46 protein-coding genes, 1 pseudogene and 1 riboswitch (2 of these 48 cut by a window edge) are annotated in these 57,671 nt (G+C 60.0%); of the genes and pseudogenes, 32 read left to right on the top strand and 15 right to left on the bottom strand.

Going from position 1 to position 57,671, the window contains the following annotated elements; translation table 11 throughout:
• On the bottom strand, positions 1-3,247 hold the 5' portion of the coding sequence (locus tag AFK24_RS14890; protein ID WP_065833928.1) for a toxin VasX. It extends 272 nt beyond the left edge of the window; 3,247 of the gene's 3,519 nt are visible here — the first part of the coding sequence; its start codon is at positions 3,245-3,247; its stop codon lies beyond the left edge, outside the window.
• Positions 3,248-3,648: 401 nt separating this feature from the next.
• Here AFK24_RS14890 and AFK24_RS14885 point away from each other — a divergent pair, with 401 nt between their 5' ends.
• The 6 genes from AFK24_RS14885 (at position 3,649) to AFK24_RS14860 (ending at position 11,144) form a co-directional block, all read left to right on the top strand.
• Positions 3,649-5,406, top strand: a complete 1,758-nt coding sequence (locus AFK24_RS14885; RefSeq protein ID WP_065833927.1) for a carbamoyltransferase family protein — start codon at positions 3,649-3,651, stop codon at positions 5,404-5,406.
• Positions 5,390-6,520 (top strand): glycosyltransferase, encoded by a 1,131-nt coding sequence (locus tag AFK24_RS14880; RefSeq protein ID WP_065833926.1) that lies wholly within the window; start codon positions 5,390-5,392, stop codon positions 6,518-6,520. The genes AFK24_RS14885 and AFK24_RS14880 overlap by 17 nt, the downstream gene beginning before the upstream one ends.
• The gene (locus tag AFK24_RS14875; RefSeq protein WP_065833925.1) at positions 6,520-7,416 is read left to right on the top strand and encodes an antimicrobial resistance protein Mig-14; all 897 of its coding nucleotides are present in this window, start codon (positions 6,520-6,522) and stop codon (positions 7,414-7,416) included. Before AFK24_RS14880 ends, AFK24_RS14875 begins: the two co-directional genes overlap by 1 nt.
• The gene (locus tag AFK24_RS14870; RefSeq protein ID WP_065833924.1) at positions 7,413-8,822 is read left to right on the top strand and encodes a PIG-L deacetylase family protein; all 1,410 of its coding nucleotides are present in this window, start codon (positions 7,413-7,415) and stop codon (positions 8,820-8,822) included. Before AFK24_RS14875 ends, AFK24_RS14870 begins: the two co-directional genes overlap by 4 nt.
• Before the next feature lie 28 nt (positions 8,823-8,850).
• Positions 8,851-9,807, top strand: coding sequence for a glycosyltransferase family protein (locus tag AFK24_RS14865; RefSeq protein WP_065833923.1), 957 nt, complete (start codon positions 8,851-8,853; stop codon positions 9,805-9,807).
• 236 nt (positions 9,808-10,043) lie between these two features.
• Positions 10,044-11,144, top strand: coding sequence for a glycosyltransferase (locus AFK24_RS14860; protein ID WP_065833922.1), 1,101 nt, complete (start codon positions 10,044-10,046; stop codon positions 11,142-11,144).
• 18 nt (positions 11,145-11,162) lie between these two features.
• Here the strand turns inward: AFK24_RS14860 and AFK24_RS14855 are convergent, their stop codons facing one another.
• A complete protein-coding gene (locus tag AFK24_RS14855) occupies positions 11,163-11,768 on the bottom strand; it encodes a serine/threonine-protein kinase (protein WP_065833921.1) in 606 nt (201 codons plus the stop codon).
• A 106-nt stretch (positions 11,769-11,874) separates the two neighbouring features.
• Between AFK24_RS14855 and AFK24_RS31905 the strand changes: the two are divergent.
• From AFK24_RS31905 to hldE, 3 genes and pseudogenes are all read left to right on the top strand, one after another.
• A pseudogene (locus AFK24_RS31905) lies at positions 11,875-12,801 on the top strand (O-antigen ligase family protein); the annotation flags it as partial.
• A 264-nt stretch (positions 12,802-13,065) separates the two neighbouring features.
• On the top strand, positions 13,066-14,874 hold the full coding sequence (msbA, locus tag AFK24_RS31585; RefSeq protein ID WP_065833935.1) for a lipid A export permease/ATP-binding protein MsbA: 1,809 nt from the start codon (positions 13,066-13,068) through the stop codon (positions 14,872-14,874).
• A gap of 176 nt (positions 14,875-15,050) precedes the next feature.
• On the top strand, positions 15,051-16,472 hold the full coding sequence (gene hldE, locus AFK24_RS14845; protein WP_065833920.1) for a bifunctional D-glycero-beta-D-manno-heptose-7-phosphate kinase/D-glycero-beta-D-manno-heptose 1-phosphate adenylyltransferase HldE: 1,422 nt from the start codon (positions 15,051-15,053) through the stop codon (positions 16,470-16,472).
• 131 nt (positions 16,473-16,603) lie between these two features.
• On the opposite strand, the gene AFK24_RS14840 is transcribed toward hldE, so the two are convergent.
• From AFK24_RS14840 to AFK24_RS14825, 4 genes are read right to left on the bottom strand one after another with little or no spacing between them, the layout of a single operon-like run.
• A complete protein-coding gene (locus tag AFK24_RS14840; protein WP_065833919.1) occupies positions 16,604-17,563 on the bottom strand; it encodes a metal ABC transporter ATPase in 960 nt (319 codons plus the stop codon).
• A gap of 36 nt (positions 17,564-17,599) precedes the next feature.
• On the bottom strand, positions 17,600-18,415 hold the full coding sequence (locus tag AFK24_RS14835) for an aldo/keto reductase (RefSeq protein ID WP_065833918.1): 816 nt from the start codon (positions 18,413-18,415) through the stop codon (positions 17,600-17,602).
• Positions 18,412-19,587: an NAD(P)/FAD-dependent oxidoreductase gene (locus AFK24_RS14830; protein ID WP_065833917.1), complete on the bottom strand. Its 1,176-nt coding sequence runs from the start codon at positions 19,585-19,587 to the stop codon at positions 18,412-18,414. Before AFK24_RS14830 ends, AFK24_RS14835 begins: the two co-directional genes overlap by 4 nt.
• A gap of 49 nt (positions 19,588-19,636) precedes the next feature.
• Positions 19,637-19,969: a DMT family transporter gene (locus tag AFK24_RS14825; protein WP_020293621.1), complete on the bottom strand. Its 333-nt coding sequence runs from the start codon at positions 19,967-19,969 to the stop codon at positions 19,637-19,639.
• Positions 19,970-20,062: 93 nt separating this feature from the next.
• Here AFK24_RS14825 and AFK24_RS14820 point away from each other — a divergent pair, with 93 nt between their 5' ends.
• Positions 20,063-20,947: a LysR family transcriptional regulator gene (locus AFK24_RS14820; RefSeq protein ID WP_065833916.1), complete on the top strand. Its 885-nt coding sequence runs from the start codon at positions 20,063-20,065 to the stop codon at positions 20,945-20,947.
• Positions 20,948-20,961: 14 nt separating this feature from the next.
• Positions 20,962-22,236, top strand: a complete 1,275-nt coding sequence (waaA, locus tag AFK24_RS14815) for a lipid IV(A) 3-deoxy-D-manno-octulosonic acid transferase (RefSeq protein WP_065833915.1) — start codon at positions 20,962-20,964, stop codon at positions 22,234-22,236.
• Between the two features lie 145 nt (positions 22,237-22,381).
• On the opposite strand, the gene AFK24_RS14810 is transcribed toward waaA, so the two are convergent.
• Positions 22,382-23,821: a TolC family outer membrane protein gene (locus AFK24_RS14810; protein WP_065833914.1), complete on the bottom strand. Its 1,440-nt coding sequence runs from the start codon at positions 23,819-23,821 to the stop codon at positions 22,382-22,384.
• A 158-nt stretch (positions 23,822-23,979) separates the two neighbouring features.
• Positions 23,980-24,084, top strand: a riboswitch (TPP riboswitch).
• Between the two features lie 156 nt (positions 24,085-24,240).
• Between AFK24_RS14810 and thiC the strand changes: the two genes are divergently transcribed.
• Together thiC and cytX are read left to right on the top strand one after the other, a co-directional pair.
• A complete protein-coding gene (gene thiC / locus AFK24_RS14805; RefSeq protein WP_065833913.1) occupies positions 24,241-26,130 on the top strand; it encodes a phosphomethylpyrimidine synthase ThiC in 1,890 nt (629 codons plus the stop codon).
• A gap of 107 nt (positions 26,131-26,237) precedes the next feature.
• The gene (cytX, locus tag AFK24_RS14800; RefSeq protein ID WP_065833912.1) at positions 26,238-27,527 is read left to right on the top strand and encodes a putative hydroxymethylpyrimidine transporter CytX; all 1,290 of its coding nucleotides are present in this window, start codon (positions 26,238-26,240) and stop codon (positions 27,525-27,527) included.
• Here the strand turns inward: cytX and AFK24_RS14795 are convergent.
• Complete coding sequence (locus AFK24_RS14795) at positions 27,496-28,242, bottom strand: RsiV family protein (RefSeq protein WP_065833911.1); 747 nt, start codon at positions 28,240-28,242, stop codon at positions 27,496-27,498. The genes cytX and AFK24_RS14795 overlap by 32 nt on opposite strands.
• A 220-nt stretch (positions 28,243-28,462) precedes the next feature.
• On the opposite strand from AFK24_RS14795, the gene AFK24_RS14790 reads away from it, so the two are divergent.
• From AFK24_RS14790 to AFK24_RS14750, 9 genes are all read left to right on the top strand, one after another.
• Positions 28,463-29,080, top strand: coding sequence for an NUDIX domain-containing protein (locus tag AFK24_RS14790; protein WP_065833910.1), 618 nt, complete (start codon positions 28,463-28,465; stop codon positions 29,078-29,080).
• The gene (locus AFK24_RS14785; protein ID WP_065833909.1) at positions 29,071-29,523 is read left to right on the top strand and encodes a DUF1249 domain-containing protein; all 453 of its coding nucleotides are present in this window, start codon (positions 29,071-29,073) and stop codon (positions 29,521-29,523) included. Before AFK24_RS14790 ends, AFK24_RS14785 begins: the two co-directional genes overlap by 10 nt.
• A gap of 98 nt (positions 29,524-29,621) precedes the next feature.
• Positions 29,622-30,431 (top strand): 3',5'-cyclic-AMP phosphodiesterase, encoded by an 810-nt coding sequence (gene cpdA / locus AFK24_RS14780; protein WP_276204969.1) that lies wholly within the window; start codon positions 29,622-29,624, stop codon positions 30,429-30,431.
• A 95-nt stretch (positions 30,432-30,526) separates the two neighbouring features.
• Positions 30,527-31,144 (top strand): YqiA/YcfP family alpha/beta fold hydrolase, encoded by a 618-nt coding sequence (locus tag AFK24_RS14775; protein ID WP_065833908.1) that lies wholly within the window; start codon positions 30,527-30,529, stop codon positions 31,142-31,144.
• A gap of 109 nt (positions 31,145-31,253) precedes the next feature.
• Complete coding sequence (parE, locus tag AFK24_RS14770) at positions 31,254-33,158, top strand: DNA topoisomerase IV subunit B (RefSeq protein ID WP_065833907.1); 1,905 nt, start codon at positions 31,254-31,256, stop codon at positions 33,156-33,158.
• A complete protein-coding gene (locus AFK24_RS14765) occupies positions 33,158-34,135 on the top strand; it encodes an esterase-like activity of phytase family protein (protein ID WP_065833906.1) in 978 nt (325 codons plus the stop codon). Before parE ends, AFK24_RS14765 begins: the two co-directional genes overlap by 1 nt.
• Positions 34,135-34,656, top strand: coding sequence for a retropepsin-like aspartic protease family protein (locus tag AFK24_RS14760; protein ID WP_065833933.1), 522 nt, complete (start codon positions 34,135-34,137; stop codon positions 34,654-34,656). Before AFK24_RS14765 ends, AFK24_RS14760 begins: the two co-directional genes overlap by 1 nt.
• Before the next feature lie 10 nt (positions 34,657-34,666).
• Positions 34,667-36,931 (top strand): DNA topoisomerase IV subunit A, encoded by a 2,265-nt coding sequence (gene parC, locus AFK24_RS14755; RefSeq protein WP_065833905.1) that lies wholly within the window; start codon positions 34,667-34,669, stop codon positions 36,929-36,931.
• Between the two features lie 178 nt (positions 36,932-37,109).
• Entirely contained in the window at positions 37,110-37,802 is a 693-nt protein-coding gene (locus tag AFK24_RS14750; RefSeq protein ID WP_065833904.1) for a PqiC family protein, read from the top strand.
• A 145-nt stretch (positions 37,803-37,947) separates the two neighbouring features.
• Here AFK24_RS14750 and AFK24_RS14745 read toward each other — a convergent pair whose 3' ends face one another.
• Positions 37,948-39,498 carry a HAMP domain-containing protein gene (locus tag AFK24_RS14745; protein WP_065833903.1) on the bottom strand — a complete coding sequence of 517 codons (1,551 nt, stop codon included), beginning with the start codon at positions 39,496-39,498 and terminating at the stop codon, positions 37,948-37,950.
• Positions 39,499-39,628: 130 nt separating this feature from the next.
• On the opposite strand from AFK24_RS14745, the gene serB reads away from it, so the two are divergent.
• Positions 39,629-40,843, top strand: a complete 1,215-nt coding sequence (serB, locus tag AFK24_RS14740) for a phosphoserine phosphatase SerB (protein ID WP_065833902.1) — start codon at positions 39,629-39,631, stop codon at positions 40,841-40,843.
• A gap of 81 nt (positions 40,844-40,924) precedes the next feature.
• Here the strand turns inward: serB and AFK24_RS14735 are convergent, their stop codons facing one another.
• The 4 genes from AFK24_RS14735 to AFK24_RS14720 all read right to left on the bottom strand — a co-directional run bounded on the left by AFK24_RS14735 (position 40,925) and on the right by AFK24_RS14720 (position 46,268).
• On the bottom strand, positions 40,925-42,712 hold the full coding sequence (locus AFK24_RS14735; RefSeq protein ID WP_065833901.1) for a molecular chaperone: 1,788 nt from the start codon (positions 42,710-42,712) through the stop codon (positions 40,925-40,927).
• A 237-nt stretch (positions 42,713-42,949) separates the two neighbouring features.
• A complete protein-coding gene (asd, locus tag AFK24_RS14730; protein ID WP_170826335.1) occupies positions 42,950-43,819 on the bottom strand; it encodes an archaetidylserine decarboxylase in 870 nt (289 codons plus the stop codon).
• 51 nt (positions 43,820-43,870) lie between these two features.
• On the bottom strand, positions 43,871-44,686 hold the full coding sequence (rhdA, locus tag AFK24_RS14725) for a thiosulfate sulfurtransferase (protein WP_065833899.1): 816 nt from the start codon (positions 44,684-44,686) through the stop codon (positions 43,871-43,873).
• A gap of 46 nt (positions 44,687-44,732) precedes the next feature.
• A complete protein-coding gene (locus AFK24_RS14720; protein WP_065833898.1) occupies positions 44,733-46,268 on the bottom strand; it encodes an HDOD domain-containing protein in 1,536 nt (511 codons plus the stop codon).
• Positions 46,269-46,478: 210 nt separating this feature from the next.
• Between AFK24_RS14720 and motA the strand changes: the two genes are divergently transcribed.
• Positions 46,479-47,330 (top strand): flagellar motor stator protein MotA, encoded by an 852-nt coding sequence (gene motA, locus AFK24_RS14715; protein WP_065833897.1) that lies wholly within the window; start codon positions 46,479-46,481, stop codon positions 47,328-47,330.
• A gap of 3 nt (positions 47,331-47,333) precedes the next feature.
• Positions 47,334-48,350, top strand: a complete 1,017-nt coding sequence (gene motB, locus AFK24_RS14710; RefSeq protein WP_065833896.1) for a flagellar motor protein MotB — start codon at positions 47,334-47,336, stop codon at positions 48,348-48,350.
• Positions 48,351-48,518: 168 nt separating this feature from the next.
• On the opposite strand, the gene rsgA is transcribed toward motB, so the two are convergent.
• A complete protein-coding gene (rsgA, locus tag AFK24_RS14705; protein ID WP_065833895.1) occupies positions 48,519-49,550 on the bottom strand; it encodes a small ribosomal subunit biogenesis GTPase RsgA in 1,032 nt (343 codons plus the stop codon).
• Positions 49,551-49,650: 100 nt separating this feature from the next.
• Between rsgA and orn the strand changes: the two genes are divergently transcribed.
• Positions 49,651-50,187: an oligoribonuclease gene (gene orn / locus AFK24_RS14700; protein WP_065833894.1), complete on the top strand. Its 537-nt coding sequence runs from the start codon at positions 49,651-49,653 to the stop codon at positions 50,185-50,187.
• 75 nt (positions 50,188-50,262) lie between these two features.
• Positions 50,263-50,874 (top strand): trimeric intracellular cation channel family protein, encoded by a 612-nt coding sequence (locus tag AFK24_RS14695; protein ID WP_065833893.1) that lies wholly within the window; start codon positions 50,263-50,265, stop codon positions 50,872-50,874.
• Positions 50,875-50,986: 112 nt separating this feature from the next.
• Here AFK24_RS14695 and queG read toward each other — a convergent pair whose 3' ends face one another.
• On the bottom strand, positions 50,987-52,066 hold the full coding sequence (queG, locus tag AFK24_RS14690) for a tRNA epoxyqueuosine(34) reductase QueG (protein ID WP_065833892.1): 1,080 nt from the start codon (positions 52,064-52,066) through the stop codon (positions 50,987-50,989).
• A gap of 62 nt (positions 52,067-52,128) precedes the next feature.
• On the opposite strand from queG, the gene AFK24_RS14685 reads away from it, so the two are divergent.
• The 5 genes in view from AFK24_RS14685 to miaA are tightly spaced (at most 14 nt apart) and all read left to right on the top strand, a layout consistent with a single transcriptional unit that may run on beyond the window.
• Positions 52,129-53,625, top strand: a complete 1,497-nt coding sequence (locus AFK24_RS14685; RefSeq protein WP_065833891.1) for a bifunctional ADP-dependent NAD(P)H-hydrate dehydratase/NAD(P)H-hydrate epimerase — start codon at positions 52,129-52,131, stop codon at positions 53,623-53,625.
• A complete protein-coding gene (tsaE, locus tag AFK24_RS14680; protein WP_065833890.1) occupies positions 53,613-54,083 on the top strand; it encodes a tRNA (adenosine(37)-N6)-threonylcarbamoyltransferase complex ATPase subunit type 1 TsaE in 471 nt (156 codons plus the stop codon). The genes AFK24_RS14685 and tsaE overlap by 13 nt, the downstream gene beginning before the upstream one ends.
• A gap of 14 nt (positions 54,084-54,097) precedes the next feature.
• A complete protein-coding gene (locus AFK24_RS14675) occupies positions 54,098-55,516 on the top strand; it encodes an N-acetylmuramoyl-L-alanine amidase (RefSeq protein WP_065833889.1) in 1,419 nt (472 codons plus the stop codon).
• Positions 55,513-57,468 (top strand): DNA mismatch repair endonuclease MutL, encoded by a 1,956-nt coding sequence (gene mutL / locus AFK24_RS14670; RefSeq protein WP_065833888.1) that lies wholly within the window; start codon positions 55,513-55,515, stop codon positions 57,466-57,468. The genes AFK24_RS14675 and mutL overlap by 4 nt, the downstream gene beginning before the upstream one ends.
• A protein-coding gene (gene miaA, locus AFK24_RS14665) for a tRNA (adenosine(37)-N6)-dimethylallyltransferase MiaA (protein ID WP_065833887.1) crosses the window boundary here: on the top strand, positions 57,469-57,671 show its start. 769 nt of this gene lie beyond the right edge of the window; only the first 203 of its 972 coding nucleotides appear in the window; the start codon lies at positions 57,469-57,471; its stop codon lies beyond the right edge, outside the window.

Genomic DNA, 57,671 nt, shown 5'->3' with positions numbered 1-57,671 from the left:
GACGATCTTCCAGCTCCTCCGCCAGCGGTGTCCAGTACGCTGGTGTGCGGTCGCGGTCGGTTTGCTCGCGCAGCACTCGATAACCGCCAATATTAAGTAAGACACTGCTGGCGTCGCTGGCCAACCGCTGTGCTAGGTCGGCAACCGACAGGGTTGGAAAATGCAGCAGGAAACGACGGGGCTGAGCGGCTCCTGACTCATCCGTAGCGGGCAGGACTTGCATATGCGGTGCCTGGATATGGCCGCGCAAAGCTTTCTGGTATTTGCGCAAGGGAAGCGACTTGCGGTGATCCGGGTCCATGCCCCATGGAGTGCTGAGCAGCCAACGATCATGGGCGCTCAGGTTATAGCGGTTATAGAGCCAGGTGCCGGACAGCTCCAGCGCGGTGAATAGAATCCCCACCAGGTTGAAGCGGAGAAACACCGTGGACAATCGAATGCCTGCGGCGGCCCAGGCGGCAGTGCGCGCCGCAGAGCCAGCCTCGGCGGCGAGAACATGCCTGAAGGCTTGCACCGTATGGCCCACGCCGTAGGCATTGCTGGCGATAAAACCGCTATTGCCCAGCATGCTCAAGGTCGCCCCGGCTTGTGCTTCGCGATTGCCGTTGCGCACTGCGTCCTGCCAATTGTTATAGGAACTTTGAAGGCTCATGCCAGCAGCAAACATTCCTGCCGCATAACCGACCATTCCGAGGCTAATGTGCAATTTGCCCATCTGCACATGCACGCCCATCAGTTCTGCTTTCTTCAGGTTTTTCCCGAGTTCCGTTGCATGAGCACTGAGAGCTGTATCGACGATGCCTTGCGCTGCGCCGAATCCGGCTGCCACGGTTGCTGCCACCGAATTCAATAAAGGCCCTATTTCTCTAGAACTCTCTGGCCGCGAGAACACCTCCTTCCCCACCACCACCAAATTCACCACCTGCGCCACAAACACCAACAACCCAGCCCCATCCCCCAGCAACCCGGTCTTCGGCGCAACCGTCACCCCGTTCCTATAGTTTTCCAGCAGCGAACGCATTTGGGCGTGCTGTTGCGGTGGAAATACCAGGGTCAATCCCGGCTTGCCCGACGAGGCCGCTTGCAGATGCGTTGCGTCCTCGGGCAGCGCGTCGATGGGGCTGATGAAACGGGCGAGTTGCGCTTCCTGCTCTTGCAGGCTGAGTTTGAGTACGTGCTCGCGGTCCTTGAAGGATTGCGCCTGCGGGGTCAAATGCCAGAATTTGTCCTGGGCCTTGCGGTGTTGCGCGACGCTTTTTGTCGACGTCAGTTGCCTGCGCAAGCCCAGCACCTCTTCCACTGTATTGCTCGCGTGTCTGGCGTCTTCTGCGTTGCCGACCACAAAAGTCACGCCCTCGCGCCTGGCGGCATCCAGAAGGGCGACGCCCGCACCGTTGGGCATGCGTCGGAACAGATCCTCGATGTCCGGCATCTGGCCTTTGTCCAGATTCTGCATAAAGTCCTGCACGGCTTGCTGCATGCCCATTTGCAGCGCGGGCGCCAGGGTGCCCCAGGCTGCGGCGGCGTTGACCTGGGTGCTCGCCGACAGGTGTTCGGTATTCAGCACCAGGCCCGCGCCCCATTGTTTGAGGCGTTCTGTCCACTCGGGCGCGTCCTTGATCAGCAGCCAGCCGGCATTGGTGATGTAGGCGAATTGCACGCCCAGCTCGGTTTGCGCACTGCGGGGCGCGGCGTAGCACATCTGCCGGGTCATGGCGGGGTTGGCGTTGAGCCAATCCAGGGTTTGCTGCATCGCGCTGTCGCTGCGGCAGATGTCTTTGAGGCAGTCGTATTCGGTGAGCAGCGCGTGGTCGACCTGCGCGCTGTCCTCGATGTCGTAATACCAGAGGGCCCGATGCAGACGGTCCTTGATCAACAGGTCGACGCGGTCCTGAGTGATTTTTTCCAAAAGATCATTCAGCGGTCGCAGCACCTCGCGTTGCCGCTGCAAAAACGCGTCCATGACCGGGCGATCAATCAGTTCGTTGATGCCGCGCTGGCCGAATTTGGCGCCGTACAGCAACTCCTTGGTGGGCTTGCCTATCTGGCGATAGAGCTTCCAGAGAAGGCTGCGATGGCCGGCGATGAACTCGGGGCTGGTGCCGACGAATTTCTGCTCCAGCTGATACTGCTGAATGGTGTGCGCCCGGGTTTCGATCCCGTCGTCCATGCTCAGCCGGTCCGGTTTAGCCTGATCGAGCCGGATCTGCAAATCAGCGGGCACCTCGTCGTTGTTGAAATAGATGCTGGCATTCTGGCTATTATCCTCACCCATCACCTCGCGCAGGGTTTTACGCGTTTGGCTGCGCTCGGGCTCGGGCAGCGATTCCAGATCCTCAAGCAGTGCCCTCAAGGTCCAGTCACGCTTGGCTCGCTCATTGAGCGTGTTTTCGTCAATCAACGTGATGGATTCGATGTAGCAGCCCAGCAAATAATCGCGCTCGATTTCCCCCTCTGCGGCCCAGGCCTGAATCTGCCCCACGACGTGGTTCTGATGATTGGCCAGATCGCGCATCACGCCCACGTCATCGCGCACCGCCAGAAACAGAAAGTCATGTTTATGCGCAGCCGTTACCTGGCTGGTGAGTTCTTCGATGATGGTTTTTCGATATTTCGGCGGATGTTCCCAGGGGTAAGCGGCAGGTTCTGAGGTGTAACCGGGTTTCCGGGCTCGACTCATACACGCTTCGGCCAGCCAGGCGGCCATGGGCGTGTCGTCAACCAGGTCCTGGCCCTTGCCGTAGTCGACGCCCTCGAAGCTGATGCGCTGCATGAAATACTCACGCTCGGCGGCAACTTTCACAACCTGGGCGCATTTGAACGCCGTCCACTGGACCTCTGAATAGGTGACATGCAGCACGCTGGCGCGGGAGAACACCAGCGCTGGATCAGCCTCCACAACAGCGGTGCGCCGATCTGTGGCCACTTCGCTGCCTTTAAACAGCAAGGCGACAACCGAGCCGTCCCTGGTTTGGTACTCGTGAAGCCAGCCCGTGGCACTGTCGATAACGTACAAAAAGCCATCGCGCAGCAGACGAAACCCTAACGGCCGCGACTGCAATGTATACGGCATGGACAGCTCGCCCGACGGGTCAAGATCCTCCACCACGCCATAGCGCACCGGCAGCAGTTGCAGCGTCTGCATCATCAGCGGACACACCCCGCCGACGTTGGGCGCATCAGCGCTTTGGGCGTTGGCGACCAGATTGGCCATATGGCCGCGAGGTGTGATGCACGGGTTGGTCATTGCTGGCTCCTTGCCTTGGATGGCGAGATAAAGGGCCGGGATCCAGAAAGCTGAGCACGAGGTGCCTGCGCCGGTCCCTGAGCGAGGTCGGCAGATTGGCTGATGAGTGGGGTGCGCTCAATGCGCGAAAGGGCCTTTAGGAAACGCCCTACGATAAATGTCGTGAATTTCGCCACGGCGAGCGGTCAGGCGCTGCTTTGCACCGTTATCAACCCCGAAGCCGGCCTGGACCAGTGCGTCGCTCAGTCAGGTGACGTGTACGGGATTTGCGGACTGACAAGCAAATCCGCCTGTCATTACGCTATAATCCCGCGCTTTAGCTGTTCCTCGCCCGCGTGCGAGAGCACACATTTTTCTCAGGCGCCTGCCGCCTGCATGCAGACTAAAGAGGCTAGACCCTAGTGGCATTGACGATCCTTGGCCTGTCCGGCGCCCTTAGCCATGATCCTTCCGCTGCCCTGTACATCGACGGCAAGCTCGTCGCGGCGGCTGAAGAAGAGCGCTTCGTTCGCGATAAGCATGCAAAGAACCGCATGCCCTACGAGTCGGCGAAGTTCTGCCTTGAGCAGGCGGGTATCAAGCCTTCGGATGTGGATGTGGTGGCGATTCCCTTCGCGCCTATCAGCCTGTTCGGCAAGGCGCGCTGGCATTACGCCAAGCGTTACTGGTACGCCCCGGATCGTGCGCTCGATGCGCTGCTGATGGGCAACCGTCGCTACAAGCGCTATCGTAACAAGATCGTCTGGTGCCTTGAGCAACTGGGTTTCGATCCGAAAAAGATCAAGATCGAGCCGGTGGAGCACCACCTGGCCCACGCTTCCAGCGCTTACCACTGCTCCGGTTTCCAAGAGAAAACCGCGATCATGGGCATCGACGGCAAGGGTGAATACGCCACGACCTTCTTCGGCTATGGCGAAAACGGCAAGATCCACAAGATCAAGGAATTCTTCGATCCGGATTCCCTCGGCGGCCTGTACGGCGCGATCACCGAATTCCTCGGTTTCGAAATGCTCGATGGCGAGTTCAAGGTCATGGGCATGGCGCCGTATGGCGATGCCAGCAAGTATGATTTCTCGCGTCTGGCGACCTTCGAGAATGGCGAACTGGTGATCAACACCGAGCTGGCCAACGTGATCGGCCTGCGTCGCTATAAAGAGAACGGCAAAGGCTTCTACTTCTCGCCGAAACTGATCGAGTGGCTGGGCCCGAAACGCGTCGGTGACGTGGCCGACGAGCCGTACATCCATTACGCCGCCAGCATGCAAGCGCTGTTCGAGAAGCTGGCGTTGCAGATGATGGACCACTACCTGGGCGACATCCTCAAGGAAACCGGCAAGATTGCCTTCGCCGGTGGCTGTGCGTTGAACGTCAAGCTGAACCAGAAAATCATCGCGCGCCCTGAAGTCAAAGAGCTGTTCGTGCAGCCGGCTTCCGGCGACGCGGGCACGTCGGTGGGCGCTGCGGCGTATGTGTCCCATGCGCGTGGCGTGCCAGTGGAGAAGATGGAACACGTCTATCTCGGCCCGTCCTACAGCAACGAAGACGTTATCGCTGCCTGCGCCCGTCACCCGAGCAAACCGGTATGGCGCCAGATCGAAAATACCCCTGAGCGCATCGCCAAAATCATGGTTGAAGGCAATCCGGTGGCCTGGTTCCAGGGTCGGATGGAGTTCGGTCCGCGCGCCTTGGGTGGTCGTTCGATCATTGGCTGCCCAAGCATCCCGGGTGTGGCTGACCGTATCAACCATCAGATCAAGTTCCGCGAGCGCTGGAGGCCTTTCTGCCCGTCGATGCTCGACACCGTCGCGCCACAGATGATCAAAATCGATCACCCGGCGCCGTTCATGACCTTCACGTTTGAAGTGGCGGAAGAGTGGAAAACCCGCGTGCCGGAAGTCGTCCACGAAGACGGCACTTCCCGCGCCCAAGTGCTGAAACGCGAATACAACCCGCGTTACTACGACATGATGAAGGCTCTGGAAGTCCTGACCGGCAACGGCGTGTCGCTGAACACCTCGCTGAACCGTCGCGGTGAGCCGATGATCTGCTCGCCTACCGACGCGCTGAACATGTTCTTCGGCTCGGACCTGGAATACCTGATCATGGAAGACATTCTGGTGGTCAAAGACGGCGTGGAAACCTATGACACGCTCGGCTGAGCGCCATGTGCTGCAGTTCTGTCACGGCTATGACGGACCGTTTCTGGACTGCGCGCGGCAATACGCCAGCCTGTTCGCCGGCAAGGGCTATCGTGTCACCACGGTATTCCTGACCGGCGCCGCTGATGCCGAGGTCGCGGCGGGCTGCGCCTCGGATGAAGTGCTGTTTCTGGAGCACAGCTCCAAAGCCATTCGCGGCCTGAAAATCCGTGCGATCCGCGACCTGCGCAAGATCGTTGCGTCGCGGGATTTCAGCTTCTGCATCGCCCATCGCTTCAAACCGGTGTACATCGCCCTGCTGGCAACACGCTTGCCGGTGATTGGTGTGCACCACGCGTTTGGCGATTATCAACGCCGCAGCCGCAAACTCTTCGCGCAAATTTTCCGTTGGCGCCTGAGCTTGCTCGGTGTGTCCGATGCGGTGCGCGATGACATGCGCAACAGCCTGCCGAAGTGGCCGACCGGACGCATTCAGACGCTTTATAACCGCATCGATATCGAACAACTGCAGGCCAGCCAGTTTTCCGCCGAACAGGCTCGTGAAGAATTGGGCCTGTCGCCGTCAGCCTGGATCGTCGGCAATGTCGGGCGTCTGCATCCGGACAAGGATCAGGCCACGCTGCTGCGCGGTTTCGCCAAGGCATTGCCTGACCTGCCGTCGAACAGCCAATTGGTGATTCTCGGCAAGGGTCGGCTTGAGCAGGATCTCAAGGAGCTGGCGCTGGAACTGGGTATCGGTTCCCAGGTGCTGTTCCTCGGGCAGGTCCAGGAAGCGCGTCGTTACTACAAGGCCTTTGACCTGTTTGCCCTCAGCTCGGACCACGAACCGTTCGGCATGGTTCTGCTGGAAGCCATGGTGGCCGGCGTGCCGCTGCTGGCCACGTCGTGCGGCGGGGCCAAGGAAGTGGTCGAAGGCGTCGGCGTGCTGTTCCCGTTGGGTGATGACGAACGTTTGGCGCAAGGCCTGCTGCACTTGTCTGCGCTGGATGCCGAGCAACGGCAGGCGTGTGCTGATTTGATGTTGCTGCGCCTGCGTGAGCGATTCTCCGATCAGGCCGTGCGCGATGTGTTCTGGCGTTTGCCGCAAGTCACCAGCCTGACGGCGGAGTCCTGATGCTCAACCGATTGCGAGGCTGGCGTGAGCGTGGCTGGATCCAGATTGATGCCGACGCTTATCAACAGGCCTGGCAGCGTTTCGGTGGCAGCGTGGCGACGCATCCTTTGGTGGTCGAGCGCCTTGCCGGCCTGGCTGAAATTCCCGTGCGTTATCTGGGTTGGGAGCAAGACGGCGATATAAAGGCAGCGATTCCCACCTGGGGCCGCTCACTGGCGCTGTCCAAGGACGTGCTGAAAAGCCGAGGCAAAAAAGGCCTGTTCGATCTGGGCAATGCCGAATTGATCCTGCCGATTGCCGCCGATGTGCAGGTGCCCGTACGGCATCGCGGGCGTTATCTGTCGGCACTGAATGAAGGCCGTGTCACGACCTTCAAGCCTCAGGCTGAATCCCTGGCGATGGCGCGAACCCCGGAAGAGCTGTCGAAAAAGTTTCGCTACAACCAGCGCCGCGAACTGCGACTGCTGGAAGAAGCTGGTGGCATCGTGCGTCCGGTCAGCGAGTTCAGCAGTGCCGAAATGGCCCGCATGTATTGCGACCTGTTCCAGCGCCGCTGGAGTTTCCCGGCGACGGGGGCTGAGCGTATGAGCGAAGTCATCGAGCTGTTACGTGAATTCCTGACCGGCTCGGTGGTGTTTCTCAATGACGCGCCCATCGCGATCCAGTTGGTGTATCGCGTCGAAGCACCCGAGTGGATCAGCGTCGAGTACGTCAACGGTGGCGTCGACCCCGAAACCCGGGACTTCAGCCCCGGCAGCGTGCTGAGTTTTCTCAACACCCAAAGCGCCTGGGAAGATGCCCGCGCGTTGGGCAAACCGCTGCGTTTCTCGTTCGGTCGTGCCGACCGCGAGTACAAGGATCGTTGGTGCAACCCCGTGCCGGTATTCCAGATTTGAGCCGTAAACAGCAATTGCTCAAGCGCCATCGCCGTAACAAGCGTGTGGCGCTGTTGATCGGCTTGCTGTTGCTGATTGTCGTCGGCGTACTGGTGGCGTGGTGGTTGCCGCTGCTGCTGGCGTTGGTCGGCTGGATCGCTCACGAAGCCTGGTTTGCCGATCACTTGTTTTACTCGCCTCGAGACGATTATCAGTACAACTTTCCGGTCGATGCCGAAGTTGCAGGCGTCAGCCTGGACGGGGAACAGCTGCGCATCGACGCGCCCCTGCGGCTGTCTGGCGATGAAACCCTGATCCTGGCGATAAAACTCAAAAGCACCTGGCTCGGACGTTTTCTGGATCCGGTCGTTGAAATGCTGGGTACTGAAGTTGCGGACTGCCAGGCTTTCGAACGTGGCGTAAACGGCGTGCGTTATCTGAATCTCACTGGGCTTGGCGCTGCGCTGGCCAACGGCTCGTTACGTCTGCAAGGTCGTTTCTGTCGTCTTCACGGCACCCCCCGGCTTTGGGTGTTTCGTCATCCAGATGCCCGCCAGCAAAAAGTCATGGTGATCGCGCCTCATGCCGACGATGCTGAGCTGGCGGCGTTCGGTTTGTACAGTCAGGCGCAGGATGCCTGGATCGTGACGCTGACCGCAGGTGAAATCGAAGCCGAGCATTATCAACAGATGGGCATGGACCGGGCCGAAGCCGCGCGAATCAAGGGCCGGCTGCGTGCCTGGGACAGCATCGCCGTGCCACGTTGGGGCGGCGTTCCAGAAGCACAGTGCGTGCAGCTCGGCTATTTCTGTCTGCAACTGCCGGCGATGCAGGCTGCGCCAGATCAGCCCGTGGCGTCGCGCGAGGCCGATCTGAGCGATACCCGGCTGTTTCGTCAGTTCAATTTGTTGCCGTTACCCGGTGATGTGGACGGTGCGCCGACCTGGAATAACCTGCTTGCTGATCTGCGGGCACTGCTCTTGCGTGCTCGACCCGAGGTGCTGGTGATGCCCCATCCGGCGATTGATCCTCATCCGGACCATATCTGCGCCCAGGCTGCGGTGCTCGAAGCGTTGCAAGGTCTGGAATGGCAGCCACAGGTGATTCTGGGCTACGCCAATCATCTGCATGACAATGATCGCTGGCCGATGGGCGACGCCTATAGCGGCATCAGTTTGCCGCCGGTTTTTGACGCCGAGTTGCAACTGACGCCTTACAGCCTGCAATTGACTGTCGCACAGCAGCGCGACAAAGCCATGGCGCTGGGTATGATGCACGACCTGCAACCGCCAATGCCGCTCAAGCGCAAAGTGCGGCGCTGGTTGCAAGGTGCGTTGGCTGGCCGACGCTGGCCGGCAGAGGGTGAAAACGAATTCTACAGAAAGGCTGTTCGCCGCCATGAGCTGTTCTGGCGCAAGGACATCTGATTCAGCAGGCTGCGGTTCAAGGAAAATAATGAAAGTTCTACTTCTGGTCCAGAAAGAACAACGAGCCATTCTGGATCGCTTGTATGAAGGCATCGCCGCGCACTGCGAGTGTGATCTGCGCTGGTTGACGTCCGCCGAGCAGAGAAATCTGCGGGCTTACTTTCGGCGCGAAGTGGATGTTACGCAGTACGACCGCATCGTCTTTTTCCTGCGCTTCAAACAGGAAATCCGTCAGGTTGCTTTCATTCGCACAGTGCCCAATCTGGTGATCCTCGAACACGATGCTTATCAGAACTACATTTCCTGCAAGTACACCGGAAAATTCAGCGCCCATTATCGGAAGCTGCCGTGGGTACGAGTGATCTGCTCCGGGTTTATAGTGAGCGAGCGTTTGCGGGCTGAAGGTTTCGACGCGGTGTTCGTGCCCAAAGGTTATGACCAGAGCCTGTTGCAGGATCAGGGGCGCGAGCGCGATATCGAGCTGGCCTTCGTCGGCAGTACCAACAGCGTGGCGTACAGCGGGCGCAAGGCGTTGCTGGACGAGTTGGGCCAGGTGGAAAACCTGGTGGTGACGCGCACCAAGTCGGGCGAAGAGTACTGCGATACGCTCAACCGGATTCGTTTTTTCGTCAGTGCCGATGTCGGCATGGGCGAGTACATGATCAAGAATTTCGAGGCCATGGCCTGCGGCTGCGTGTTGCTGGCCTATGATCAAGGTGAAGGCGAAAATCGCGCCTTGGGTCTGCAGGATATGGAAAACGTGGTGTTCTACAACAGCATTGCGCAATTGCAGGGGAAGCTGGCCGTACTGCGTGGTGATCCCGAATTGGCGGCGCGTATTGCCGTCAACGGCCGTAATCTGGCAATGTCGCAATTCAGTTTTGCAACGATTGGCCAACGTATTGTCAAAGAGCTTGAGCCTGCGCTTCGAACGCCCTCACCTTTGAAGTGGTTTGAGCGCCTGCGGACGACGCTGGGCTTCTGAATTCAGGCACGATCCTGCTTGCGGATTGTTAATGCAGCGTGTTGTTTGTGTTGTGCTTATACCTATTATTTCAGGTTTCACTGGGTACCCTCGTCGGCCTCGCACACTGTTGCATTGCTCACCGGGACGAGTGAATACCTGGGCTTACGCTGCCGTCTGGAGTGTGCATTGGCTTTACCAATAATTGATCGCGCCTTGATGGATGTTGGCTTGCCTGCATTGGGGCTCAACACCAGATGAGCATCATTAACGTGATGTGGGCCAGCGGCTCGCCGTTTTCCTCGGTTCATAAGGTGCATCAGCAGATTGTCTCGCAACTCGATCCGAGCATCGAGATCAAGACCTGGTTTCTCCAAGGAGACATCAGCGACTGTTCCGAGCCTGTAAAAGACGCCCGCGAATGGCGGCTTTCGTCACGGTTGCTTAAAGAACGGCACGTCTGGCGTTTGCTCAAGCCATGGATGCATGCACGGTTACGCAAAGCGCTGCTGGAAAGCGGCGCGAAAGTCGTCTTGCTGGATGGCCTGGGCGTCGCCCGGGTGATGCTGCCTATCCTGAAAAACATGCCGGGCGTACGCGCCGTCGTGGTTTTCCACGGTGCCACACGCTTGCGCGAGCAACACCGCTCCCTGTTTCGTCAATTCCCGGCCGAGCGCCTGACGCTGGCTGCCGTCTCGCAAACCCTGGCCGTAGCGTTGCAGGAGGATCTGAAACTGCCAGTGCAGGCGCTGCGCAGCGCACTTGAGCCAGAAGCGTTTTGTATTCGGCTGCTGGACCGCAAACAGGCGCGCAAGGTTCTGGACTTGCCCGTAGATGGCATTCGCGTGCTCGGTGCCGTGGGGCGACTGGTTCCCGATAAGGGCTTCGACTATTTGCTGGACGCCTTCGCGCAATCGCTGCCGCGCCATCCCGATCTCAATCTGGTGATCATTGGCGAAGGGCCTGATCGCGGCGCGCTTGAGCGCAAGGTCAAACAGCTGGGTTTGACCGGCAAGGTGTTCATGCCGGGCCACAAGCCAGGCCTGGCCAAGTTGTATCGCGGTTTCGACTGGGTGGTGATTCCTTCCCGGGAAGAAGGCCTGGGTCTGGTTTTGCAAGAGGCGGTCATTGCCGGCGTGCCGGTGCTGGTCAGCGATCTTGAGGTGTTTCGCGAGCAGTTGGGCGACGCTGGCTATTATGTGCCGGTCGCCGATGTGGCCGCGTGGGTCAAAGCCATCGGAACGTTGGTTGCACAGGACGGCGCCAATGTTTCCGCCTCTCAGTTCCAGGCCCTTGCACCAGCAGCGGCCTGGGAACGCTTCTGCGAGGATTCCCGGGTGCTGCTGTCGACCCACTGAATCGACGCCGCAAGTGTTTCAGGCTGCGAGCAATGCCTGTTCCAGCGCTTGCAGAGGGAATTCATCGCCCAGGTTCTCACGCTTGATATAGCTGGAGAAATGCTGAACGTTGCGCTTGATCAGGCGCTCGGAAAGCGGAGCCTTGAAGAAGCGCATATCGGCCACATCGATCAGGCCCAGCTTTTCTTCCGGCGTGACGACGATATTCCCCAAGTGCAACGATCTGAAATAAATCCCCGATTGATGCAGACTGCGCACCAGCTCGATAAGCGCCGGGAGCTGCTGCTGCCAGCTGAAACCTGGCTGGCGGGCCAGCTGTCGCAGGGTTTCACCCGGCAACGGGCGATACAGAACCGCCGTCATGCCGGGTTTGTCGAGGGTGTAGAAATGCGTCACCTTGAGGGTTGGAACCCCCAGTTTCTCAAGCTTTGCCGCGTTATCGATGAAGCGTTTCGAATAGGGGCGCAGCAGTGCCGATGAAAACCATCGCTTGCGGCGGAACAGTTTAAGGATTTTGCCATCCTGCAACATGTACACTTTCGCGCCATAGCTGTCGGCCTCCAGCACTTTGGCGCCGACGATCATTTGATTTAAAGCGGCCTTTGAGAGCCGTAAGCATTGCATCAGTAGAAAGCCTTGTTGGAATGCGAGCGGATTGACGCGCAATGATGCCGAAAAGTTGCCGCTTGCACCATGCCGGGCTGGTCTGGTCTGAAAATTAGGAGTCAGGATGTACGCACGCCGTTGGGCACAAGTCTGGTTATCCGCCGGGCTGCTGTGGTTTTTGCTGGCAATTGCCTTCGCTCCCTCCAACAAGATTTACCAGCAAGGCCTCGTGGCATTGATCTGGGTGCCCGGCCTGGTACTGGCGTGGTCGGCGCGTGCGCGGCTGGGCGAGTTCTGGCGTCAGCAGCGTATCCTGTGTGTCTCTTTGTTGCTGCTCGGGCTCTGGTCGACCATCAGTCTTTATTGGTCACATGCCGAGGAACCGGGTCGCGAATTCAAACGCATGTTGTACATCGGCCTGTTCGTGCTGTTTTTCCCGATCCTGGCCGATGCCCGACCGGACCGGGTGATTCGCCTGATGCAGTGGGCGGGGATCGGCATGGCGCTGGCCGCGCTGGTGTCGATGATCGAGTTCTTCGGCATCCGTCATAACCTTTGGCATGCGCGTCTGGAAGGCATTGGTGAACTGTCCCACCCGATTCTCGGCGCTTATGTGGTCGGGCTTGCCGCTATCTGGATGTTGATGTGGCCGCCGAAACGGTTGCCACTGCAAGGGCTCTGGTTGCTGGCCTTGGCGCTGACCGGCGGGTTTGTCGTGCTGTCCCAGAGTCGCGGCGCCGCGCTGGCGTTGTTCTTTACCGTGGTGGCGATGCCGATCTGGTGCCGCGATCGGCGCGCCTATTTGGTCGCTGCCGCAGCGGTGTTGCTGGCGGCCATCGGCTTCTGGCTGCTTGAACCGCTGATGATGGCGCGTGGCTCATCGTATCGTCCCGAAATATTTGTCGCTGCAGTCAAGATGATCAGCCTGCATCCATGGATCGGTATCGGTCTGGGAGCGCCTTACGATGTGGTGGTCGCCGACGGCCTGCGTTTTGATCACTCGCACAATCTGTTCACCCACACGGCCATTCAGCTGGGTGTCCCTGGAATGCTGCTCTGGGCGGTGGTCTGGCTGGCGGTTCTGCGCGAAGGCTGGCGCGGTCGTGATACGCCGTTGGGGCGCGGGTTGCTGGGGATGTGGCTATTCTCCACCCTGGCCATGCAGTTCGACGCGGCCAGCCTGACGGGTTCGCCGCGCGCCGAGTGGTTTATCAGCTGGCTGCCGATCGGGCTTGCCACTGTCATGGTTTGGGCCAGGGTCCAGCGCGACGCCTGTGATAAAATCGCGCGTTCTTCTACATCAGCGAGCTTTAATATGAGCAACAAAGCGTCCGACGCCGGACAAAGCTCCAGCCTGAAAATCTATTTTCGACTGCTGAATTACGTCAGGCCCTACATCGGGATTTTCCTGCTCAGCATCATCGGCTTCGTCATTTTTGCTTCGACCCAGCCCATGTTGGCCGGCATTCTGAAGTACTTTGTCGATGGCCTGAGCAACCCGGAAGCGGTGCTGTTCCCTAACGTTCCGTACCTGCGCGACCTGCAATTGCTGCAGGCGGTGCCGCTGCTGATCGTGCTGATTGCCGCGTGGCAAGGCCTGGGTTCGTATCTGGGCAACTATTTCCTGGCCAAGGTTTCCCTGGGACTGGTGCATGACCTGCGGGTTGAGTTGTTCAATAAACTGCTGGTCTTGCCCAATCGTTATTTCGATACCCATAACTCGGGCCACCTGATCTCGCGCATTACCTTCAACGTGACGATGGTGACGGGCGCGGCGACCGATGCGATCAAAGTCGTCATTCGTGAAGGCCTGACCATTGTTTTCCTGTTCATCTACCTGCTGTGGATGAACTGGCAGCTGACGCTGGTGATGCTGGCAATCCTGCCGCTGATCGCCACGATGGTGGGCAGTGCCAGCAAGAAATTCCGCAAGCAGAGCAAGAAGATTCAGGTCGCCATGGGTGACGTGACTCACGTGGCTTCCGAGACCATCCAGGGCTATCGCGTGGTGCGCAGCTTCGGCGGCGAGAAGTACGAGCAGGACCGCTTCGCCAATGCTAGCCAGAGCAACACCGACAAGCAGCTGCGCATGACCAAGACCGGCGCGGTCTATACGCCGATGCTGCAACTGGTGATCTACACCGCCATGGCGGTATTGATGTTCCTGGTCTTGTACCTGCGTGGCGATGCGACCGCTGGCGATCTGGTGGCTTACATCACGGCTGCGGGCTTGCTGCCGAAACCGATCCGACAGCTGTCCGAAGTCAGTTCGACCATCCAAAAAGGTGTTGCTGGCGCCGAAAGCATATTCGAACAGCTTGATGTCGAGCCTGAGTTCGACAGCGGTTCGGTTGAACGTGAGCGCGTGACTGGCCATCTGGAAGTCAAGAATCTCAGCTTCACGTATCCGGGCACTGAACGTCAGGTTCTGAACGACATCAGCTTTGCTGCGGCACCGGGGCAAATGATTGCTCTGGTCGGGCGCTCGGGCAGCGGCAAGTCAACGCTGGCCAATCTGATTCCGCGTTTCTATCAGCACAACACCGGGCAAATCCTGCTCGATGGCGTGGAAATCAGCGACTACACCCTGCGTAACCTGCGTCGTCACATCGCCCAGGTCACCCAGAGCGTCACGCTGTTCAACGACAGCGTCGCCAACAACATTGCCTACGGCGACCTGGCTGGCGCTCCGCGTGCCGATATTGAATCCGCAGCGGCGGACGCCTACGCCAAGGAGTTCATCGATCAGTTGCCGGAAGGTTTTGATACACAAGTCGGTGAAAACGGCGTGCTGCTGTCCGGCGGTCAACGCCAGCGTCTGGCAATCGCCCGGGCGCTGCTGAAAAACGCGCCTCTGCTGATCCTCGATGAAGCAACGTCGGCGCTGGATACCGAGTCCGAGCGTCACATCCAGGCAGCGCTGGATCACGTGATGAAAGGTCGCACGACGCTGGTTATTGCACACCGCCTGACCACCATCGAGCGGGCCGACCTGATTCTGGTGATGGACGCCGGTCGGATCGTCGAGCGCGGCACCCACGCCGAGCTGTTGGCGCAGAACGGCTACTACGCCCGCCTGCACGCCATGGGCCTGGACGAACCGGCTCCGGTTGGCGCGATCTAAAAGCTGCGCTATTTCGTAGGACCGGCTTTAGCCGGGAGAGCGTTCTCCCGGCTAAAGCTGGTCCTACGAATCCGGTCTGCCTCTGCAATAGGGGTTTTGCAATGCTTCGCAACTCCAAGCCTTTCCAAACCCTGTGCTAAGATTCCGCCCCTGTTCATTTAGTCACGGGTTGTTCGATGAAGTTGTCCATGCCGCGTTTCGATCAAGCACCAGTCTTGGTAGTGGGCGATGTCATGCTCGACCGCTATTGGCATGGCGGTACCTCGCGGATTTCACCGGAGGCGCCGGTGCCGGTGGTCAAGGTCGAGCAGATCGAGGATCGTCCAGGCGGTGCCGCCAACGTTGCCTTGAACATCGCCGCACTGGGTGCACCCGCTTCTCTGGTAGGCGTTACCGGGGAGGATGAGGCTGCCGAAAGCCTTGCCAATAGCCTGAAGGCTGCCGGCGTGCTGGCACGTTTCCAGCGCATCGCCCACCAGCCGACCATCGTCAAGCTGCGGGTCATGAGCCGCCACCAGCAATTGCTGCGTATCGACTTTGAAGAACCGTTCTCCACCGATGCCGAAGCCTTAAGCGCTGAAGTAGATGGCCTGCTCGACGGTATCAAAGTGCTGGTGCTGTCTGATTACGGCAAGGGCGCGCTGAAAAATCATCAGGTGTTGATCAAGTTGGCCCGCGAGCGCGGCATTCCGGTGCTCGCCGATCCGAAGGGCAAGGATTTCGCCATCTATCGCGGCGCCAGCGTCATCACGCCTAACCTCAGTGAATTCGAAGCCATCGTCGGCCATTGCGTCGACGAAGCCGAACTGGTCGCCAAAGGCGCGCAATTGATGAGCGAACTGGAGCTCGGCGCGTTGCTGGTAACCCGTGGCGAACACGGCATGACCTTGTTGCGCCCGGATCACCCGGCGCTGCATTTGCCAGCGCGCGCCCGTGAAGTCTTTGACGTCACCGGTGCTGGCGATACAGTTATTTCCACGCTCGCAGCGGCAATCGCCGCAGGCGAAGAACTTCCCCATGCGGTGGCGTTAGCCAATCTGGCCGCAGGTATCGTGGTCGGCAAGCTGGGTACGGCAGCGATCAGCGCACCGGAGCTGCGTCGGGCGATTCAGCGCGAAGAGGGTTCCGAGCGCGGTGTGTTGAGTCTGGACCAACTGCTGCTGGCCATCGACGACGCGCGTGCGCATAAAGAAAAGATCGTGTTCACCAACGGCTGCTTCGACATCCTGCATGCCGGTCACGTGACGTATCTGGAACAGGCTCGCGCTCAGGGTGATCGCCTGATCGTTGCCGTCAACGACGATGCTTCCGTCAGCCGCCTGAAAGGGCCGGGTCGTCCGATCAACAGCGTAGACCGCCGCATGGCCGTACTTGCTGGCCTGGGCGCGGTGGACTGGGTGATCAGCTTCCCCGAAGGCACTCCGGAAAACCTGCTGAGCCATGTCAAACCGGACGTATTGGTCAAAGGCGGCGATTACGGCATCGACCAGGTGGTCGGCGCGGATATCGTCCAGGCTTACGGTGGAACCGTGAAAGTGTTGGGACTGGTTGAAAACAGTTCGACCACGGCGATTGTCGAGAAGATTCGACGGCAGTGAAGTTTCGGTCCTGCAACGACTGAACTCCGTAGGAGCGGCTTTAGCCGCGAGCCATGAGCCATGAGCCATGAGCCACGCTGGCGCAAATGATGTGCTCCCGGCTGAAGCCGGTCCTACGGAGATTCGGCGCTTCAGCCTTTCAGACCCTTCACCAACCGCAACAACTGCCGGGCCTTGCCGGTCAGGCGCTTGAGGCCGGTCTTTTTCGGCGGCGGGGTCATGCCCTGTTGGCGCAGCCAGTCTTTCCAGCGAATCCGCTCGTCACGCACCACCCAGCCGTCCTGAGCCGCAAAGCTCTCCGCCAGATACAGCCCGCGTGTTCCCGCTGGCGTCAGCTTGTCGCGCTTGAGGGTGTAAAGCTCGGGCAGCGGCACACCGTTTTCCAGTGGCATCAGGTACAGGTCAGGCTTGCTGCGATTGAGGCGGGCCACCAGCTCATCGTTTTCCAGGCATTCATCCACATGAAACAGGCTCAGCGGCCGTGCTTCCTTGGGTACTTCCAGGCGCATGTCGTAGATCAGCTGCAATGAAGCGGTGGGCAGATGCACGTAGGCGCGTGGCCGTTCGATCAGTGTCATGCTGCCGCAACGTACCGGGCGGGCCGCGCCGGACAAGGGCGTCAGGCGAAACGGCATGGCTTCGCGATAGTGCAGGGCGGCGGAGTAGGGCGCCGGTAGCCAGGTGTCATTGAAACGCCCGCTCAACCAGCCTTGCGGGGTTTCGATCAGGCACTCTTCGGCCACTTCCTGAATCGCGGTGTGCAGCGGCAGATTCAGTTCGTGGGCCGGAACATAACCGGAGATCAGCTTGAGCACGATGTCGCCACGATCCTGCCGACGCTGGCGCACCAGAACCCAGTAATCGCGGTTTTGCCAATTCAACGTCAGACGTACCGAAACCCCGAGATTGGCCAGTTCCGTATCGAAGCGCGAACTGTCCGCCACTTCGATTTTGCGGCGGCGCTGCTGGGTCTGGGCAAAATTCAGCGGCATGCCGATGCTCTGGTAGCTCAGGCCTTCGGGGGTGGCTTCGACGAACAGCGGCAGGGTTTTGAAGTTGCTGGGGTTTTTCCGAATCAGGGTTCGCGGCATATCGGCTCCTTCTTGCGTTGGGGTCGGCCGCCTACATCAGGCTTGACGGCGAATCACGGCAGCGGCAGTGGCGACGTTGTGGGCCAGATGGAGCGGATCAATGGTCCCGACAATAGCACTGGCGACCGCTGGATGCTCAAACAGCAGCTGGAAACTGGCCTGTACCGGATCGACTCCCGGGCTCAGGCATACGTGGCCACTGGCTAGAGCCTTCTTGATCAGAATGCCCTTGCCGTGAGCAGCAGCGTAGTCCAGTACTGGCTTTTCGCCCTGTTCGTTGAGGTTGTACGTGACCATCGCACAATCGCCTTCGCGCAGCGCCAGCAGGCCTCCCTCGACGGTCTTGCCGGAAAAGCCGAAGCCACGAATCTTGCCTTCGCGTTTCAGGTCGGCCAGCGCCTGATAGACGCCGCTGTCGTTGAGCACGGCCAGATCGTTGCCGTCGGAATGCACCAACACCAGATCGATAAAATCGGTTTCCAGGCGTTTCAGGCTGCGTTCCACGGACTTGCGCGTGTGTTCAGGGCTGAAGTCATGACTCGACTGGCCGGCTTCGAACTCCTCGCCCACCTTGCTGACGATCACCCAATCCTGACGCTGACCGCGCAGCAGCGGGCCGAGGCGTTCTTCGCTGGTGCCATAGGCGGGCGCGGTGTCGATCAGATTGATGCCCATGTCTCTGGCCATCTTCAACAGCATCTGCGCGTGCTGGTCGTCCGGGATCTTGAAGCCATTGGGATACTTGACCCCTTGATCCCGGCCGAGCTTGACCGTGCCCAGGCCCAGCGGCGAGACGATCAGGCCGGTACCGCCCAGCGGGCGATGCAAATCGTGCAGTGTTTTGACGGTCATGGCAGCAGTTGATCCCAGACTGGTACAGCCAGCGGCGGTCGTGGCAGTCCTGCCAGCGGCGGCTGAGGCGTTGGGTGGATTTCATCATGAGACAGCGCGGCCAGCACCCGGTCGGCAAAGTCCGGAGCCAGGGCCAGCTTGGTCGGCCAGCCCGTCATCAATCGACCCTGCACGTTGAGGAACGCGTTGTCAGGGCGAGTCAGGCCGGATTGCGCAGGTTCTGCACGGTCAACGCGCAAGGTCGCCCATTGCACCTGACTGAGATCGATCCAGGGCAACAAAGTGCCCAGTTCTTTTTTCACTGCGGCGATTTGTGCGGCTGGTTCGCGGGCAACTCCGTCTGCCTCGGCGACGTCGCCGCCGACGTACCACACCCATTGGCCATCGGCAGCCGGATGGGTGGTGACCGTGAGACGCGGTTTCGGTCCGCCGCCCAGGCAGTGCGCGTACAAGGGTTTCAGGGTTGGCCCTTTGGCCAGCACCATGTGCAGCGGACGGCGTTGCATCGTTGGTTGCGAGACGCCGAGCGTCTTCAGCAGTTGTGCATTACCGGCGCCTGCGCTGAGCACGATCCGTTGCGCAAGAATATTGCGCCCGTCAATGCACAGACCGATCAGCTGGTCGCCGTCGTGCAGCGGTTCGATGTTCTGCCCGGCCAGCAAGCTGTCGCCCGCCAATTCCGCAAGCCGTGCGATCAGGCTCGGTACATCGATCACCAGTTCAGCCAGCCGATACACCTTGCCCTTGAATTTCGGATCTTGCAGCGCGGGGGGAAGGTCGGTGCCTTTGACTTGATCGACGCGGCCGCGCACCGCCTTGCTGGCGAAAAAGCTGGTGAGATTGCCGGCCAGGGTGCCAGGCGACCACAAGTAATGCGCTTCGGACAGCAGACGAACGCCGGTCAGATCCAGCTCGCCCTTGCCCGACAGCGCCTCACGCCAGCGGCGCGGCATGTCGGCAATGGCTTCGGACGCGCCGGACAGCGCGCCATGCAGCGCGTATTTGGCGCCGCCGTGAATGATGCCCTGGGACTTCAGGCTTTGCCCGCCGCCCAGTGCCGAACTTTCTACCAGAACTGTCGAGAATCCTTGACGACGCAGCCGGGCATTGAGCCAGAGACCAGCAACGCCGGCACCGACGATCAGAACGTCAGTGGAAATAGCAGAAGGCATGAGCACCTCAGTGGCCGGAAGAATGCGGCCATTATAGAGGATCGCGTTTTCAATGCCCGGCGGTTTTCGAGAACAACTGGATCACCACCACGCCCGCGACGATCATCGCCATCCCCAGCACCGCCGGCAGGTCGAGTTTCTGCCCGTAAATAAACAGCGCCGCGACGCTGACCATGACAATCCCCATGCCAGCCCATACCGCATAAGCCACGCCGACGGGAATGGTGCGCACCACCAGAATCAGCATCCAGAAAGCAATGGCGTAGCCGCAAATGACCAGCAACAGCGGCAGCGGGGTGCTCAAGCCTTTCACGGCTTTCATGGAAACGGTGCCGATGACTTCGGCGCAAATGGCAATGGCCAGCAGGTAGTAAGCAGACATGGGATAACTCCTCTTCACAGGCTGCGCATTCTAGAGATTACTGAAGTGCGGTAAAGTCATTACCTATCTGCAATAAAGATAGGTTGGTGTGCGATGCAATGGAATATTGAGCAGATCCGTTTGTTCGTCAGCGTGGCCGAGCAGCGTTCGTTTTCCGCCGTGGCGCGGGACATGCGCCGGGCGCAATCGGCGGTCAGCAGCGCCGTGGCCATGCTTGAGTCCGATCTTGGCGTCAGCCTGTTCGAGCGCAGCAGCGGTCGCCAGCCGCGCTTGACCGAAGCCGGGACCGCGCTGCTTGAAGAAGCTCGGGAGCTGCTGCGCCAATGCGAACGTCTTGACGGTCGCGCGCTGGCCCTGGCCCGAGGCCAGGAAGCCCGATTGCGCTTAGCCCATGACGAAGCGATGCCGTATCAGCCGGTGCTGGACAGCCTCGAAGAATTGGCTGAACGCTTCCCGGTGGTCGAAGTGCAACTGGCCAGCGCCGCTCAGGGTGACGTCGCGCGCAAGCTGCTGGAACGACGGGCCGATCTGGGTTTGCTGTTTCATCATGAGCAAATGCCCGAAACCCTCGAGCGTCGCGGCTTGGGCAGCGTGGAAATGGTCACGGTCTGCGCCGTAGGTCATCCGTTGGCGAATCAGGCCAGGGTCAGTCGCCAGCAGCTCGGTCGCCATCGGCAATTGCTCATCGCGCCACAGCAAAGCGGCTATCCCGGCGGCGAACAGCTCAGTGCGCAGGTCTGGCGGGCTGACAGTTTTTACGTCATGGCGGAATTGCTCATGCGCGGGCTGGGTTGGGCCTGGCTGCCGCGCCATGTGGTGCAATATCCGACGTATCAGAACCAGATGACCGAACTGCTCAGCGAGTGGACGCCGCCGCCCTTGGTGGTGGAAATGGTCTGGCGTCGCGACGAACCCCTTGGCCCTGCCGCGCAATGCCTGGCAGAAAGTTTTGCCCGGCATTTGCAGGCAATTGGCTGATAAACTCCGCGCCCATGAATAGAACTCTATATACCCTGCTGTTTCATCTCGGCCTGCCGCTGGTGGCCTTGCGACTATGGCTGCGGGCGCGCAAGGCGCCGGCTTACCGCCAGCGGATCGGTGAACGATTCGCCTTCGGCCTGCCGCCGATGCAGTTGGGCGGAATCTGGGTGCATGCAGTTTCAGTGGGTGAAAGCATCGCTGCGGCACCGATGATTCGCGCGCTGCTGGCGCGTTACCCGCAGTTGCCGATCACCGTGACCTGCATGACGCCCACCGGATCAGAGCGAATCAAGGCAGTGTTCGCGGGCGAGCCGCGCATTCAGCATTGTTACCTGCCATACGATTTGCCTTGGGCGGCTGGACGCTTTCTCGATCATGTGCGGCCGGTGCTGGGCATCATCATGGAAACCGAGCTGTGGCCCAATCACATCAATCAGTGCGCCAAACGTGGCATTCCGGTGGTATTGGCCAACGCGCGTTTGTCAGAGCGTTCAGCGCGAGGTTACGGAAAGTTCGCCAAACTGACTCGACCGATGCTGGCGCAAATGAGCTGGATCGCCGTGCAGACCGAGGCCGAGGCCCAGCGTTTTCGGGATCTGGGCGCGCGTCCTGAATGCGTGGCGGTGACCGGTTCGATCAAGTTCGACTTGAGCATTGCCCCGCAGTTACTCAAAGACGCCGCAGGCCTGCGGGAGCAATGGCAAGCCACGCAACGTCCGGTCTGGATCGCCGCCAGCACCCACGCGGGCGAAGATGAAAGCGTGTTGTCGGCCCATCGGCAATTGTTGGCGAGCCATCCTGACGCGCTGCTGATTCTGGTGCCGCGCCATCCCGAGCGTTTCGCCAGCGTGCATGATCTGTGTGTGCAGCAAGGCTTCACAACGGTTCGGCGTTCATCGCAGCAACCGGTCAGCGCGCAAACGTCGGTGTTGCTCGGCGATACCATGGGCGAGCTGCTGTTTCTCTATGCCTTGGCTGATATCGCATTTGTCGGCGGCAGTCTGGTGCCCAATGGTGGTCATAACCTGCTGGAGCCTGCGGCGTTGGCCAAACCGGTGTTGAGCGGGCCGCACCTGTTCAACTTCCTGGAAATCGCTGCGCTGTTGCGCAATGCCGGGGCGCTGGCCGAAGTCGCCGACGCCGCGAGCCTGTCAGCCGCCGTGCAACGCCTGTTTGATCAGCCGCAACAGGCGCGCACCATGGCCGATGCCGGGTTGCAGGTGATGAGCGCCAATCAAGGGGCGTTGCAGCGGTTGTTGGACGGGATTGGGCGGTTGGTTAAATAACCATCCCGTAGGAGCGAGGCTTGCTGTAGGACCGGCTTTAGCCGGGAGGGCAATTGACGCTCTCGCGACTAAAGTCGCTCCTACGGTCGCTCCTACGGCCAATTCGCGGGCAAGCCTCGCTCCAACGGGGACCGCAAACGAACGTTTATTGTTGCGCAGGCCGTTCAAAGTTTTTCCGCGCAGCGGCTGCCAGGTCCGGCGGCAGGAAGTCCTTGTCCGGGTTGTAATCCGGTTTGAGGTAACGCGACAAATCCTGCAGGTCGCCAGGATTCAGGGTGCCTGCGGCCTGTTTCAAGCGCAGGTTATCCAGGATGTAGTCGTAGCGGGTGTTGTTGTAGTCGCGCACCGAGGCGTACAGCTGGCGTTGCGCGTCCAGCACATCGACGATGTTGCGCGTGCCGACCTGATAGCCGATTTCCGTGGCTTCCAGCGCGCTCTGGTTGGAGATGATCGACTGCTTGCGCGCCTGGACCTGCTCTACGTCGGTGTTCACCGCGCGGTGCAGGTTACGGGTGTTTTCCACCACCTGACGACGCAGGCCTTCGCGACGTTGTTCGCTCTGGCTCAGGCGTGAATAGGCTTCGCGAACCTGTGAGCTGGTCAGCCCGCCGCTGTAGATCGGAATATTCAACTGCACGCCGATACTGCGTTGTTCCACGTCGCCGCTGTAGTTCTGCCCGGTGTAGTTCGGGTTACTGAAGCCCAATGCGTCGTTGTCGCCACGCTTGTAGGTCGCCACCGCATCCAGCGTCGGAGCGTGCCCGGCCTTGCGCTGGCGCAGGGTTTCTTCGGCTGCGTTCACGGCGTAGTTACTGGCCAGCAGATTCAGGTTCTGCTGCGCGGCCGTGTCGACCCAGGCCTTGGCGTCATTGGGCGTCGGCGCGAGTACCGGCAGCGTATGAACGATGCCTTCGATGGCGTTGTATTCGCGATTGGTCAGCGTTCCCAAGGCCTGGAACGCATCGTCCACCTGACGTCTGGCGATGATTCGGTTGGCCCGCGCGGTGTCGTAGCTGGCCTGGGCTTGCAGCACGTCGGTCTTGTCCGACAGGCCGACATCGAAGCGCTCATTGGCTTGATCCAGCTGACGTTTGAACGCGGCCTCTTCGGCTTTGGTCGAGGCCAGATTGTCCTGGGCGCGCAGCACGGTGAAATAATCCTCGGCGCTTTGCAGGATCAGGTTCTGTTCAGTGGCCGAGAGTTCCAGCGCGGCTTGTTCGTTGACCGCTTCAGCGGCCTGCAACTGGAACCAGCGGTCGGCGCGAAAGATCGGCTGGCTGAGCGTCGCCTGATACACCGTACCGCTGCGGGTCGCGGTGATATTGGGCTGGTTGATGCTGGTGCGGGTGTTGTTCACATCGGCACCGGCCGACAGATTGGGCAGCAACCCTGCGCGCGCCTGCGGCACGATCTCCTTGCGGGCGGCGTAATCGGCGCGGGCAGCCGCCAGGTCGGCGTTGTTGTTGACCGCTTCCTGATAAACATTGACCAGTCCGGTCTTGGTCGGAAGAGGCAAGTCCGCTGCCCAGGCCACTGCATTGCACGTACACGACACGGCGATGGCCAATGAAAGTTTACGCAGCATGAGGCATTCCCTGTTGGTAATTGTTCTGCGGGTTCGCAAGTCAAACCAGCCTGCGAGTGTAGAGGCTGGCCTCGTTTGCAACAATCCGGCATATCAGCCATTTATCGAGCGTTTGAAAACGGGCTTGGTAATCCGGGCGCGTCCCGACTAGACTGGCGACGTTCTTGTCGGGGTGCCTTGTTTGGAGGCTGAGATCGGTTAATCCGGATCCCGTTGAACCTGATCAGGTTAGCGCCTGCGTAGGGAACAAGATTTCTCGTCTCCCGGCGAGTCCTCTTGAGTGTCGTCCGGGGTCGTTGGTTCATAAATGAACCGCAACACCCTTGCTCGCCACTCAGCGCCGCTCTAGGTGCGTCTTCTCGTTTTCAGGTTCGCTCCGACAATTAATCCGCCGCTGGATGATGTCTGGAGAGCCCGTGATGAGTACAAATCTAAAAAACGCCGCCAATTTGAGTGAATCCGCCCAGGTCGATTCCGGATCGGTGCAGCCGTTTACCCGCTCGCAAAAAATTTACGTCGAGGGCTCACGCCCGGACATCCGCGTGCCGATGCGCGAAGTTCACCTGGACGTGACGCCGACTGACTTCGGCGGCGAAATCAACGCGCCGGTGACCGTGTACGACACGTCCGGCCCGTACACCGACCCCAATGTCGTCATCGACGTGCGCAAGGGCCTGGCCGACGTTCGCTCGCCATGGATCGACTCGCGCAATGACACCGAACGCCTGCCGGGCCTGAGTTCCAGCTTCGGCCAGCAACGCCTTGGCGATGCCGAGCTGACGCGCCTGCGTTTCGCCCATGTGCGCAATCCGCGCCGGGCCAAGGCGGGCGCCAACGTCAGCCAGATGCACTATGCGCGTCAGGGCATTATTACCGCCGAGATGGAATACGTCGCCATCCGCGAAAACATGAAATTGCAGGAAGCCCGCGCCGCCGGTCTGCTGACCCAGCAACACGCCGGTCACAGCTTCGGCGCCAGCGTGCCGAAGGAAATCACCGCCGAATTCGTCCGTGAAGAAATCGCCCGCGGTCGCGCGATTATCCCGGCCAACATCAACCACACCGAACTTGAGCCGATGATCATCGGTCGCAACTTCCTGGTGAAGATCAACGGCAACATCGGCAACAGCGCGCTGGGTTCTTCCATCGAAGAAGAAGTCGCCAAGCTGACCTGGGGCATTCGCTGGGGTTCGGACACGGTCATGGACTTGTCCACCGGCAAACACATTCACGAGACCCGCGAATGGATCATCCGTAACTCGCCGGTGCCAATCGGTACCGTGCCGATTTATCAGGCCCTGGAAAAAGTCGGCGGCGCGGCCGAAGACCTGACTTGGGAATTGTTCCGTGACACGCTGATCGAGCAAGCGGAGCAGGGCGTCGATTACTTCACCATCCACGCCGGCGTGCTGCTGCGCTACGTGCCGCTGACCGCCAAGCGCGTGACCGGCATCGTCAGCCGTGGTGGTTCGATCATGGCCAAGTGGTGCCTGGCGCATCACCAGGAAAACTTCCTCTACACGCATTTCGAAGACATCTGCGAAATCATGAAAGCCTACGACGTCAGCTTCTCGCTGGGCGATGGCTTGCGTCCGGGCTCGATTGCCGACGCCAACGACGCCGCGCAATTCGGCGAGCTGGAAACCCTCGGCGAGCTGACCAAGATCGCCTGGAAGCACGACGTGCAAACCATGATCGAAGGCCCAGGCCACGTGCCGATGCAGCTGATCAAAGAGAACATGGATAAGCAGCTGGAATGCTGTGACGAGGCGCCGTTCTACACCCTCGGCCCGCTGACCACCGACATCGCGCCGGGTTACGACCACATCACTTCGGGCATCGGTGCGGCGATGATCGGCTGGTTCGGTTGCGCCATGCTGTGCTACGTCACGCCGAAGGAACACTTGGGCCTGCCGAACAAGGATGACGTGAAGACCGGGATCATCACCTACAAGATCGCCGCTCACGCCGCCGACCTCGCCAAAGGCCATCCCGGCGCGCAGATTCGCGACAACGCCTTGAGCAAGGCGCGTTTTGAATTCCGTTGGGAAGACCAGTTCAACCTCGGCCTCGATCCGGATACCGCGCGCTCGTACCATGACGAAACCTTGCCCAAGGATTCGGCCAAGGTCGCGCACTTTTGCTCCATGTGCGGCCCGAAATTCTGCTCGATGAAAATCACCCAGGAAGTTCGCGAATACGCCGCCAACCAGCGGATTGAAACGGTGGATGCGGAGGTTGCCAAGGGTTTGGCGGAACAGGCTGAACGCTTCAAGCAGGAAGGTAGCCAGCTTTACAAGAAGGTTTGATTGTTCGAGGCATCGTTACCCGACCGTAGGACCGGCTTCAGCCGGGAGGGCGCCCTCCCGGCTGAAGCCGGTCCTACGGGATATCCGCATCTCTTTGAGATCACCCCATGAACACCCCCAGCACCTATTCACCCGATATCCCCGTTCCCCAAGGCAAGCGTGTCTTCGGTGGGCGTGATTTGTTTTCCCTGTGGTTCTCCCTCGGCATTGGCCTGATGGTTCTGCAAACCGGGGCCTTGCTGGCGCCGGGGTTGGGCATGTCGGGTTCGCTGCTGGCGATTTTCCTCGGCACGCTGGTCGGCGTTTTGCTGCTCGCGGCGGTTGGCGTCATTGGCAGCGACACCGGTTTGTCGTCCATGGCCGCACTCAAGCTCAGCCTGGGCAGCAAAGGCGCGTCGTTGCCGGCAGTCCTGAACCTGCTGCAATTGGTGGGTTGGGGCTCGTTTGAAATCATCGTCATGCGCGACGCAGCGAGTCTGCTCGGTGCACGAGCTTTCGGTGAAGGCGCTTTGCTGACCAACCCGCTGTTGTGGACGCTGGTTTTCGGCGCACTGGCCACGTTGCTCGCGGTCAGCGGTCCGTTGACGTTTGTGCGGCAGATCTTGCGCAAATGGGGCATCTGGCTATTGCTGGCGGCGTGCCTGTGGCTGACCTGGAACCTGGTCACCAAGGCTGATCTGTCCGCGCTCTGGTCCCGAGCCGGGGATGGTTCGCTGCCGTTTGCGGTCGGCTTTGATATCGCTATCGCCATGCCATTGTCGTGGCTGCCGCTGATTGCTGACTATTCACGCTTCGGCAAGCGCGCGAAAAACGTGTTTGGCGGGACGGCGCTGGGCTTCTTTATCGGTAACTTCTGGCTGATGAGCCTGGGCGTTGCATACACCCTGGCGTTCGCGCCAAGTGGTGAAGTCAATGCGCTGCTGCTGGCGTTGGCCGGGGCTGGCCTGGGGATTCCGCTGTTGCTGATTCTGCTCGACGAGTCGGAAAACGCTTTTGCCGATATTCACTCGGCGGCGGTATCCAGCGGGATGTTGGTGCGCTTGAAAGTTGAACACCTGGCCTTGGCCATTGGCGTGATCTGCACGCTGATCGCCTGTTTCGCACCGCTGGCGCAGTACCAGAACTTCCTGTTGCTGATCGGCTCGGTGTTCGCGCCGCTGTTCGGCGTGGTGCTGGTGGATCACTTTATTCTGCGGGGGCGCAGCAGTCAGGTCGCAACAGTCGGGTTTCGCTGGCTGACGCTTCTGGCCTGGCTGGGCGGGATCAGCACCTATCACTTGCTGGCCAATCTGTATCCGGACATCGGCGCAACACTGCCAGCGATCATCGTCGCTGGCGTGCTGCAATTGCTGTTGGGGAAAACCCTCAACCGCGGCCGGGGAACAGTTCCGGTTTGAGGATGCCATTGAGCTGCGGATAAGGAATCTTCAGCTCGATGTGGCCCATGGAATAGGGCGCGATGGTCGTCACCGGATACTTGAGGATCATCGCGCCATAGGTCAGGGCAATGTTCGGCGTCTTCTTGAACGGCCAGGTTTTGATGAACTCAGGGTCTTCGTTCATTTTGGTCGAGACCAGCCAGCCCTGGTGCGACAGCTCGGCTTTCTGCCAGAAGTCGCTTTCCTTGCCGGGGATGATCATGTCGGCAAGGGTCAACACGCGTTGTTGTGGACGCGAATAGTTGATGAACGCGCGACCCGGCTCGCCGTGGGCGCCGCCACCATCGAGATAACTCGAGAGCTCGATCACCACGATACCGTCATGCTGCTCACGTACCTTGGCCTGCAGATAGCTGGCATTGCGGCCTTCGGTTTCGCGCAGGTATTGCTCCTGATACGCCTTGAGCGTCGGCGCCACGGGTGCGCTTGAATCGGTGCGCGTCAGTTGCAGCAGGGTTTTCTGCACGATTGCATCGAGTTTCGGCTCGTCGGCGAAATGTACGGTATCGATGTTGACCAGCGGACAATCGGCCGTGGTGCAGCCCGGCTTGATCAGCTCGGAAGCGTCGCGCTGGACTTGCAGCGGGGCACGGTAGTTAGGTTGGAACAGACTCTGGCAAGCGCCCAGCATCAAGGCCAGGCAAGCCAGTGAAGCGATCCTCAGTAACGACATGTTGATCCTTTGCGGTGGCAATTAAGGCGGTTACGTTGTTCGTATGCAGGCTGCTTGGACTGCAAACAGGGCCATCGGTTCGCCGCTTGGCGGATTAGAGTTCGTTTCGCTATCGCCCGTCTACCCTGCATATTCGAGGGGGCTGCGACGCGGCTTGTGTTGAAACGGCATCAGACTCTAGGATGGCACGAAGCCAAAGATTGCCTTAAGCGAGAACTGTATGACTGAATCGACCCGATCAACCCCGACGGCTTACGAAATTACCCAGCGCGATAACTGCTTCCAGGGATTCTACAAACTGGACAAGCTGTTCCTTCGCCATGAGCTGTTCGCCGGCGGGATGAGCAAGCAGATCAGTCGCGAGCTTTTCGTGCGCCACGACGCTGTTTGCGTACTGCCATACGACGCCAAACGCGACGAAGTGGTCTTGATCGAGCAGTTCCGGGTAGGTGCCGCGGAGAAGACCGGCAATCCGTGGCTGATCGAATTGGTGGCAGGTCTGATCGACAAGGCCGAGGAACCGGAAGAGGTTGCCCACCGCGAAGCAGAAGAGGAAGCTGGACTTGTGTTCAGTGCGTTGTGGCCCATCACCAAATATTTTCCTTCGCCCGGCGGCAGCGATGAATTCGTTCATCTTTACCTGGGACGTTGCGAAAGTGAGGGCGCCGGGGGATTGCACGGACTGGAGGAGGAAGGTGAAGATATCCGCGTGACGGTCTGGGCATTGGACGATGCGCTGCAAGCCGTACGCGACGGCACTATCAAGAACGCTTCGACGATCATTGCCTTGCAATGGTTGGCGTTGAATCGCATAGAAGTCAGGGGGTTATGGTCGTGAATCTTGTGCGCGAGCGCTATCGAGTTGATCTGGTGGGCCTGCAAGCGGCCTGCGAGGCCAACTATGCGCGCTTGATGCGATTGCTGCCGGACATGCGTAACGAGCAACGCTCGCGACGCGTGGCCGTGACGCAGGGCGATCAGATGCTGGGCGTGCTGGCGGTTGAAGTGCTGCTCGATTGCCCGTACACCACCACGCTGCAGGTGCGCCAGGAACACAGCCTGCCGTGGCTGCCGGTGCCCAAACTGGAAGTCCAGGTCTATCACGACGCCCGCATGGCCGAAGTCATCGGCGCCGAACATGCGCGCCGCTTTCGTGGCATCTACCCGTACCCCAACGCCGACATGCACCAGCCCGACGAAAAGGCCCAGCTCAATCTGTTCCTCGGTGAATGGCTGAGTCATTGCCTGGCGTGCGGTCATGAGTTTGAAGCGGTGCGCTGATCGATCTCGACACATTTGTGAGCCAGGCCCGTCTTGCGGGTTTACCCGCCTTCATCATCGCCACATAATCGCGCTGAATCCGCTCAAGGAGACGGCCTTTGCCGCGTCCACCCGATAACAGTTCTTCGGTGCTGATGGTCCAGTTGTCCGACAGCCATTTGTTCGCCTCGGCGGACGGCACGTTGCTGGGCATGAAAACCCGTGACAGTCTGCAAAAGGTCATCGAGCAGGTGTTGGCCGAGCAGCCGCAGGTTGATCTGGTGGTTGCCAGTGGTGATGTCTCGCAAGACGGCAGCGTTGAGTCCTACGAAGCGTTTCGGCAGTTGAGTGGGCAGATTGACGCTGTTAAACGCTGGTTTCCCGGCAATCACGATGAATCCCTGGGAATGCAGCAGGCGGCGCAAGACAGTGATTTGCTCGACCCCATCATCGATATCGGCAACTGGCGCATCACGTTGCTGGATTCGTCGGTGCCCGGTTCGGTGCCGGGTTTTCTCCAGGACAGCCAATTGCAGTTGCTGGCGCAGTCGTTGCGCGCTGCGCCCGAGCGGCATCATCTGATTTGCCTGCACCATAATCCGGTGCCCATCGGTTGTGCGTGGATGGACCCCATTGGTTTGCGCAATCCAGACGCGCTGTTTGCGGTGCTTGAGGGTTTCCCGCAAGTACGAGCGGTGCTCTGGGGCCATGTGCATCAGGAATACGATCAGCTGCGCGGTGATATTCGCTTGCTCGCCTCGCCATCGACCTGCATCCAGTTCGCGCCGGGCAGCGCGGACTTCAAGGTCGATACCGCCGCGCCGGGTTACCGCTGGTTGCGTCTGCATGATGATGGGCGGCTTGAAACCGGGGTTTCCCGGGTAGTTGGCATGCAATTCGAGGTGGATTACGGTGGCGACGGTTATTGAGATTTCACCTGGAAACACCTGCGCACGAGTCTTCTGACGCTAGTCCCTGTAAACTGCGCGGCTTTGCACGGCTCAGTGTTCCAAGAGGGGACGACGTGAACAGCGAAAAACCCACACTGTTGTACATCCACGGCCTGAACAGCTCGGCTCAGTCGAAGAAAGCCAGCCAATTGATCGCCTTGATGCAGTCACTTGGCTTGAGCGAGCAATTGCACGTGCCGGAACTGCATCACCATCCGCGCCAAGCCATGCTCCAGCTCGAATCTGCAGTTGAGACGCTGGGTCGGCCGCTGCTGGTCGGCAGCTCGCTCGGCGGCTACTATGCGACTCACCTGGCGCAGCGCCATGGATTGAAGGCGGTGCTGATCAATCCGGCGGTCAATCCGCACCAGTTATTCGACGGATTTGTCGGCACTCAGCAGAATCTTTACACCGGCGAAACCTGGGAATTGACTCACGATCACGTTGTGGCCCTGAGCGAACTGGAAGTCCCGGCGCCTCAAGACCCGCAGCGTTTTCAGGTCTGGCTGCAAACCGGCGATGAAACCCTGGATTACCGCCGCGCCGAAACGTTTTATCGTGCTTGCGCCCTGCGCATTCAGGCCGGCGGCGACCACAGTTACCAGGGTTTCGCCGCACAATTGCCCGCGCTGTTGAGTTTTGCCGGGTTCGCGCCTGAACTGTTGCAGGCGATTGATGTTTCGAAGTTGTAGTCAAGTACATGTATTCACTTGCAGGAGCGATTCATTCGCGAATGAATTCGCTCCTGCAAGCAGAAAAATGAAGCTCTGTAATCCCACGAACATCTGATGACGAGACCCCATGGCCACTCCCAGCGCTAGCTCTTATAACGCCGACGCCATCGAAGTCCTCTCGGGCCTCGACCCGGTTCGCAAGCGGCCGGGCATGTACACGGACACATCGCGGCCGAACCACCTTGCCCAGGAAGTCATCGACAACAGCGTCGACGAAGCCCTTGCCGGTCATGCGAAGTCGGTGCAGGTCATCCTGCACGCCGACAATTCCCTGGAAGTGTCCGATGACGGACGCGGCATGCCGGTGGACATTCACCCGGAAGAAGGCGTGTCCGGTGTCGAGCTGATCCTGACCAAGCTTCACGCGGGCGGCAAATTCTCCAACAAGAATTACCAGTTCTCCGGCGGCCTGCACGGCGTGGGTATTTCGGTGGTCAACGCGCTGTCGACCCTGGTCAAGGTGCGGGTCAAGCGCGACGGCAACGAATACGAAATGACCTTCGCCGACGGCTATAAAGCCTCGGAACTGGCGGTCGTCGGCACCGTTGGCAAGCGCAATACCGGCACCAGCGTGTACTTTGCGCCGGACCCGAAGTATTTCGATACCCCGAAATTCTCGGTCAGCCGCCTCAAGCATGTGCTCAAGGCCAAGGCCGTATTGTGTCCCGGCCTGCTGGTCAGCTTCGAAGACAAGGCCTCCGGCGAGAAAGTCGAGTGGCACTACGAAGATGGCCTGCGCTCGTACCTGCAGGATTCGGTCAGCGATTTCCTGCGCCTGCCGGACGAGCCATTCTGCGGCAGTTTCGCCGGTAACAAAGAGGCTATCGACTGGGCGCTGCTGTGGTTGCCGGAAGGTGGCGACAGCGTGCAGGAAAGCTACGTCAACCTGATCCCGACCCAACAAGGCGGCACCCACGTCAACGGTTTGCGTCAGGGCCTGCTGGATGCGATGCGCGATTTCTGCGAATACCGCAACTTGCTGCCGCGTGGCGTGAAACTCGCTCCGGAAGACGTCTGGGAACGCATTGCCTTCGTTCTGTCGATGAAAATGCAGGAGCCGCAATTCTCCGGCCAGACCAAAGAGCGCCTGTCTTCCCGTGAAGCGGCGGCATTTGTGTCCGGTGTGGTCAAGGATGCGTTCAGCTTGTGGCTCAATGCCAACTCCGAGCTGGGCGTGCAACTGGCCGAGCTGGCGATCAACAACGCCGGTCGTCGCCTCAAGGCCAGCAAGAAAGTCGAGCGCAAGCGCATTACCCAGGGTCCGGCGTTGCCGGGCAAGCTGGCGGACTGCGCCGGGCAAGACCCGATGCGTTCCGAGCTGTTCCTAGTGGAAGGTGATTCTGCGGGCGGTTCGGCCAAGCAGGCGCGGGACAAGGAATTTCAGGCAATCCTGCCGTTGCGCGGCAAGATCCTCAACACCTGGGAAGTCGACGGCGGCGAAGTGCTCGCCAGTCAGGAAGTGCACAACATTGCGGTTGCCATTGGTGTCGATCCGGGCGCGGCGGACATCAGTCAGTTGCGTTATGGCAAGGTCTGTATCCTCGCCGACGCCGACTCCGACGGCCTGCACATTGCGACGCTGCTCTGCGCGCTGTTCGTCCAGCATTTCCGGCCGCTGGTAGATGCTGGCCATGTGTACGTGGCCATGCCGCCGCTGTATCGCATCGATCTGGGCAAGGACATTTATTACGCCCTGGATGAAGCCGAGCGTGACGGGATTCTCGATCGTCTGGTCGCCGAAAAGAAACGCGGCAAGCCACAGGTCACGCGATTCAAAGGCCTGGGTGAAATGAACCCGCCGCAGCTGCGCGAAACCACCATGGACCCGAACACTCGACGTCTGGTGCAGCTGACGCTGGATGATTTCGAGGCGACCTCGGAAATGATGGACATGCTGCTGGCCAAGAAACGCGCCGGTGATCGCAAGTCCTGGCTGGAATCCAAAGGCAACCTGGCCGAGGTTCTGACTTGATGCGAGGCTGGCTCGCCGGTCTGTTGCTGATGGTTGCTGTACCGGCTTTGGCAGTCCAGCCGGAAGAGCTGACACTGGTTTCCGAGCACCCGGTCGATGGCATGGTCGGCGGTAATCTGTCCGGTCTGGCTTCCTGTGGCGGCCAGTTGTGGACGGTTTCCGACCGCGATGATGACGTGCTGTACAGCCTGGATATCGCCGCTACCGTCTGGAAAGCGCAGGCCAATGCGCTGCAGATCCCGCCGGTTCCCGAAAGCTATTTGCCGGGCACGTTGCAGTCGATGGCCAAGGTGTCTGCACTGGTTCGTGGTGGCAGCCTGGACTTTGAAGGCGTGACCTGTGATGCAGCGGGCAATCGTTATCTGGTCAGCGAAGCCTTCGCGTTGGTCCTCAAGGTGCCGGCACAAGGTGCGCCGGTCTGGCTGGATTTGCCCGCCGCAGTGGTGGAGCAGGCTCGCGCCAAAGGCATGTTGCAGCACTTCAACGGTATTTTTGAAGGCATTGCGGTCAATCCGGCCGGAGACCGGCTATGGCTGGCTGCCGAGCGCGAGCAGCGCGGTTTGCTGGTGGTAAGCCGGGAAAACGACTCCTGGCAGTGCAAGGGCAGCTGCGTATTGCGCACCGAACCGGGGAAAGACGTGCTGCCAACGCAAGTGGGCGGCAAAGTGGTGTCCCGGGATTTTTCCGATCTGTCGTTGTTCGACGACAAGCTGTACGCGCTGGAACGCTCGGCCTATCGCATTTGTCGACGCACGCTGGAAACCGGCAAAACCGAGCGCTGCTGGTCGTTTGCCAGGGAAGCGTTGCGGCCTGATCGTCTTTATAGTCAAAGTTATGGCCTGACCGAGGCGCTGGTGGTTGATGAAACCGGGGCGTGGGTCGGCACCGATAACAATTTTGGCGAGCGCGCCGATGGCGAGAAGCGCCCGGTTGTATGGCGTTTCGCAGCCCCCAAAGGCGGCTGGAGTGAGAAATGATGAGTCAACCGCCGCCCGGCAAGCGCGCGGGCAAGGTGTTGATGTTGCTGGCGTGGGGCGCCGGGATGTTTCTGGCGACCCGTTATTTTGGCGAGTGGGAGCAGCGTCAGGAAAACCCTAACGCGGTGGTCACCTCGCAACACGGTAGCGGTTATATAGAAGTGCAGCTGGTGGGCAACCGACAGGGGCACTTCGTCAGCACGGGCAAGATCAATGGTCGAACCGTGCAGTTTTTGCTGGATACCGGCGCCACGGACGTGGCAATTCCGGGCAAGGTGGCGGACATCTTGCAGCTGCCGCGAGGTGTGCCGTTGGTGGTGAGTACCGCAAACGGGCGTACCGAAGGCTTTCGAACTTCGCTGGAACGCCTGCAAATCGGCGATATCGTCCTGCACAATGTGCGCGCCCTGGTGGTGCCCGGGCTGGACGGTGAGCAAGTGCTGCTGGGCATGAGCGCTATGAAACAACTTGAATTCACCCAGCGCGGCGGCAACATGCTGCTGCGCCAGACGACGAAATAATGAGGCCCGCATGAGCGACATCCTTGCAGACAGCTTAGATGGCGTAGAACGCCGATCACTGGCTGACTTCACCGAACAGGCCTACCTCAACTATTCCATGTACGTGATCATGGACCGTGCCTTGCCGCACATCGGCGACGGCCTCAAGCCTGTGCAACGGCGCATCATCTACGCCATGAGCGAGCTGGGCCTGGACGCTGACTCCAAGCACAAAAAGTCAGCGCGTACCGTCGGTGACGTGCTCGGCAAGTTCCACCCGCACGGCGACTCAGCCTGCTACGAAGCCATGGTCCTGATGGCGCAGCCGTTCAGCTATCGCTACACGCTGGTGGACGGGCAGGGCAACTGGGGTGCGCCGGATGATCCCAAGTCATTCGCGGCCATGCGTTACACCGAAGCACGGCTGTCGCGTTATTCCGAAGTGTTGCTCAGCGAACTGGGCCAGGGCACGGCGGACTGGGTGCCGAACTTTGACGGCACGCTGAACGAACCTGCGGTGTTGCCGGCACGTTTGCCGAATATCCTGCTCAACGGCACCACCGGCATCGCGGTCGGCATGGCCACCGACGTGCCGCCGCACAACCTGCGCGAAGTGGCCACGGCCTGCGTGCGTTTGCTGGATGAACCCAAGGCGACGGTCGCCGAGCTGTGCGAACACATCCTCGGCCCGGATTACCCGACCGAAGCGGAAATCATCACGCCCCGCGCCGATCTGCTGAAGATGTACGAAACCGGCAAAGGCTCGGTGCGCATGCGCGCCGTCTACCACATTGAAGATGGCGATATTGTCGTCACCTCGCTGCCGCATCAGGTGTCCGGCGCCAAGGTCATCGAGCAGATTGCCGGGCTGATGCAGGCCAAACCGTCCAAGGCGCCACAGGTCGCCGACCTGCGTGACGAGTCGGACCACGAGAATCCGTGCCGCCTGGTGATCATCCCGGTCAACAGCCGGGTCGACCATGACGCGTTGATGCAGCACCTGTTTGCGACGACCGATCTGGAGTCCAGCTACCGGGTCAACATCAACATCATTGGTCTGGACGGCAAGCCGCAGCTGAAAAACCTGCGCGCCTTGCTGGTGGAATGGCTGGAATTCCGCACCAATACCGTTCGCCGCCGCTTGCAGTTCCGTCTCGATAAAGTGGATCGTCGTCTGCATCTGTTGGACGGTTTGCTCATCGCTTACCTGAATCTGGATGAAGTGATTCATATCATCCGCACGGAAGAGCATCCGCGCGCCAGATTGATCGAACGCTTCGAACTCAGCGAAATCCAGGCCGATTACATTCTGGATACGCGCTTGCGTCAGTTGGCGCGCCTCGAAGAAATGAAGCTGCGCAACGAACAGGACGAGCTGAACAAGGAGCGCGCCAAGCTCATGGCTTTGCTGGGCAGCGAAGCCAAGCTCAAGAAGCTGGTGCGCACCGAGCTGATCAAGGACGCCGAAACCTATGGCGACGACCGCCGCTCACCCATTGTCGAGCGTGCCGAAGCCAAGGCGCTGACCGAACACGATCTGCTGCCCAACGAGAAAGTGACTGTTGTTCTGTCGGAAAAAGGCTGGGTCCGCTCGGCCAAAGGTCACGACATTGACGCAACCGGGCTTTCCTACAAGGCGGGAGATGGTTTCATGACCGCCGCTGCGGGCCGTTCCAATCAATACGCGGTGTTTATCGACTCAACCGGGCGCAGCTATTCCCTTGCGGCCCACACGCTGCCGTCGGCGCGCGGCCAGGGCGAACCCTTGACCGGCAAGCTCCAGCCGCCGCCGGGCGCGACCTTCGAATGCGTATTGCTGCCTGAAGATGACGCGCTGTACGTGATCGCCTCGGATGCCGGCTATGGCTTCGTGGTCAAAGGTGAAGACCTGCAAGCCAAGAACAAGGCGGGCAAGGCGCTGTTGAGTCTGCCTGCCGGGGCCAAAGTGATTCTGCCGCGCGCAGTGCCGGACCGTGAACAGAACTGGCTGGCGGCGGTGACCACCGAAGGGCGGCTGCTGATCTTCAAGATCAGTGATTTGCCGCAGCTGGGCAAAGGCAAGGGCAACAAGATCATCGGCATTCCGGGAGATCGGGTGGCGAGTCGTGAAGAGTACGTGACCGATCTGGCGGTGATCCCGCAAGGGGCGACATTGGTCCTGCAAGCGGGCAAGCGGACGCTGTCGCTCAAGCCTGACGACCTCGAACATTACAAGGGCGAGCGCGGTCGGCGGGGTAATAAGTTGCCTAGGGGCTTCCAGCGCGTCGATGCGCTGTTGGTGGAAAACGTCGGATAATGGCGGTTTAGAGCTATTAGTCTTCGTTTTGCCATGAAGATCGCCGCATAATCGCTGGAGTCATAGCGCATATTCACGGATGATATGACGTCTTATGGCGTCGGCGTGGCTGAATGCCTTCATGATTTGTGAGTATTTACACTGTGGTTCGCCTCGCGGCTGCCACCTGGATGGGACGATGAATCTTCTACGCCTTCCCGTTGTTTTGTTGATGACCAGCGTTTTGGGTCTGGCTGGTTGCAGTGTGCATCAGCCGACTGCGCTTTATCAGTTGGACAGTGGCACACCTGGGCAGCCTACCCGCACAGGGTTGGCTGTTTTATTGGGTCCGGTAACCGTGGCCGATTACCTGCAACGCGAAACGCTGTTGCAGCGTCAGCCGGATGGCAGCCTGACTGCTTCCGAAGAAGGACGCTGGGCTGGCAGCCTGTCTTCGGACATTGATCAGCTTCTGCTGCGTCAATTGGCCTGGAAACTGGACAGCCAGCGCGTAGTGCTCGCGCCGGCAGTCACTGATTTCACGCCTGACGTGCAAGTGGTGCTTTCTATCACTCGCCTGGATTCCGGTGCCAAACAGCCTGCAATCCTTGATGCACAATGGCGCCTGCTGGATCGCAAGGGTCAGGTACGCGACAGTCGTATTGTCCATCTGCAAGAACTGCATGCCGGAACCTCGGCCGATCAGGTTCGAGCCCAGGGTGTCCTGTTGCAGCGTCTGGCCGATCAGCTGAGCTCGGCGGTCAAGCCGATCTCCTGGCAGCCGGTCGAACAGCCAAAGAAAGCCCCGGTTGCTCGCGCCAAAGAGCCGGAGAAACCCAAGATGCCGATGGCACTGCCGATCCGTACCGATCTGGAAGTGTTCCGCTTCTGATCGACAGAATCAAAAAAGCCCGCAGCGATGCGGGCTTTTTTTTGTGTTCGGATTGGCGTCGATCCGTAGGAGCGGCTTTAGCCGCGAAATACGTTCTCCCGGCTGAAGCCGGTCCTACAGCGTTACGGCACAGCCGTCATTCCAATCAAGCCTTGCGCGTCTCGTGCATGCGCGCGAGTTGGCGTTCAAGCATGGATGGATAGGGCTCCATCAGGCGCTCGACGCAACATGCGCCTTCCGGGCTGGCGATTGGGCGGATACGCGCACGTTGGCGGATCAGCGCGTCGTCGTTGATCTTGCGCTCGACCAGCAGCAGGTTACGGCTGTGCTGGGAAAGGGCCAGGGCATCCTGCGCCGTTTCGGTGAGCAGCAGATCGATCTGGCTCAGGCCGGACAGACCTTCGCCCAGCGTCAGACCCAATTGCAATTGCAGGGTGATGCCGCTGTCGGCGACTTCGATCTGCAAGGCATGGCTCAACGCACGCAGCAATTCGCCGCAGCAAATGGCGTTGGTCAGGTAGTCGTCGCCGCTTTCTTCGCTGTGGAACAGCATCAGGGTGCTGCCATCGTTGAGCGTATGCAGTTCGCCTTCATACAGCGACGAGGCTTGATCCAGGCAATCGCGATAACGTTGCAGCAAATCAGTCAGGCGTGCGCGAGGCAGACGACGCAGTTGATCCTGGGAGCCGAGTTGCACGGCGAGCACGGCGCTCGGTTGCGGTGTGCTCGGTGCGACCGGTGCCTTGCTGACGACAGGTGCCGGGCTGGCGTTGTCGCGCAGATCAGCGAACGGATCGTCTTCATCCTCTTCATCTTCGTCGGCAACCAGTCGACGCTGCACGGGCGGAGCCGGCAAGCGTGGCTTGGGTGCTTCATCGAAGCCTGGCTCGCGCGCGTTGCGCCCCTTGAACGCCGGCTCGGCTTCTTCTTCCTGCTCCAGATACGGATCGTCGCCTTCGTCGTCGACATATTCCGGCTCGGGTTCAGGTTCGGGCTCCGGCATCGGCGGGGCAAACGATGTCTGCAGCTGACGGGCCAGATCACCGATTTCGTCCTGCCGCTCCACCGCTGGGGTGTACGGATCGATATCGCGCAGCCAGACGCGCAATTGCAGCAGCGGCGTGGAAATGTGTCGACCCAGGCGCAAGCTCAATGCCAGGGCCAGCGCGAGCAGAATCCCGGCCAGAATGCCCATGCTTTGCAGGCTGATGGTCATCGGCTGCTGGAACTGGCTCATGTCCAGGCTGATCCGCAGGTGCCCAGCCATCACATCCTGGAAGGTGATCTTGATTTCATACAGGCCTTCGGCTTCGCCCAGCAGCCCGTTTTTCGGACGCTGACCGGCTTCGGCAAGGATGCGGTTGTCCACGCTGTAAATGGCGGCATGGGCTACAAGCGGGTTCTTCACCAGATTGCCGAGCAGCACGTTGAGGCTGAGGATGTCGTTGGACACCAGCAGTTCAGTGGCTGACGTTGCGGTCTGCGTGGTGAGTGCCTGGCCAAGTGCGTCGGCCTGCTCATGCATGGCCTGCTTGAATTGCAAACCCATCACGCCCGCATAAATCACCAGCGCCAAGGCGACGAGGATCACGTTATGGCTGGCAATGCGCAAAGCAATCGGAACACGGCGATGGCGCAGTGCACGGAAGATAAGCAGGAAGAAATTATCGGTTTTAACTGGCGTGGGCCGGTTCACAGAGCACGGCTCTTTCGGTGAAGTTGCCGCGCAGTATAACGACCGACCCAGTAGCGGCAAAGCGCTGCCTGTGCCCGATGGTCACTGAAATTGGTTAGAATGCGGTTTTTTTCCACTGCTGGGGTGCGTCTTGCGCGAAATCGTCCTGATTAACATCACAGGTGTTGACCGTCCGGGTCTCACTGCCGCCATCACTGGCGTGCTCGCGCAAGGCGGGGTGAACATCCTCGATATCGGTCAGGCGGTGATCCACGACACCTTGTCGTTCGGCATCCTGGTCGAAATTCCCGGAACCGAGCAAGGTTCTTCAGTGCTCAAGGACATTCTGTTCACGGCTTATAAGCTCGATCAGCAGGTGCGCTTCACGGCGGTATCCGAAGAGGATTACCAGCACTGGGTCGACGGGCAGGGCAAGTCGCGGCACATCGTGACGCTGCTGACCCGCAAGGTCACCGCCGAGCAGTTGCAGCGCGTCAGTTCCATCACCGCCAAATATGGGCTGAACATCGACCAGATCGATCGCCTGTCCGGACGCATGCCGCTGGACACCCCCGCCGACAAGGGCAAGGGCTGCATCGAGTTTTCCGTGCGAGGTGAGCCGGCAGATCCCAAGGCGATGCAGGCGGAATTCCTCAGCGTGGCCCAGGCCCTGAATGTCGATATCGCGTTCCAGCAGGACTCGCTGTTTCGGCGCAACCGGCGTCTGGCAGTGTTCGACATGGATTCGACGCTGATCGAAGCCGAAGTCATCGACGAGCTGGCCAAGGCCCACGGTGTAGGTGAACTGGTTTCGGAAATCACCGAGCGCGCCATGCGCGGCGAACTGGATTTCCGCGCCAGCTTCAAGGAGCGCCTGGCGCTGCTCAAAGGGCTGGATGTCAGTGTGCTGGATGAAATCGGCGCATCGTTGCGTCTGACCGAAGGCGCTGAAACCCTGTTCGCAGAACTCAAGCGCCTGGGTTACAAGACGGCGATTCTTTCCGGCGGCTTCACCTATTTCGCCAAACAGCTGCAAGCGAAGCTGGGCATTGATTACGTGTTCGCCAACGAGCTGGAAGTGGTGGATGGCAAATGCACCGGCAATGCCATCGAGCCGATTGTCGACGCACAGCGTAAAGCGGACCTGCTGCGTGAGCTTGCGCTCAAGGAAGGCTTGAGCCTGGAGCAGACCATTGCCGTGGGCGACGGCGCCAATGACTTGCCGATGCTGGCAATCGCCGGCCTGGGCGTGGCATTCCGCGCCAAGCCGTTGGTCAAGCAGTCAGCCAAACAGGCGATCTCGACGCTGGGCCTGGACGGGATTCTGTACCTGCTGGGTTTCCGTGATCGGGATGGGCGTAACTGAGTGATGGATATCTTGTGGGAGCGAGCTTGCTCGCGAAGCCTTCGCGAGCAAGCTCGCTCCCACAGTTGTTCTAGTCCAGTGTTATAGCGACGACCACAACGAATCGAATTCCTGGTCCGCCTTGGGCTGGTCGCTGCCGGTTTCCTTGGGCGCTTCGAAGGTTTCGTATTCGAACTGGTTGTAGCTGCCGCTGCTGGCGCGTCGGTTGTTGAGGACGCCGCCGCGTTCTTCGCCGCCGATGTTGATCATCACGCTGTTGCCTTCCTGGAAAGGCAGGCGCGGAGCCAGGATTGTCGCTGGCTGCTCGATGGCCCGCACTTCCGGTAGCAGCAACGAACGCATGTAAGGGCTGTTCTGTCCGGGCCTGATCATCTGCAGGCCGCAGGGTTGCGCGAATGGCGCGATCAACTCGATCCCCATCTGCGTGCCGCCGCTGCGCACTTGTCGCACCCAGCGCACAACCGCAATGCTCCAGCCCTGACAGGCGTCGTCCTGAATGCCGACCAGTTCGCCGGCCTGCAACTGCGGCGGCACTTCCTTGGGCCACGCCAGGCAATATCCGCCGGGGCTGTGATTGACAATGTGCAGGTCGTGGGTCGTAAAGGTCTGCTGGGCATTGGACGCCGCTTCGCCGCCTTCGGCCTCGCTTTGCTGGTACTGGATTTCTTCGAAGGGCAGCAGCACCGCCGAGGTGTTGCCACGCTGGGTATCGAACGCGCTGGCCCAGGGATCGTCCGGCTTGTCGCCGACCAGTTCCATCTTGAATTGCGCGGCCTGACTGATGATCGGCAATTGCAGCATTTCACTGAATGAGCGCTGGCCGCCGAGGTAATAGTGCAGTGCGCTCATGCCGATGCACAGATTCAGCGTGCCTTGGCCCGGCGTGCGCTGAAACGTGCGCTCGGCCACGTCACCCCAGGCCGCCGCCAGATGTTGCAACAAATCGGTGGTGACGCCATGGGGAATCAGCAGCGGCAATTGCGAGCGCAGTTCGGCAGGTGTTTCCAGATAGCGATTGATCATCGCCGCCAGCGCCTGGGTATGCATGCCCACCAGCTGCGGGATCTGTTGTTCGGTGAACAGCGAGGTATAGAGCGGCGGCTTGTCCTGGTCGGTCGCAAGTGCGAACAGGCTGTTGTCGTCGGCCGGAAGTTGCAGGCGGACCAGCGAACTCCACGAATCCAGCACTTCGGCGAGACGCCCGATATTGAGCTGACGCATCTGGTTGCAGCGTGAACAACCCATCAACAAGGCAACGATGTAGGTCTGTTCGACGGTCAGGGTCTTGACGTTGTGAGCCAGTTCATCGTTCACCGCAACCAGATGCAACTGGTGTTGGCGAGCGATCTGATAAATCTTGTGCATCTCCAGCCACAGACCTTCCTGAACTGGACAGTACAACTGGTTGGCGCGAATCAACGGACCGTTAAGGCAATGCAGCGCCCGTTGCAATGCGGTGCTCAGCAGCGGGATGCGGTCTTTGGTCAGGCGCGCAGCCACGCGGTGGATGATCAGCTTGTAGCCCACGGCGAGGTGGTTTTGCAGAGCCTGGCAAAGATTGGCGACCTTGCGCGGGCGCTCGTCGAGAACGATGGCCTGATTGAGGAAGTGCCGCTCCAGGTGCTTGCAGACGAAGTACACCTCGGGCCGCAGCAGCTCAAGCATTTGCAGGCGATTGTCGCTGGGGGTGAGTAACTGGTTGAGTTCGCTGAGCCCTTGATAGAGCTGGCGCGCCATTTCGCCCAGGTTGGCTTTGGGCAGGGTAGAGATCCAGCGTTTCAGGTCGCGAGGGTTTGTTTCACAGAATGTCAGGCTCGACTGCGTCGGCGTGGGCACACGCAACAACACGGGGAGGCTTGAAATACTCATGTGACAGGCAAACTCCAACTGCTTACTGGCCCGAACGGCTGCATTCGATTCACGCGTTAATAGCATCTACTCGTTGAAAGTCGTGCAATCTGCGTCAATAAAACGCGAAGTTTTCTACAGCGCCGATGCCGTGACTTTAACAGCATCGGCCTGTGGTCGCAGCCCGTGTTGTACAAATGCGAAGGAAGGCAGAGTCGCTTCCATTCGCCACTGTTCAGCACGGGCTGTACTTTGTGCTCAGAGCGTTACAGGCGACGCGAGCATTTCACCCATTTTGACGGGTGAGCCCGCGGCCAGTTCCTCAGCCCATTTAATCTGGTTGGGTCCGAACAGAACGATGGCGGTGGAGCCCAGTTTGAAGCGGCCCAGTTCGGCACCTTTCTCCAGATGGATCGGCGCCCGGGCGGCTTCGTCGTAGCGGAAGGTTTTCAGCTCGCGCTTTGGCGGAGTGACCAGCCCAGCCCAGACGGTTTCGATGGACGCCACGATCATGGCGCCGACCAGTACTACGGCCATCGGACCGCGCTCGGTGTCGAACAGGCAGACCACGCGTTCATTGCGGGCGAACAGTTCCGGCACGTTCTCGGCAGTGGTCTGGTTGACCGAAAAAATCCGCCCAGGCACATAAACCATCTCGCGCAGGGTTCCCGCCAATGGCATGTGGACCCGGTGATAATCCTTCGGCGACAGGTAAACCGTCGCGAACTCGCCGCCCATGAACGGCGCTGACAGGCTGGCGTCGCCGCCCAACAGTTCAAGCACGCTGAAGCTGTGGCCTTTGGCCTGGAAGATCCGGCCGTGATCGATCGGGCCTAGCTGGCTGATCGCGCCATCGGCCGGGCAGAGAATCGCGCCCGGCGTGACGTCCAGCGGGCGAGCGTCGGGTTTCAATGCGCGGGTAAAGAACGCGTTGAAGTGCTCATAAGCGGTGAGGTCTTCCACCAGCGCCAGGGACATATCCACCTGATAACGACGGGCGAACCATGCGGTGAAGGCGTTCTTGAACCAGCGTACCCGGCATTCGGCAACGCAGCCGGCCAGACGGGACAGCAAGTGGTGCGGCAATAAATACTGGCTGAAGATAAACAGACGCTTTTTCATCAAAATTCCTAAAACGATAAAGGTGTGCTGAACGTAATGTTACAAGTCGGCCTGCTGTCAGCGTTCGACTGGTGTGTCCGGATGGTTGCCCCATTCACCCCAGGAGCCGGCATAGCCTTTGACTCGCGGGTAACCCAGCGCCTTGGCCACCAGATAGGTGAAGCCGGAGCGATGGTGGGTCTGGCAATGGGTAATCACTTCCTTGTCGGCGGTGATGCCCAGGCTGTCGAGGATTTCGGCGATGTCTTCGCGGATGCGCAGATTGCGCGCCGGGTCCATGCCTGCGGTCCATTCGAAGTTGACTGCGCCGGGGATGTGCCCGGCTTTGGCGGCCAGGACCTTTTCCCCTGAGTATTCGGTAGGGCCGCGGGCATCCCAGATGGCCAGATCGGCAGCGCCGAGGCGGCTTTGCAGGTATTCGCGGGTGGCGGTGGGTTCACTGTTCAGCGTCAGGGACACCGGCTGGCTGGCAGATGGCGGGACGTCGGTGGAGAGCTGCAGGCCTTCAGCCTGCCAGGCAAGAAGTCCGCCATCCACGTAGTGATACTGATGGTGGCCGATAACATCCAGTAACCAAATAAATCGCCCTGCCCAACCGCCGCCTTCGTCGTCATAGACCACGTAGACCGCGTTCGGGTTATGGCCCAGCTCGCCAAACAGCGCTTCGAGTTGCGCTTGCGCCGGCAACAGGCCGGGGGCAGGAGGCTGGCCCAGTTGCGTGCGCTTGGGATCGACAAATCGTGCGCCAGGGATGTGTCCGGCGTCATACCGGGCGCTGCTGGTCAGATCTACCAGAATCAGCTCCGGCGCGTCGAGGCGTGCCAGCAGGTCGCTGGGCTCGATGACCAGCGGCAGGCTAGAGAAGACGGACATGTGCAGCCTCCAATATCGGAAAAAGAGGCGAATTGTAGCCCAGCTGTCAGGCTTTGCGACCACTAAAGCTGGTCATCGCCCGCTCGATGCATTGACAGGTTTTTCCGAAAGCTTGTACGGATATCTCCGAAAGCGGCCCGCCGCCCTGGTCGGCGAACACCAGCATCACCACTTTGCCGTTGCTGCTCAGGGAGCGAATCAACCAATGCTTGCCCTTGAACAGGCCTCTGATGCTGCCCGGCAGCAACGCTGAGAACTGATCGATGTTGGCGGGCGTCATGCGCAGTTGAGTGGGTTGCGCGAGCAAACGCTGCAACACCGTGCTTTCTTTTATGTACAGCACGGTTTCTGCGGCTTCCTTCTGCAATCCACCGATCTGGTGAACCCGCAGCATGGTTGCCGTCTTGTCCGTCATCATCAGCATGACCCGTTGCATGCCGCAGGACAGCAAGGCGTCACGCGAAGACGTGGTCAAGTGCATGGCGTTATTGAACGGGCTCGGCTCGATCAGCAGCTCGGCACAGTGTTTGCGCCAGTCTTGCAGGGCTTCGGCAGAGGGCGGCGGGGCGGGCAGCATGCCGCGATGGACCCGGCGAGTGTCCCACGGCCAGAGCAGCGCTTCGGCTGGATGCCATATTCCCGCAGCGGCGTGATGGCGGGCACTGCTGGCGGCGTTCTGATGCACCTGTTGTTGAACGGCATCCAGCGGTTGTTGCAGATACAGACTGGTCAGCAGCTCCCAGCGCAGGCAATGCGGGCTGTCCCAGGCCTGCTGGGCCGCGAGCGCCAGACCGTTGCCCAGCAACACCGTATTGGCTGGCTGATTCAACCAGCGATGCAAATGAGGGTCGGCGTCCATGAGTTGTTGCTGGAGCAGCGGGTCGTCATTGTTGCGGGCGATGCGCATGGCTTTTACCAGCTGACGCCGTTCGCTGATCAGCAGGCGATAACCCAGTGTCACCCACAGCGGCAGATGCCAAAGCTCGGCCATGGCGACGCACAGCTCCAGCAGGCTGACGCCAAACAATTGCTTTTCCACGACGCGAGAAGACTCGCCTTGATGGATGACGCGCATTTCCCATTCATCAAGCAGCTTGGGATACGTCAGCGCCATCGGCCACAAAGGCGAGAGAAACAGCAGGCTGCCCAGGTGAATATCCTGCCAGAGCCGCGCCAGACGTCCGGCGAACAGACCACTGGCCTGCTGCGTAGCGTGTTGGCTGACCAGCAGCAGTTGGCGAAACGCAGCGGGAATTTCATCTGCTTCCAGCGTCGGCAGGCGATTGAGCAGCACTTCCGTGCGTGCCAGGCCGAGACGATTGATTGCCACCTCAAGACTTTCTGCCGGCTCTGCCAGTTTGTTGGTGTGGTGATTGGCCTCGCGCATGACGCTGAGCACCAGCGCCGGGCTGTCCTGGACCATGTCGGCGATATCACGCAGCGAACGGCGGCTGTCGTTAAGCGCGGAACGGACGCGTTTGTGATTGGCCGCAGGCACGGGCAGCGCAACGCTATCGAGCTGCTTGATCCAGGCGTCGAGGGTCTTGGGAGCAGGTAGCGGTGTCGAGGTATCTGGAGGCATGCATCAGGCCTGTACGACTGGATATTTTAGGCAGTATGGACTGCGAAACTTCAGGGTAGGACATCAGGTTGCGGGCCGCCGTTCAAGGCTCGGCTGGCTTTTCCTCATAGTGGCCTATAGTCTGGCCCACATATGCCGATAAGTAGAAGAAGAGTTTCACGAACTTCCGCAACATGTCCCTGAATCCGACTTGGTAAGTAGTTCCTACCTATGGCTAAAATTATCGGCATCATTGTCGTTTTCGCGAGCGTGCTCGGCGGATACGTTCTGTCTCACGGCAAGATTGCAGCACTGATCCAGCCTTTCGAGGTCCTGATCATCGGTGGCGCGGCATTGGGCGCGTTCCTGCAGGCCAACCCCGGCTACATGACCATGCACGTGATGAAGAAGTCGCTGAAGATGTTCAGCACGCGCTTCACTCACGCGTATTACCTCGAAGTCCTTGGCCTGGTGTACGAAATCCTCAACAAGAGCCGCCGCGAAGGCATGATGGCGATTGAAGGGGATATCGAGGATGCGTCGGCCAGCCCGATCTTCGCCAAATACCCGGGCGTGCTCAAAGACGAGCGAATGACGGCGTACATCTGTGATTACCTGCGCATCATGTCCTCGGGCAACATGGCTCCCCATGAGCTGGAAGGCCTGTTCGACATGGAACTGCAAAGCATCAAGGAAGAACTCGGGCATCCATCCCACGCCATTACCGGCATCGCCGACGGTATGCCCGGCTTCGGTATCGTCGCGGCAGTACTCGGTATCGTGGTGACCATGGCCTCGCTGGGTGACGGCGACAAGGCAGCCATCGGTAACCACGTGGGCGCGGCCCTCGTCGGTACGTTCTTCGGTATTCTCGCGGCCTACGGCTTTTTCGGCCCGCTGGCCACATCCCTGGCCCACGATGCCAAGGAAGAGCTGAACGTCTACGAAGCCATCAAGGCATCGCTGGTGGCTTCGGCGTCTGGCATGCCGCCGTCGCTGGCCGTCGAGTTTGGTCGCAAAGTCCTGTATCCCGCGCATCGGCCCAGCTTCAGCGAGCTGGAGCAAGCGGTTCGCGGTCGTTAAGTCATGGAAAATAATCAGCCGATAATCATCAAGCGCGTCAAGCGCTATGAAGGCGGACACCACGGCGGGGCATGGAAAATCGCCTTCGCCGACTTTGCTACCGCGATGATGGCGTTCTTCCTGGTGCTGTGGCTGATGTCATCGGCCACACCCGAGCAGTTGCTGGCCATTGCCGGTTACTTCAAGGATCCGGTGGGGTTTTCCGACAGCGGTTCGCCCTACGTGATTGATCTGGGTGGTTCGCCGGAGATGTCGCCGGACCAGACCCTGAACCCCGAGATCAAATCCACGCCGACCCCGGACAGCGTTCCCATCGAGTCCGACTCGGCAGAAGCCAAGGCTGAAGCGGTCGAGCAGGAACGTCTGGAGATGCTCCTGCAAGAACTGCAGAACAAGATCAACGAAAACCCGGAACTGCAGAAATTCAAGGATCAGATCCATTTCGAGATTACGCAGGACGGTTTGCGCATCCAGATCACGGATGCGGACAACCGGCCGATGTTCGATTCGGGCAGTGCGCGTCTCAAGCCGTATTTCGAAGACATTCTGCTGGCAATGGCCGACACCATCAAAGCGGTGCCGAACAAGATCAGCATCAGTGGTCACACCGACGCCAAGCCTTTCGTGGGCAATGGCGATTACGGTAACTGGGAATTGTCGGCCAACCGTGCCAACGCGGCGCGTCGAGCGCTGATCGCGGGCACGTATCCGGAAAACCAGGTCGCCCGGGTCGTGGGTTATGCATCATCTGCGTTGTATGACCGCAACCAGCCGTTCAATCCGGTGAACCGCAGGATCGATATCGTGGTGATGACCAAAAAGGCACAGCAGCGTATTGAAGGTACGCACGGCGTGGGCGATGGCAATACCACTCCGAAACCGGCCGCGCCCGCAGCGCCGCCCGGAGCGTCGAACAAACCACCACCCGATCCGCAGGCGTACGCCCAGCCTCATGAACTTCGGCAGAAGCTGAATATCTTCGAGGATGGCACGCTGAAGATGGATGAGACGAAGAACTAGCGGCAAACAAAAAGCCCGGACTCAAACGAATCCGGGCTTTTTTGTTTCAAGCCGTAGGAGGGGATTTATCCCCGAATAGGGCATTCCAGACGCAGAATAATCATCTGCTGCACCGACGCCTTCGGGGATAAATCCCCTCCTACAATGGTCATGCTCGTCATTACCGAATCAATAACTGTTTTCCGGCAAGCTGGCGATGATCGAGCGATAGCTGTTCATACGTTGCTGCTGCACGCGACCTTCTTCGAGGGCGATGATCAATGCGCAACCAGGTTCGCGGTCATGCTTGCAGTCGCGGAAGCGGCAGTGGCCGATCAGCTCGTGGAACTCGATAAAGCCCGCTTCCACATCGGCACGGCTAACGTGACCGAGGCCGAATTCACGAATCCCTGGGGAGTCGATCAGTTCGCCGCCACCCGGGAAGTGGAACAAGCGTGCCGTGGTGGTGGTGTGCGTGCCTTGGCCGGACCACTCGGACAATGGACCGACGCGGGTGTCGACTTCCGGCAGCAGGCTGTTGACCAGCGAAGACTTGCCGACGCCGGACTGGCCGACAAACACGCTGATGTGCCCATCGAGCTGGGTTTGCAGTTGTTGCATGCCATCGCCTTGATGCGCCGACACTTCCAGCACCGGATAGCCCAGCGTGCGGTAAACCGCCAACAGCGCATTCAGTGCAGGTGCGTTCTGCTCGTCGATCAGATCAAATTTGTTCAGCAGCAACAGCGGACGAATCCCGGCGTGCTCGGCTGCGACCAGATAACGGTCGATCAGGTTTGCATGGGGTTCAGGTGCTGGCGCAAACACAATCACGATCAGATCGACGTTGGCGGCAACCGGCTTGAGTTGCCCACGGCTGTCCGGTCGACATAGCTCGGTGGTGCGCGGCAACTGGGCGACGATAACGCCGATGCCCTGATTGCCGGCGCGCCAGACGACGCGGTCGCCCGTAACCAGTGCGGGCAGGTTGGCGCGCAAATGGCAGCGGAACACTTGTCCGCTCAGATCGCCTTCCTGGGCTTCGACTTCGACCTGAATACCAAAGTGAGCGATCACCAGGCCGGTCTGCTCAGGGCCAAGATCGCCGCCCTCAAGGGTTTCCAGGGTCAGTGACTCACGTTTGGCGACGCGGGCAGCGCGCTCGCCCTGGATCTTTTCGATGCGCCAGTTCTGACGACGATTGAGTTGGCGTTTGGCCATGGGTGTTCCGAGTAGATAAAGCAGCTGATTAGATAAAACGCGATGAAGTCTAGCATGCCGGGGTGAGCTAAACTGCGCGCCTACGCTGAGGAGTCGACATATGCAAAACAAGCAGAACCTGATCTGGATCGATCTGGAAATGACCGGTCTGGACCCAGACACCGACGTCATCATTGAAATGGCCACCATTATCACTGACAGCCAGCTCAATACCTTGGCTGAAGGCCCGGTCATCGCCATCCATCAGAGCGACGAGACGCTGGCCAAAATGGACGAGTGGAATACGCGTCAGCATGGCGGTTCGGGCCTGACTCAGCGGGTTCGCGAGAGCACCATCAGCATGGCTCAAGCCGAAGCCGAGACGCTTGAGTTCATCAAGCTCTGGGTGCCGGAGCGCAGCTCGCCGATCTGCGGCAACAGTATTTGCCAGGATCGCCGCTTCCTTTATCGCCACATGTCTGCCCTGGAAAACTACTTTCACTACCGCAACCTTGACGTTTCAACCCTTAAGGAGCTGGCCGCGCGCTGGTCGCCTGAGCTGAAATTCAAGAAAGGCAGCACGCATCTGGCCCTGGACGACATTCGTGAATCCATCGCCGAACTGCGCTTCTATCGCGAACATTTCATCAAGGCGTAAAGCGCAGGAGGGCAACCGATTCGGCGTTGCCCTCTTTTGGTACACTGCGCGGCTTTGTCGCAAAGGACTGCCGCCATGTTGCTGATGCTCTATCTGATTGCCATTACTGCTGAAGCCATGACCGGCGCGCTCTCGGCAGGCCGACGTGGCATGGACTGGTTCGGCGTGGTGCTGATCGCTTGCGTGACGGCATTGGGCGGCGGTTCGGTGCGCGATGTACTGCTCGGGCACTACCCGCTGACCTGGGTGAAAAACCCGGAATACCTGATCCTGACCAGCGTTGCGGCCTTGCTGACGATTTTCATCGCGCCGCTGATGCGCCATTTGCGCTCGTTGTTTCTGGTGCTCGATGCGCTGGGCTTGGTGGCCTTCACCCTGATCGGCTGCATGACCGCACTGGAAACCGGCAACGGCATGCTGGTCGCGTCGGTGTGCGGTGTGATTACCGGCGTGTTCGGCGGCATCTTGCGCGACATTTTCTGCAACGACATCCCGCTGGTGTTCCGTCGCGAGCTATACGCCAGCGTGTCTTTCCTGGCCGCGTGGTGCTTCCTGTTGTGCCAGCACTTCCAGTTGCCGTCCGATCAGAGCGTGCTGATCACTCTGTTTGGCGGCTTGCTGCTGCGGCTGCTGGCGATTCGCTTCAATTGGAACATGCCGAAGTTTGTCTACAAGGATGAGCATTAGGGCACCGGTATCGTTGGAGCGAGGCTTGCCCGCGAAGGCGTCATTTCAGGCGACAAATATGTCGACGGAAATTCCGATTCGCGGGCAAGCCTCGCTCCAACAGATCAAAAGCTCAGTAACCATGCTGCTTCAGCGCCCACTCCACATGCTCGCGCACCAGTTCCGACGGATATTCCCGGCGGGCTTCCAGTGCCTGCAATACCGGAATCGTTGATGGCGCGTTGCCCAGGCCGACCGCCAGATTGCGCAACCAGCGTTCATAACCCGCGCGCCGGAGCGGCGAGCCTTCGGTGTTGCTGAGAAATTTTTCTTCATCCCACATGAACAGCTCGGCCAGCCCGGCGTTGTCCAGGTTGTGGCGGGGCTGAAAGTCGCTCTGGTCCGTAGGGCGGGCGAAGCGGTTCCACGGGCAGACGATCTGGCAGTCATCGCAGCCGAACACCCGATTGCCGATCAGCGGCCGCAGCTCTTCCGGGATTGCCGTCTTCAATTCAATAGTCAGGTAGGAAATGCAGCGTCGGGCATCCAGCACGTACGGCCCAACGAAAGCAGCGGTGGGGCAAATGTCCAGGCACGCCGTGCAGCGCCCGCAGTGTTCGGTTGAGTGGGGCGGATCAACCGGCAGCGGCAGATCGACAAACAGCTCGCTGAGGAAGAAAAAGCTGCCGGCCTTGCGATTCAGCACCAGGGTGTTCTTGCCGATCCAGCCCAGCCCGGCCTGTTCGGCAATGGCTTTTTCCAGGACCGGCGCGCTGTCGACGAAGGCGCGAAAGCCAAACGGGCCGATGTCTTTCTGAATGCGTTCGGCCAGTTGCTGCACGCGCTTGCGGATCAGCTTGTGGTAATCGCGCCCCAACGCATAGCGCGACACGTAGGCTTTTTCCGGTTCTGCCAGACGCTGGGTCATTTCGGTATCGCCGGGGAGATAATCCATGCGCAGCGAAACCACGCGCAGCGTTCCGGGCACTAACTCGTCCGGGTGCGAACGTTTGCTGCCGTGCGCTGCCATATAGTCCATCTCGCCGTGATAGCCCGCGTCGAGCCAGCGCTGCAGATGCTGCTCATGCTCGGCAAGGTCCAGCCCGGAAATACCGACCTGCTGAAAACCCAGCTCGCGGCCCCACTCCTTGATCGACTGGGCAAGGGTGGTCAAATCGGCAGTGTTGAGTGGATCTACAGTAATAGCAGGCATGCGCAGAGAGAAACCGGGCGGAGGTGCGTATAATTCTGCCAGACATCGGAGCCCAGAGACGCATGGTCGACACTAAACCGCAATTACCGGACGCGCTGTATGACGCTGCACAGGTCCGCGACCTCGATGCCCGGCTGATTTCCGCCGGTACGCCGGGCATGGAATTGATGCAGCGCGCCGCCCACGCCACTTGGCGTGCGGTGCGTCGGCGCTGGCCGGATGCGGGCACATTGACCGTGCTGGCCGGACGCGGCAACAACGCCGGGGATGGCTATCTGATTGCGTCATTGGCGCTCAAGGCTGGCTGGCAGGTTCAAGTGTTGGCGGTCGGCGATGTTGGCGCGCTGGCTGGCGATGCGGCTGCAGCCCATGCTGAAGCCGTCTCGCATGGCGTGCAGGTCGAGCCGTGGGCCGGGCAACCGTTGACCGGCATCGTGCTGGATGCGCTGCTCGGTACCGGATTGAGCGGTGATGTGCGTCAGCCCTATCTTGAAGCCATCGAAGCCATCAATGCCTGTAGCGCACCGGTTGCCGCCGTGGATATTCCGTCCGGGCTCAGCGCTGATACCGGGCGAATCCTCGGGATTGCCGTACGCGCCGACCTGACGGTGACCTTCATTGGTCTGAAACTGGGGCTTTTTACTGGCGATGCGGCGGATCTGGTTGGTGAGCTGGTATTCGATGATCTACAGGCCGACCCGGCTATTGTCGCGCAGTTGCCGACCAGCGCCACTCGCCTGAACAGCTCGAACCTGCCGCACCTCGCGCCACGTCCGCGCACTGCTCATAAAGGTCAGTACGGTCGGGTCCTGGTGATCGGCGGTGACCACGGTTTTGGCGGCGCGGCGCTGTTATCGGCAGAAAGCGCTCTGCGCAGCGGCGCGGGCATGGTCACGCTGGCGACCCGCGCCGAGCATGTTCCCGCTGCTTTGGCGCGTTTCCCCGAGGTTATGAGCGCGGGCATCAGTTCTGCCAATCAACTGCGCGCCTTGATCGAACCGGCCAGCGTGCTGGTGATCGGTCCTGGCCTGGGCAAGGCCAGTTGGGGGCGCAGTCTGCTGTCGGCGGCTGCCAGCGCCGATCTGCCGCAAGTCTGGGATGCCGATGCGCTCAATCAATTGGCCGAAGGTCTGGCGAGTTTGCCGATAGACAGCATCATCACCCCGCATCCCGGCGAAGCCGCGCGATTGCTGGGCATCAGCACCAAGGACGTTCAGGCGGATCGCCCCGCAGCTGCGCGCGCGCTGGCAAAAAAATTCAATTCAGTATGTGTCCTCAAAGGCACCGGCAGCCTGATCGCGGATACCGATGGCACGCTAGCCTTATGTGATCGCGGCCATCCCGCCATGGCGACTGGTGGGCTGGGCGACGTGCTGGCCGGACTGATCGGCGCGCTGATGGCGCAAAAAATGAAACCGTTCGACGCGGCATGCCTTGGCGTATGGCTGCACGCCAGTGCTGGCGAACAGGTCGGCAAGATCGGCCGTGGGCTGGCGGCCAGTGATGTCATCCCAGCCATTCGTCTGTTATTGGAGGAGCAACAACCGTGTCTGCACTAACGCTGAACGTCGCAGGCGAAGAGGCCATGACCGATCTCGGAACGCGCATTGCCAAGGTCACGCAAGGTGTTGGCCTGATCTTTCTGGAAGGTGATCTGGGCGCCGGAAAAACCACGCTGTCGCGGGGCATCATTCGTGGTTTGGGGCATGTGGGGGCGGTCAAAAGTCCTACCTTCACGCTGGTTGAACCCTACGAAATCGGTTCGATCCGCGCGTTCCATTTCGACCTCTATCGGCTGGTCGATCCAGAGGAGCTGGAGTACCTGGGGATACGCGATTACTTCGAAGACGATGCGCTTTGTCTGATCGAATGGCCCCAGCGCGGTGCAGGCTTTTTGCCAAAGCCTGACCTGACCATTACCATTGGCGCGCATGCGGAAGGTCGATCCCTGACTTTGAGCCCCGGTGGCTCGCGTGGCGAGACCTGGTGTGCCGCTTTGGCTTTGGAATTCAAATAGATATGGGGTTAGGTATGCGCATGCGCGCGCTGGTTACTGTAGTGGGTCTGCTATTGACGGCCTTGTCTGTCAATGCGCTGGCCGAAACACAAGTACGAAGTGTCCGCTTATGGCGCGCACCGGATAACACACGACTGGTTTTCGATCTTTCCGGTCCTGTTCAACACAGCGTTTTTACCCTGACTTCCCCTGATCGTCTGGTGATCGACATCAATGGAGCGACCCTCGGTGGCCCGCTCAACGTCCCCATGGCCAACACGCCAATCACCAGCATGCGCTCGGCGCAACGCACACCCACTGATTTACGGGTGGTCATCGACCTCAAGAAAGCGGTGACACCCAAAAGCTTCACCCTCGCGCCCAACCAGCAGTATGGCAACCGTCTGGTGGTCGACCTGTTTGACGAAGCGTCGGACGCCAATCCTGCGCCTATCGTGGCCGAATCAGCTGCCAACACCGCGCCTGCGGTCCCGATCAGCCCGGCAAAACCTGCAATCAAGCTGACACCGGTGCCGAACGGCAAGCGCGACATCGTGGTGGTGATTGATGCCGGCCACGGTGGCGAAGACCCTGGCGCCTCGGGCGGCGCCGGGCAGAAAGAGAAAAACGTGGTGTTGTCCATCGCCAAGGAATTACAACGTCAGATCAGCGCCGAAAAAGGCTACCGGGCTGAACTGACCCGCACCGGCGACTACTTCATTCCGCTGCGCAAACGTACCGAGATCGCGCGGGCCAAGGGCGCGGACCTGTTCGTGTCGATTCACGCGGATGCCGCGCCTTCTTCGGCGGCGTTCGGCGCCTCGGTGTTTGCCTTGTCCGAACGAGGTGCAACCTCTGAAACCGCGCGTTGGCTGGCCGACAGTGAAAACCGTTCCGACTTGATCGGCGGCGCTGGCGCAGTGAGTCTGGACGACAAGGACCGCATGCTGGCGGGCGTATTGCTCGACCTGTCCATGACCGCTTCGTTGTCATCGAGCCTTAATGTCGGGCAGAAAGTGCTGACCAATATCGGGCGCGTCACCTCGCTGCACAAGGCGCGGGTCGAGCAGGCGGGCTTCATGGTGCTCAAGTCGCCGGACATTCCGTCGATTCTGGTGGAAACCGGCTTTATCTCTAACACCGCTGAAGCCGCCAAGCTTTCCGGTTCGCCGCATCAGCAGGCGCTGGCGCGTTCGATCAGCTCCGGGGTTCGGCAGTTCTTCCAGCAGAATCCGCCACAAGGCACTTACATTGCCTGGTTGCGCGACAACGGCAAGCTGGCCCAAGGCCCGCGCAATCACGTGGTTCGGGCAGGTGAAACCATGGCCATGCTGGCGGCGCGCTACGATATGAGTACCGGCGCGCTGCGCAATGCCAATGGTTTGAGTTCTGATGAGTTGCGAATCGGCCAGAATCTGAAAATCCCGAACTCAGAGGTAGCCACGCAGCCATGACCGACCTTCTCGTCGACAGCATTGAAACGGACGTCAGCACCGATACCGCCAACGTCTCGCTCAGCGCTGCGCGCATCGAACTGCTCAGTCCGCGACTGGCTAACCAGATCGCTGCGGGCGAAGTGGTCGAGCGACCGGCTTCAGTCATCAAGGAGCTGCTGGAAAACAGTCTGGACTCCGGCGCCAAACGCATTGATGTCGATGTTGAACAGGCCGGGATCAAGCTGCTGCGGGTGCGTGACGATGGCAGCGGGATTTCTTCCGACGATCTGCCGTTAGCCCTGGCCCGGCATGCGACCAGCAAGATTCGTGACCTGGAAGACCTTGAGCGGGTAATGAGCCTCGGTTTTCGCGGCGAAGCGCTGGCGTCGATCAGTTCGGTCGCCCGCCTGACCCTGACCTCGCGCACCCGTGATGCCGATCAAGCCTGGCAAGTGGAAACCGAAGGCCGCGACATGGCCTCGCGAGTACAGCCTGCGGCGCATCCGGTGGGCACCTCGGTTGAAGTCCGGGACCTGTTTTTCAACACCCCGGCGCGGCGCAAGTTTCTCAAGGCCGAGAAAACCGAATTCGATCACCTGCAGGAAGTCATCAAACGCATGGCGCTGGCCCGTTTCGACGTGGCTTTCCACCTGCGCCACAACGGCAAGACGATTCTCAGTCTGCACGAAGCCCATGATGACAACGCCCGGGCCAGACGCGTCGCAGCGATCTGCGGCCCAGGTTTTCTGGAGCAGGCACTGCCTATCGAGATCGAGCGCAACGGTTTGCACTTGTGGGGCTGGGTTGGTCTGCCGACGTTCTCGCGCAGCCAGGCGGATCTGCAATATTTCTACGTGAATGGCCGCGCGGTGCGCGACAAACTGGTGGCCCACGCGGTGCGTCAGGCGTATCGCGATGTGCTGTTCAATGGCCGCCATCCGACCTTCGTGCTGTTTTTCGAAGTGGATCCGGCGGTCGTCGACGTCAACGTGCACCCGACCAAGCACGAAGTGCGCTTCCGTGACGGGCGCATGGTCCATGACTTTTTGTATGGCACCTTGCATCGCGCCTTGGGTGATGTGCGCCCGGAAGATCAAGTGTCCGGCTCCGCGCCTGTCACCGCCATCGAGCGTCCGACTGGCCCGGAAGCCGGCGAATTCGGCCCTCAGGGCGAAATGCGCCTGGCCAATAATCTGCTGGAACAGCCGCAAGGCGAGCCCTATGCGCGACCGGCCGGTTCCGGGGCGGGCGCGGGTTATCAATATCAGTACACGCCACGGCCTGGCGCAACCTTGCCCGCCGCCGAAGCGCAAAGCGCGTATCGCGAGTTTTTCGCGCCACTGCCGGGCGCAGCAGCTGTCTCACTGCCGGAAACCCAGGGCGATATCCCGCCGTTGGGCTATGCGCTGGCGCAGCTCAAGGGGATTTATATCCTTGCCGAGAACGCGCTTGGCCTGGTGCTGGTGGATATGCATGCGGCCCACGAGCGAATCATGTACGAACGCCTGAAGATCGCCATGGCCAGCGAAGGCTTGAGCGGGCAGCCATTGCTGGTCCCGGAATCCATCGCCGTCAGCCAGCGCGAAGCGGATTGTGCCGAAGAACATATCGAGACGTTCCAGCGCCTGGGCTTCGAATTGCAGCGTCTTGGCCCGGAAACCCTGGCGATCCGGCAAATTCCTGCACTACTCAAGCAAGCCGAAGCCAATCGGCTGGTCAGCGACGTGTTGGCGGATTTGATGGAATACGGCACCAGCGACCGTGTTCAGGCACACATGAACGAGCTGCTGGGTACCATGGCCTGTCATGGCGCGATTCGCGCCAATCGGCGTCTGGCGATCCCGGAAATGAACGGTCTGCTGCGTGACATGGAAAACACCGAGCGCAGCGGTCAATGCAACCACGGTCGGCCGACGTGGACCCAAATGGGTCTGGACGATCTGGACAAACTCTTTTTGCGCGGTCGTTGAATGAGCGCTTTACCTCCCGCCATCTTTCTCATGGGCCCCACGGCCTCGGGCAAGACTGATCTGGCTATCGAACTCAGCAAGATCCTGCCTTGCGAGCTGATCAGTGTCGACTCGGCACTGGTCTATCGCGGCATGGACATTGGCACGGCCAAGCCATCAAAAGCACAATTGGCCGAGTTTCCCCATCGTCTGGTGGATATTCT

Source organism: Pseudomonas syringae (assembly GCF_001698815.1).
Lineage (GTDB): Bacteria > Pseudomonadota > Gammaproteobacteria > Pseudomonadales > Pseudomonadaceae > Aquipseudomonas > Aquipseudomonas syringae_A.
This window is presented reverse-complemented; position numbering and strand designations above follow the sequence as displayed.

Excerpts from the sequence above, each read along its gene's own strand:
- AFK24_RS14880 (WP_065833926.1), top strand. The coding sequence starts at position 5,390 with ATGACACGCTCGGCTGAGCGCCATGTGCTGCAGTTCTGTCACGGCTAT.
- AFK24_RS14875 (WP_065833925.1), top strand. The coding sequence starts at position 6,520 with ATGCTCAACCGATTGCGAGGCTGGCGTGAGCGTGGCTGGATCCAGATT.
- AFK24_RS14865 (WP_065833923.1), top strand. The coding sequence starts at position 8,851 with ATGAAAGTTCTACTTCTGGTCCAGAAAGAACAACGAGCCATTCTGGAT.
- AFK24_RS14860 (WP_065833922.1), top strand. The coding sequence starts at position 10,044 with ATGAGCATCATTAACGTGATGTGGGCCAGCGGCTCGCCGTTTTCCTCG.
- AFK24_RS14855 (WP_065833921.1), bottom strand. The coding sequence starts at position 11,768 with ATGCAATGCTTACGGCTCTCAAAGGCCGCTTTAAATCAAATGATCGTC.
- msbA (WP_065833935.1), top strand. The coding sequence starts at position 13,066 with ATGAGCAACAAAGCGTCCGACGCCGGACAAAGCTCCAGCCTGAAAATC.
- hldE (WP_065833920.1), top strand. The coding sequence starts at position 15,051 with ATGAAGTTGTCCATGCCGCGTTTCGATCAAGCACCAGTCTTGGTAGTG.
- AFK24_RS14840 (WP_065833919.1), bottom strand. The coding sequence starts at position 17,563 with ATGCCGCGAACCCTGATTCGGAAAAACCCCAGCAACTTCAAAACCCTG.
- AFK24_RS14835 (WP_065833918.1), bottom strand. The coding sequence starts at position 18,415 with ATGACCGTCAAAACACTGCACGATTTGCATCGCCCGCTGGGCGGTACC.
- AFK24_RS14830 (WP_065833917.1), bottom strand. The coding sequence starts at position 19,587 with ATGCCTTCTGCTATTTCCACTGACGTTCTGATCGTCGGTGCCGGCGTT.
- AFK24_RS14825 (WP_020293621.1), bottom strand. The coding sequence starts at position 19,969 with ATGTCTGCTTACTACCTGCTGGCCATTGCCATTTGCGCCGAAGTCATC.
- AFK24_RS14820 (WP_065833916.1), top strand. The coding sequence starts at position 20,063 with ATGCAATGGAATATTGAGCAGATCCGTTTGTTCGTCAGCGTGGCCGAG.
- waaA (WP_065833915.1), top strand. The coding sequence starts at position 20,962 with ATGAATAGAACTCTATATACCCTGCTGTTTCATCTCGGCCTGCCGCTG.
- AFK24_RS14810 (WP_065833914.1), bottom strand. The coding sequence starts at position 23,821 with ATGCTGCGTAAACTTTCATTGGCCATCGCCGTGTCGTGTACGTGCAAT.
- thiC (WP_065833913.1), top strand. The coding sequence starts at position 24,241 with ATGAGTACAAATCTAAAAAACGCCGCCAATTTGAGTGAATCCGCCCAG.
- cytX (WP_065833912.1), top strand. The coding sequence starts at position 26,238 with ATGAACACCCCCAGCACCTATTCACCCGATATCCCCGTTCCCCAAGGC.
- AFK24_RS14795 (WP_065833911.1), bottom strand. The coding sequence starts at position 28,242 with ATGTCGTTACTGAGGATCGCTTCACTGGCTTGCCTGGCCTTGATGCTG.
- AFK24_RS14790 (WP_065833910.1), top strand. The coding sequence starts at position 28,463 with ATGACTGAATCGACCCGATCAACCCCGACGGCTTACGAAATTACCCAG.
- AFK24_RS14785 (WP_065833909.1), top strand. The coding sequence starts at position 29,071 with ATGGTCGTGAATCTTGTGCGCGAGCGCTATCGAGTTGATCTGGTGGGC.
- parE (WP_065833907.1), top strand. The coding sequence starts at position 31,254 with ATGGCCACTCCCAGCGCTAGCTCTTATAACGCCGACGCCATCGAAGTC.
- AFK24_RS14765 (WP_065833906.1), top strand. The coding sequence starts at position 33,158 with ATGCGAGGCTGGCTCGCCGGTCTGTTGCTGATGGTTGCTGTACCGGCT.
- AFK24_RS14760 (WP_065833933.1), top strand. The coding sequence starts at position 34,135 with ATGAGTCAACCGCCGCCCGGCAAGCGCGCGGGCAAGGTGTTGATGTTG.
- parC (WP_065833905.1), top strand. The coding sequence starts at position 34,667 with ATGAGCGACATCCTTGCAGACAGCTTAGATGGCGTAGAACGCCGATCA.
- AFK24_RS14750 (WP_065833904.1), top strand. The coding sequence starts at position 37,110 with ATGAATCTTCTACGCCTTCCCGTTGTTTTGTTGATGACCAGCGTTTTG.
- AFK24_RS14735 (WP_065833901.1), bottom strand. The coding sequence starts at position 42,712 with ATGAGTATTTCAAGCCTCCCCGTGTTGTTGCGTGTGCCCACGCCGACG.
- rhdA (WP_065833899.1), bottom strand. The coding sequence starts at position 44,686 with ATGTCCGTCTTCTCTAGCCTGCCGCTGGTCATCGAGCCCAGCGACCTG.
- AFK24_RS14720 (WP_065833898.1), bottom strand. The coding sequence starts at position 46,268 with ATGCCTCCAGATACCTCGACACCGCTACCTGCTCCCAAGACCCTCGAC.
- motA (WP_065833897.1), top strand. The coding sequence starts at position 46,479 with ATGGCTAAAATTATCGGCATCATTGTCGTTTTCGCGAGCGTGCTCGGC.
- motB (WP_065833896.1), top strand. The coding sequence starts at position 47,334 with ATGGAAAATAATCAGCCGATAATCATCAAGCGCGTCAAGCGCTATGAA.
- rsgA (WP_065833895.1), bottom strand. The coding sequence starts at position 49,550 with ATGGCCAAACGCCAACTCAATCGTCGTCAGAACTGGCGCATCGAAAAG.
- orn (WP_065833894.1), top strand. The coding sequence starts at position 49,651 with ATGCAAAACAAGCAGAACCTGATCTGGATCGATCTGGAAATGACCGGT.
- AFK24_RS14695 (WP_065833893.1), top strand. The coding sequence starts at position 50,263 with ATGTTGCTGATGCTCTATCTGATTGCCATTACTGCTGAAGCCATGACC.
- queG (WP_065833892.1), bottom strand. The coding sequence starts at position 52,066 with ATGCCTGCTATTACTGTAGATCCACTCAACACTGCCGATTTGACCACC.
- AFK24_RS14685 (WP_065833891.1), top strand. The coding sequence starts at position 52,129 with ATGGTCGACACTAAACCGCAATTACCGGACGCGCTGTATGACGCTGCA.
- AFK24_RS14675 (WP_065833889.1), top strand. The coding sequence starts at position 54,098 with ATGCGCATGCGCGCGCTGGTTACTGTAGTGGGTCTGCTATTGACGGCC.
- mutL (WP_065833888.1), top strand. The coding sequence starts at position 55,513 with ATGACCGACCTTCTCGTCGACAGCATTGAAACGGACGTCAGCACCGAT.